This window comes from Ancylobacter vacuolatus (assembly GCF_030813595.1).
In the GTDB taxonomy this organism is placed as follows: Bacteria; Pseudomonadota; Alphaproteobacteria; order Rhizobiales; family Xanthobacteraceae; genus Ancylobacter; species Ancylobacter vacuolatus.
Window position 1 is genome coordinate 335,008 of record NZ_JAUSUH010000004.1, and the last position, 56,117, is coordinate 391,124.

Genomic DNA, 56,117 nt, shown 5'->3' on the forward strand with positions numbered 1-56,117 from the left:
CCTCACCCTGAGCATCGACCCCTCCCACATCTACCTCTTCGATGCCGCCGGCCTCGCGCTCTGAGCGGCCCGGCGACGGCACACTCCAGCAGGACACGCCCCATGGTGCAGGCACTGGTTCTCGAAAAGAAGGGCGAGCTTTCCCTTCGCGACATCGACCTCCCGCTCGAGGTCGGCCCGGACGACGTGAAGATTTCCATCCACACGGTCGGCGTCTGCGGCAGCGACGTGCATTACTACACGCATGGCGCCATCGGCTCCTTCGTGGTGCGCGAGCCCATGGTGCTCGGCCATGAGGCGGCGGGCGTCGTCACGGCGGTCGGCGCGAATGTGAAGAACCTCAAGGTCGGCGACCGGGTCTGCATGGAGCCGGGCGTGCCGAACATGAATTCGCGCGCCACCAAGCTCGGCATCTACAATGTCGATCCGGATGTGCGCTTCTGGGCGACGCCGCCGATCCATGGCGTGCTCACCCCCGAGGTCGTCCACCCCGCCGCCTTCACCTACAAGCTGCCCGGCAACGTCTCCTTCGCCGAGGGCGCGATGGTGGAACCCTTCGCGGTCGGCCTGCAGGCGGCGACCCGCGCCCGCATCACCCCCGGCGATGTCGGCGTGGTGATCGGCTGCGGCCCGATCGGCATCATGACGGCGCTGGCGGCGCTGGCGGGCGGCTGCTCGCGCGTCTACATCTCCGATCTCTCGGCGCCTAAGCTCGCCATTGCCGGCCAGTATCCAGGCATCCACCCGGTTAACATCACCGAGCGCCCGCTGGCTGAGGTGGTCGCCGAGGAAACCGAGGGCTGGGGCGCCGATGTGGTGTTCGAGGCCAGCGGCAGCCCGCGCGCCTATGAGGGCATTTTCGACATTGTCCGCCCCGGCGGGACGCTGGTGCTGATCGGCATGCCGGTGGAGCCGACGAAGTTCGACGTGGCGGCGGCCATCATCAAGGAAGCGCGGATCGAGACCGTGTTCCGCTACGCCAATAATTTCGACCGCGCGGTCAACCTTATCGCCTCCGGCAAGGTCGATCTCAAGCCGCTGATCTCGGAGACCTTCGACTTCGCGCGCAGCATCGAGGCGTTCGACCGCGCCGCCAAGGGTCTGCCGACCGACGTGAAGCTGCAGATCGTGATGCCTTAAGCCGCATCTAGGCAATACCGTCATCCTGAGGCGCCCGCGCAGCGGGCCTCGAAGGATGGTTCTCGAAGCGCACCCAACAACATCCTTCGAGGGCCGGCCTATGGCCGGGCACCTCAGGAGGACCGTGCAGCGAGTGGCTAACGTCAACCCCATCGGAGTCTCACATGGCAAACCGGCTTGAAGGCAAGGTCGCCGCCATAACAGGCGCGGCGTCAGGCATCGGGCTCGAATGCGCCCGCGCCATGCTGGCCGAAGGCGCCACCGTCGCCCTGGTCGACCGCGCCGCCGACACGCTCGCCGCGCTCTGCACTGAGCTCGGCCCGAAGGCGGTGCCGGTCGTGGTCGACCTGCTCGACCCCAAGAGCGTCGCCACCATGCTGCCGCAGATCCTGGAAAAATGCGGTTCGCTCGACATCTTCCACGCCAATGCTGGCGCTTATATCGGCGGCGATGTTGTGGAGGGTGATCCCGATGTGTGGGACCGGGTGCTGAACCTCAACATCAACGCGGCCTTCCGCACCGTGCAGGCCGTGCTGCCGCACATGGTCGAGCGCAAGACCGGCGATATCCTGTTCACTTCCTCCATCGCCGGCGTGGTGCCTGTGGTGTGGGAGCCGATCTACACCGCCTCGAAATTCGCCGTGCAGGCCTTCGTCCACACCACGCGGCGGCAGGTGGCCAAGCATGGCATCCGCGTCGGCGCGGTTCTGCCCGGGCCTGTCGTCACCGCCCTCATCAAGGACTGGCCGCAGGCCAAGCTTGACGAGGCCCTTGCTTCCGGCGCCCTGATGGAAGCAAAGGAAGTGGCGGACTGCGTCATCTTCATGCTGACGCGGCCGCGTAACGTGACCATACGCGATCTGGTGATCGTGCCGAACGGAACGGACCTCTAGGCCATGGGCGGATGCTTCGCGGGAATCGATGTCGGCACGGGCAGCGTGCGCGCCGGCATTTTCGATGCGGACGGACGGCAGCTCGCCGTCGCCAAGCGCGACATCCGCATGTGGAAGGAAGCGGGCGATATCGTCGAGCAATCGAGCGATGATATCTGGGCCTGCGTCTGCGCCTGCGTGAAGGAGGCCTTGGCCGGCGCCGGGCTTGCGCCGACCGACATTGCTGGCATCGGCTTCGACGCCACCTGCTCGCTGGTCGTGCTTGGCGAGGGCGGGCATCCCCTCCCCGTCGGCCGGCAAGGCGACCCCGCCCGCAACGTCATCGTGTGGATGGACCACCGCGCCACCGGCCAGGCCGACCGCATCAACGCGCTCGGCAGCCCGGTGCTCGATTATGTTGGCGGCACCATCTCGCCGGAGATGGAAACGCCCAAGCTGCTCTGGCTGCACGAGGAACTTCCCGCCACCTTCGACGGCGCGTGGCAGTTCCTCGACCTCGCCGATTTCCTCACCTGGAAGGCCACCGGCAGCCTCGCCCGCTCGGTCTGCACGGTCACCTGCAAATGGACCTATCTCGCCCACGAGCAGCGCTGGGACGAGAGCTATTTCCGCAAGATCGGCCTTGGTGCGCTGGCCGATGAGGGCTTTTCCCGCATCGGCACTGAGATCGTCGCCGCCGGCACGCCGCTTGGCGCCGGGCTGACGGATGAGGCGGCGAACGAACTCGGCCTCGCCCCCGGCACGGCGGTGGCGGCCGGGCTGATCGACGCCCATGCCGGCGGCATCGGCACGGTGGGCGCGCGTGGCGGCAGTGGCGACGTGCTCAGCCGCATGGCCTATGTGTTCGGCACCTCGGCCTGCACCCTGCTCACCACCGCCGAGCCCGCCTTCGTGCCCGGCGTCTGGGGCCCCTATTTCTCGGCCATGGTGCCGGATGTCTGGCTGAACGAGGGCGGCCAGTCCGCCGCTGGCGCGGCCATCGACCGGCTGGTGCGGATGCATCCCGCCGCGCCCCAGGCCGCCGAGCTCGCACGGGGCGCGGGGCAGAGCCTCAATGTCTGGCTCGCCCGGCGCGCCGAGGCGGCAGGCGGTGCCGGCGCCATCGCCGAGATCGCCGGCACGCTGCATGTGGTGCCGGAGTTCCTCGGCAACCGCGCCCCCTTCGCCGACCATCTGGCGCGCGGCATCATTGCCGGGCTCGGCATGGATGAGGGCCTCGACAGCCTGGTCGGGCTCTACATGGCCGGGCTGGCGGGCATCGGCTATGGGCTGCGGCAGATTCTCGACGCGCAGGCCGCCAAGGGCGCGCGCACGGAGATGGTCGTCATCTCCGGCGGCGCCGGCCAAAGCGCGCTGGTACGCCAGGTGCTGGCGGATGCGGCGCAGGTGAACGTCGCCGCCACCGCCGCGCCCGAGCCGGTGCTGCTCGGCTCGGCGATTCTCGGCGCCGTCGCCGCCGGCCGCTATGCCAGCTTCACCGATGCCATGGCCTCCATGTCGCAGATCGAGGTGGTCTATCCGCCGGGGGCGCAGACGCGCGACTGGCACGCGCGCCGCTTCAAGGCGTTCGAGACCCTGCAGGCGGCCTATCGCAGCCTGCGGGACTGAGGCGCGCCGCTTCAACTCACCGCGACGAAGCGTCCGTACGTCGTCTTCCGTCTTCTGCTTTTCATCGGAGTGGGGCACGTTGGCCGGAGCGCAGCGGTGCCGAACGGTTCTCGCTGGAACATCTGTTGCAGGGGACCCGCCATGAACGAGCGAGAGATGCGTATCCGTGAATGGGCCTACCGGCTTTGGGAAGAAGAGGGATATCCCCATGGCCGCGACGCAGAGCACTGGTTCCGCGCCGTCGCGATCGTAACGGAGGAGGAGGGCCTGCCCGAGGCTGGGAGTGAGGCTGAGGCTGAGGCCGCTGCCGACACCACTCCCGCGACCGAATCGGAAGCCGCGACCGAATTGGAAGCCGCTCCCGAAACGGCGGTCGAGCCGGAGCCCGCACCGGCAGCCGCAAAGCCGAAGGCGGCCCGGCCCAAGAAGGCCAGCGCGGAATCGACCATCACCCAGGCGCCGGCGCCCGCACCGGTGTCGCCCAGCCGCCGCAAGCGGTCCTGACCCCGGCCCTGCCATCTTCCTGGCGGGCGATGGAACGCCCGCTGGTCCTCATTCGTTCTCGACACGATCAAGCGAGAGCGAATGGGGAGCATGGGAATGGCCAAGAGCGCAGCGCAGACCAAGAGCGCGGAGCACAAGACCAAAGAGACACCGCCCAATGTGGCGGTGCACGGCGCCGCCACATTGACCGGCGTGACGGTGGATGCGTTCAATGCCCAGCTGCGCGACGAGGATGGCTTTGTCGGCGACCGCGCGCGCCGCGCTGCCTTCTTCGAGATCTTCGACCGCTGGCGCGATCTCGGTGACCGCAAGCTGTCAGTTCTCGGCGATACGCCGACGGCCGAACTGTCGAAAACGGTGATCGACGATGCCCTGGCCAATGGCAAGCCGCATGAGCAGGCCATCATCCACAGCGCCATCGAGGAATACGCCAACGAGCTGTTCGCCGTGCTCCGCCGTCTGCTGCGCAGCAAGGAATGGCGCGATACCCAGCGCGTCGTCATCGGTGGCGGGCTGAAGGCCGGCCGCTTCGCCGAGATCGCGGTGGCGCGGACCGAACTGCTGGCGCGGGCCGAGGGCATCGATATCGAACTGCGCCCGATCCGTCACGAGCCCGACGAAGCCGGGCTGATCGGCGCGGCGCATCTCGCCCCGAGCTGGATGTTCGCCAGCTTCGACAATATTCTCGCCATCGACATTGGCGGCACCAACATTCGCTGCGGCATCGTCCGGCTCAATCTCGACAAGGCGGAAGACCTGTCCAAGGCGCGCGTGCGCAGCTTCGAGCTGTGGCGCCATGGCGATGAGGAGCCCAGCCGCGAAGAGGCCGTCGCAACGCTGGTCGGCATGCTGGAAAAGCTGATCGCGCAGGCGAAGAAGGACGATCTGCACCTCGCACCCTTCATCGGCGTCGGCTGCCCCGGTTCGATCGCCGGCGACGGCACCATCGAGAATGGTGCCCAGAACCTTCCCGGCAATTGGCAGAGCTCGCGCTTCAACCTGCCCTCGGCGCTGTGGGAGGCCATTCCCTCGATCGCCGGCAACGAGACCACGGTGGTGATGCACAATGACGCCGTGGTGCAGGGGTTGAGCGAGGTGCCCTTCATGCAGGATGTCGAGCATTGGGGCGTGCTGACCATCGGCACCGGCCTCGGCAATGCCCGCTATACCAATCGCAAGCGCTCCACCGGGAAGGACAGGAGCGGGGGCGGCAAGATGTCGGACGCGAAGGACTGAGGCCGGCCTCAGCCCGGGGTGGGCGCCGGCCGCGGGCCGCGCTCCGCCTCGGACGGGCCTGCGCGGCCGGAGGTGCGCCCGGCCGGCGCATCCGCTTCGTCCTCGCCGCCTTCGCGTTCCCGGCGGGCGAGTTCTTCATATTCGCCGCGAATCTTCTCCAGCGCCCCATCGTCCAGCTCCTCCAGATCGAGCAGCACCCGCCGGGTCCCTTCGGTCCGGGCGATCAGCTCGTCGATCTTGATGTGAAGCGCGGCGGTGTCGCGGTTCTGGCTGTTCTGGATCACGAACACCATCAGGAAGGTGATGATCGTGGTGGAGGTGTTGATGATGAGCTGCCAGGTATCGCCGAAGCCGACAAATGGCCCGGTGAGGGCCCACAGGACGATCAGACCCGCCGCGCCGGCGAAGGTCACGGGCTTACCGGCCTGGGTCGATATCCATTGGGCGAAGCGGGTGAAATAGGAACGTGTCGGCTTGCCGCCGCTGCTGAGTGCCATGTCGACCTCTGTGGGACTGTGCGGGAGCGCCCCGCGAAGACACACTCACACACGCGCGTGCGGCGGCGCACGCCGCGCCGCCAGTTCACCGGCACTCAGTCTTCGACGTGCTCGGGCTTGCCCTTGCGTTTCGTGCTGGCCAACTCTTCCAGCTCCTTCTCGGTCATGGATTTCTCCATCGACTTCGATGCGCCCTTGAGTTCGCTCTTCTCTGTATCGCCGCGTTTGGCGGAGAGCGCCGCGCCGGCGGCCTTCTGCTGGGCTTTCGATTTGGCAGGCATGCAGCCTCCTCCCTCGTCTCTCGCCGCACCGCGCCGTTGCCGGCCTCGCAGAGGGCGAGGCCTGCAACGTGCGTCTTATTCGGCGGCGTGCAGGTTGACGCGGGCTTCCGCCAGCCTGGTCAGCGTGGCGTCCGTGGCCTTTTCCTCTTCGAGGTTCTTCGCCAGCACGCTGGCGCAGTCCGGTCGTCCCAGCAGTCTTGCCCAGGCGATGAGCGTGCCGTAGCGCGTTATCTCATAATGCTCGACCGCCTGCGCCGCCGCGATCAGCGCGGCGTCCAGAACCTGCTTGTCGGCGACCTCGCCGGAGATTTCCTCGGCCTCGTCGATGATGCCGTCGATCGCCGGGCAGGTGACCGCCTTGGCTTCCACGCCATGCATCTTGAACACTTCCTCGACGCGAAGGATGTGACCCTCGGTCTCCGACAGATGCTTCTGGAAATCAGCCTTCAGCTGAGGATCGCTCGCCTTCTCGATCATGTCCGGCAGCGATCTGGCGATCTTCTTCTCTGCATAGTAGATGTCGCGAAGCGTGTGGACGAAGAGATCGTCCATCGTCTTGATGTCCTTGGAGAACAGACCCATGGTAAATTCCTCCGTGCGGAATGGATTTATGGGCAGTTTCTGTTGTTCGGCACCGTGCGCAGCTGATTCCGGCCGACGCTTTGTCAGGTGAACAACGGAACCGGGGATGTCGTTCCAGGATTTCTAACGCGTCCGGCGCGCTTACATCGGCGCTGGCACCGGTTCGCGCGGGGGAAGGTCGATCGGCGGCGCGGTCGGCTCGTCGAGCGGCTCCTCCACCTCGGGCGTGATGTCCGGGTCCTGGTCGGGCGGCATCGTTGGCTCATCAATTCCCGGCTGCGGCCGATCCGGCGGCGGCTCGCGCGGCGGCGCCGCCAGAGTTGGCGTGGCGCCCTCCCCCTGCTGGGGCGGGGGCGGCGCGGGCCAGGGATCGCTGACAGTGGGGGGAATGGGATCGCGAATTTCCGGCACGTCCGGATCGTGCACCGGCGGCTGCACCGGATCGTGAATCGGGGCTGGGTCAGGGGTGGGCGGCGTGTCCGGAGTTGGCTGGACATCCGGCATCGGCAGCACGCCGGGCGTCGTGGGGTCGGCCTGGCTGGGGGTCATGGCGAACTCTCCTCCCGTTTTGCCTGTCAGGCTCAACGCCGCCCGCAGGCGGGGGGTTCCGGAGAGACGACCCGGCTTCAGCCCGCCGCCACCTCGTTTCGCCAGGGCGGGTTGGCGCCGGCGCGCGTGACCGAGATCGCCGCCGCGCGGCTGGCGAAATCGAGGCTCGCGCCGAGCACGGCTTCCGACATTTCCGAGAGCGCCTGCGGCGTCGCCAGTTCGCGCTCGACCAGCGCGCAGAGGAAAGCCGCGTTGAAGGTATCGCCGGCCCCCACCGTGTCGGCGACCGTCACCGCCTGCCCCGGCACCGCCACGTCCAGCCCCTCGCCGAACGCGCGGGCACCCTTGGCTCCGAGCGTAATGAGAACAAGCCGCGGGCCCATGGCGCGGATACGCTCCGCCTGGGTGGCGATCTCGCCCGGCCCGGTCAGCCAGAACAAGTCCTCGTCGGACAGCTTCACCACATGGCTAAGGCCGATCAGCCGGAAGAGGCGGGCCCGATAGGTCGCCTCGTGACGGATAAAGCCGGGGCGGATATTGGGATCGAGCATGATGAGCCGCCCGTGCCCATCGACCGCCGTGCGCGCCGCCAGCGCCTCCATGGCCGAGCCGACCGGCTCGTTCACCAGGCTGAGGCCACCGAAAAAGAGCACCCCGACCTCGTCAGGGAGATTGGGTAGATCGGCCGGGGTGAGCATGCGGCCAGCGGTGTTCTCGTCGAGGAAGAGATAGCGCGCCTGCCCCTCCGCCAGCGTGACGAAGGCCAGGGTCGAGGGACGGTCGATCGGCGGGCACAGGCTGGCATCGGCGCCGGCGGCATCGAGCGCGGCGCGCAACTGCACGCCGAACATGTCGCTCGACAGGCCGTACCAGAAGCGTGTCGACACACCGAGCCGGGCGGCGGCGATGGCCGTGTTGAACACCGCCCCGCCCGGCAGCGGCAGGAAGGCCTGCCCTTCCGGCGTCGGACGCGGCACCATGTCGATCAGCGCCTCACCGGCACAGAGCAGGACCGGCGCGGCGGGTTTGGCGGGGGCGGACATGGCGGGAATCTCCGGGATGCTCGGTCTCAGCCCGCGAGATAGTCGGTGAGGACCGCGCGGGCGCCTTTCGCCCATAGCGCGCGCAGCGCCTGCGCGAAAGCCACCACGACCTCCGAATCGCTGCCGAGCTCGCCATAGACCTCGCTCATGGCGAGCCACACCGCCGGATCGTCCTTGGCTGCGCGGGCACGGACGGTGAGTTCGTCCCAATTGGGATCGTTCGGCTCGATCACCGCGCCGCTGTCGCTCACCCCGGCGCAGTAGCAGCACCACAGGGCGGATTCGAGTATCAGCCCCTTCGGCAGGCGGCCGGCGGCGCGGTTGTCGCGGATCGAGGGGACGATGAATTTCGGCTGGCGGTTGGAGCCGTCGAGGCAGAGCCGGCGCACCGTATCCGCCACATCAGGGTTGGCGAAGCGCTCGCGGATGACGGCGTAATAGGCCTCGAGGTCGGTGTCCGGCACCGGCGGCACGATCGGGATGATCTCCTCGCGCTCCACCTTGTCGAGAAAGACGGAGATCAGGGGATCCTCCATCGCCTCGTGCACCAGATCGACATCCATCAGCCCGCCGGGATAGGCGATGATGGCATGGCCGCCATTTAGGATGCGGATCTTCATCGCCTCATAGGCGTGCACCTGCTCGGTGAAGACGACGCCGACTTTTTCAAGCGCCGGCCGGCCGGCGGGGAAACGGTCCTCCAGCACCCATTGGCGGAAGGGCTCGCAGGTGACAGGCACCGGATCCATCAGCCCGAAGGCCGCCGCCATGGCGCGCTCGCGCTCTCCGGTCGCCGGAGTGATGCGGTCGACCATGCCGTTTGGGAAAGCGACATGTGCCTCGACCCAGGCGGCGAAGTCCGGGTCGGACAGCCGGGCGAGCCCCACCACCACCTGCTGCGTCACATGGCCATTGCCGGGAAGGTTGTCGCAGGACATCACGGTGAAGGGCGGCACGCCCGCCGCGCGACGCAGCCTCAGCGCGGCGAGAATGGCGCCGAACGCCGTCTTCGGCGCGTCGGGAGTGGCGGCATCGGCCTTGATGTCAGGGGCGCCGGTGTCGAGCCGCCCGGCCGAATCCATGAAATAGCCGCCCTCGGTCACGGTGAGGCTGACGATGCGGATTTCCGGCCGCGCCATGGTAGCGATCAGCGCGCCATTGCCCGGCTCGACCGGGAGAAAGTCGATCATTGCGCCGATGCGGCGGGCGCGCCGGCCGGTGGGATCGAGTTCGATCACGGTGGAGAGGCAGTCCTGCGCCTTCAGGGCGTCGCGCATCGCCGCGTCGGCCGGGCGCACGCCGGCGCCGATGATGGCCCAGTCATGCCCCTCGCCGAGGGCGAACAGGTCGTCGAGATAGACCGCTTGATGGGCCCGGTGGAAATTGCCGAGGCCGATATGGACGATGCCCGGCGTCAGGCGGGCGCGGTCATAGGCGGGAAGCGCGGGGGCGGGGGTCGTCATCTCTCAGGTCTTCCGGTTGTCGCACATGCAGGCACGGGCGACGTTGAAGGCGCGGCCCGGCGGGCACGCGCCCTATCTCAGGCGAGGCAGGCGGGAGCGCGGGTGTTACGCCATCGCCTTGCCGGCGGCATCGAAGCGATGGAGCTTGTCCGCCTGCGGGGCGAGGCTGACCTGCGATCCGTGGCGCAAGGGCACGTCGCCGCCGACGCGGACATTGATCTGGCCGACGCCCTCGACCTCGACCTTGAGGAACGTGTCGGAGCCGAGGTGCTCACACAGCCCGACCATGCCCTTCCACGGACCATCCTCGGCGATGTCGATATGCTCAGGGCGAACACCCAGCGTATGGGCGCCGTGCCTGGCCGCTTCCGCGCCCTCGACGAGGTTCATCTTCGGGCTGCCGATGAAGCCGGCGACGAACAGGTTGGCCGGGGAACGGTAGAGCTCCAGCGGGCTGCCCACCTGCTCGATGCGGCCGGCATTCAGCACCACGATGCGGTCGGCCATGGTCATGGCCTCCACCTGGTCGTGGGTGACGTAGACCATCGTGGTCTTGAGCGTGTGGTGCAGCTCTGAAATCTCCTGCCGCATCGAGACGCGCAGCGCGGCGTCGAGATTGGACAGCGGCTCGTCGAACAGGAACGCCGCCGGCTCGCGCACGATGGCCCGGCCGATGGCGACGCGCTGGCGCTGGCCGCCGGAAAGCTGGCTCGGCTTGCGGTCGAGATAGGGGGTGAGGTTCAGCACCTTCGCCGCCGCCTCCACCTTGCGCTGCTGCTCCTCGGCCGGCAGGCCGGCCATGCGCAGCGGGAAGGCGATGTTCTTGCGCACGCTCATATGCGGGTAGAGCGCGTAGCTCTGGAACACCATCGCGAGGCCACGTTTTGCTGGCGGCAGCCGTGTTGCGTCCTTGCCGTCGATGGAGATGGTGCCGGAGCTTGTGTCCTCCAGCCCGGCGATGAGGCGCAGCAAGGTGGACTTGCCGCAGCCCGAGGGGCCGACGAACACCACGAACTCGCCCTCAGGGATGACGAGGTCGATCCCTTGAATGATCGACACGCCGCCGAAGGACTTGCGGACCTCGGAAAGAACGATCTCGCCCATAAGTCTCTCCCTATTTCACGGCGCCGAAGGTCAGCCCGCGCACGAGCTGCTTCTGGCTGAACCAGCCCAGGATCATGATTGGCGCGATGGCCATGGTGCTCGCGGCTGAAAGCTTGGCGTAGAACAGCCCTTCCGGGCTGGAATAGCTGGCGATGAAGGCGGTGAGCGGCGCGGCGCTGGCCGCCGTCAGGTTCAGCGTCCAGAAACTCTCGTTCCAGGCCAGGATGACGTTGAGCAGCAGCGTCGAGGCGATGCCCGGCACGGCCATGGGCGTCAGCACATAGAGGATCTCCGACGACAGGGTGGCCCCGTCCATGCGCGCGGCTTCAAGGATCTCGCCGGGGATTTCCTTGAAGTAGGTGTAGAGCATCCACACGATGATCGGCAGGTTCACCATGGTGAGCACGATGACGAGACCGGTCTTGGTGTCGAGCAGGCCGGCGTCGCGGGCCAGCAGGTAGATCGGCACGAGCACGCCCACCGCCGGCAGCATCTTGGTGGAGAGCATCCACATCAGGATGTCCTTGGTGCGCTTGCCGGGCACGAAGGCCATCGACCACGCCGCCGGTACGGCGATGATGAGCCCGAGCACGGTCGAGCCGACCGAGATCACCACCGAATTCCAGAAATGCGCGAGATAGTCGGAGCGCTGGTTCACCGTCTCGTAGTTCTCCAGCGTCCAGTCGAAGAACAGGAAGGACGGGTGCGAGTTGATCGCCTCGCCCTCGGTCTTGAACGAGGTGAGGAACGTCCAAAGAATGGGGAAGAAGATCAGCAGCGCCACGCCCCAGGCGAGCACCGTGACGGCGGCCTTGTGGCCCTTGGAAGCCTCGCGTGCCATCTCATGCCTCCAGGTTCTTGCCGATCATCCGCATCAGGAAGATCGCGACGATGTTGGCGAGGATGACCGCGACGATCCCGCCCGCCGAACCCAGGCCGACGTCGAACTGCAGCATGGACTGCATGTAGACGAGGAAGGTCAGCGTGGTGGAAGCCGTGCCCGGACCGCCATTGGTGGTGACGAGGATTTCGGCGAAGACCGACAGCAGGAAGATGGTCTGGATCAGCACCACCACTGTCATCGCCCGCATCAGATGCGGAAGGGTGAGGTGCACGAAGCGCCAGATCGGGCCAGCGCCGTCCATCTCGGCCGCTTCCATCTGCTCACGGTCGAGGCTCTGCATCGCGGTGAACAGGATCAGCGTCGCGAAGGGCAGCCACTGCCAGGCAACGATGGCGGTGATGGAAGCAAGCGGCGCACTGGCGAAGAAGTCGATCGGTTGCAGCCCCAGCGCTCGCGCCAGCGCGGCGAACAGCCCGTTGACCGGGTTCATCAGCATGTTCTTCCACACCAGCGCGGACACGCTCGGCATGACGAAGAAGGGGGCGATGACGAGGATGCGCACGATCCCCTGCCCCCACATGGGCTGGTCGAGCAGCACCGCCAGCGCCACCCCGCCGACAACGGTGATGACAAGCACGCCGAGGACGAGGGTGAGCGTGTTTACCAGAGCCGGCCAGAAGGCCGGGTCGGTGAAGAAATAGCTGTAATTCTCGAAGCCGGTGAACTCTTCGGTGCCCGGCATCAACAGGTTGAAGCGCAGGAAGGAGAAGTAGATGGTCATGCCCAGCGGCACGATCATCCAGAGGAACAGCAGCACAACCGCCGGGGAGAGCATCAGCCGGCCGGCAATGCGTGAGGCTTGCGTCGCCATGGAGGGCCTCCCTGGCCAAGGCGCACCGCTGGCGACGCGCGCCGCGGGCTCGGAGAAACGGAACGGATCGGGTTCGACGGCGCCGCGGCACCGGGAGTCGCCGGCGTGAGCGCGAGGTTTCACCCCTCTCAGGGGGAGGTCCCGACACGGCGCGGGAGCGGGAGACACCCGCACCGTGTCGGGAAACAGCCCGGCGCGGGCGGGCGCCGGGCGGACCGATCGGCCTTCGCAGCGCGAAGGCCGGCAGAAGCGCCTACTTCTTGGGGTAGCCGGCGCGGGTCATCTCACGTGTGGTGAGCGCCTGCGCGGCGGCGAGCGCCTGGTCGGCAGTCGAGGTCCCGGCGAGCGCGGCCGAGAACTGCTGGCCCACCGCCGTGCCGATCGCCTGGAACTCCGGGATCGCGACGAACTGGCCACCCGTATAGGGCACCGGCTGGTCGGACGGCTTTTGGGTGTTGGCCGACTCGATCTCCTTCAGGGTCATTTCGGCGAAAGGCGCGACCTTCAGATAGTCCGGGTTCTTGTAGAGCGAGGTGCGCGTGCCGGGCGGCACATTGGCGATGCCCTCTTTCTCCGCCACCAGCTTCGTATAGGCCGGCGACGTCGCCCAGGCGACGAAGGTCTTGGCGGCTTCCGCCTTGGAGGTGGTCGCCGGGATGGCGAGGTTCCACGACCACAGCCAGTTGCCGTGGTTGGAGCCGCCCTTGCGCACCGGCGAGGGAGCGAAGCCCACCTTGTCGGCAACCTGCGATTCCTTCGGATCGGAAATGAAGGACGCGGCGACGGTGGCGTCGATCCACATGCCACACTTGCCGGTCTGGAACAGCGCCAGGTTCTCGTTGAAGCCGTTGGAGGAAGAGCCGGGCGGGCCGTACTCCTTCATCAGCTTCAGATAGGTGTCGAGCGTCTTCTTCCACTCGGCCCCGTTGAACTCAGGCTTCCACTCCATGTTGAACCAGGCGCCGCCCATGGAATTGTTCATCGAGGTGAGGAACGCCATGTTCTCGCCCCAGCCGGCCTTGCCGCGCAGGCAGATGCCATAGATGCCGGCACTCTTGTCTGTCATCTTCGCCGCGGCGTCGGCGATGAAGTCCCAATCGGGGTTCTCGGGCATCTTCAGCCCGGCCTTCGCCAGAAGGTCGGTGCGGTACATCAGCATCGAGCTTTCGGCGTAGAACGGCACGGCGTGGAGCTTGCCGTCGACGGTGAGGCCCTGCGCCACCTGCGGCAGCAGATCGGCCTGGTCGTAATCGGCGCCGAGGTTCTCCAGCGGCATCAGCCAGCCCTGCTTGGCCCAGATCGGCACTTCGTAATTGCCGATGGTCAGCACGTCATACTGGCCGCCCTTGGAGGCGATGTCGGTGGTCACACGCTGGCGCAGGACATTCTCTTCCAGCGTCACCCAGTTGACCTTGATGTCGGGATGCAGCGCATTGAACGCGGGCGTCAGCCGCTGCATGCGGATCATGTCGCCATTGTTCACGGTCGCCACGGTGATGGTCGTCTGCGCCGAGGCCGAGCCCATCAGGGCAACCAGCAGCGAGGCACCCGCGAGGGTGCGGAATGTCACGGTCATAGCTCTCCTCCCTTCGGCGTTTTTGAGCAAATAATCGCCGTATGGGCAAATACTCACGCGCACCCCTGCGGGCGTCAAGTGAATTCGATGCTGCAGGCGCGAGCATCCCGCCCGCCTTTTGTCGAAAGCGCGGCATTATGTGGTATTATATTCAGCATTCCGGCCACTTAGTGTGCACCCCACGCGTCGCGCCGGCACGCTGCCGATGCGTCACAGGCCTCACATGCACGTGTGGCGGGGTCCCTGGGCGGAGGCTTGGGCGGAGGCTCAGCCCGCCAGAATGCCGGCGGCGGTGGGCTCGTCGGTGACGAGGCCGTTAATAATGCCGGAGGTCAGCGCCGCCCGGAGTGCCACGATCTTGGCCTCCCCGGCGGCGATGCCGATGACCGGGCGCTCGCGCGTCGCAATCTCCACCCGCACGCCGGTAAGGCGGGCATTGAGCGCGAGGTCGAGATAGCGCCCCTGCCCGTCATAGATCCAGCCGGCCACCTCGCCAGCCGCGCCGACGCGCTGGATCTCGTGCAGTTCGTCCGCAGTGAGGAAGCCGTCGGTCATCAACGGCGCGTCCTCGCTCATCTGGCCGACGCCGACAAAGGTCACATCCGCCGCCTGCGCCAGCCCGCGCACCTTGCGCACCGCGCCCAGCGACTGGAGCGTGCGGTTCTCCTCGACCGTATCGACCAGCACCGGAACCGGCATCGGGTAATGCGGCGCCCGCACCTTCTCGGCCAGGCGCATGATGACCTCGAAATAGGAGGCGGAGCCGTCCAGCGCGATATTGCCGAGCAGCGAGACGAGGCGGTGCTGCGGCGCCTCCACCGGGCTCAGCGCATCCACCATGCCGCGCAGCGCCCGGCCGGTGCCGAGCGCGATGACGCGCGAGCCGCTCTCCGCCAGCACCCGCTCCATCTCCTCGGCGGCAGCGGGGGCGATGGAGCGCACCGGGTCGCGCGACGGGCCGAGGCCCGGCATCACCCGGCAGCGCACCAGCCCGAAGCGTTCGCGCAGCGCCGCTTCCAGTTCGACGCAACGGGCAAGGTGATGGTTCAGCCGCACATGGATGAGGCCCGCCGCCACCGCCCGGCTGACGAGGCGCTGCGCCCTCTGGCGCGACAGCCCCATCTCGCTGGCGATCTGGTCCTGCGTCAGGCCCCCGACATAATAGAGCCAAGCCGCGCGGGCAGCCTGGTCGTCGATCGAAGCGTCCATGTCGGGGGGCAGGCTCATGTCGGGTCTGCTATGTCGGGCGGGGCGTAAAAGAGTGAGGGCATCGCTGCCCGGATCTCCGAGAAACCGGCGAAGCGCCGGTGCGGACTTACGTCAGCGGGCAGCGGCATGTCCATGCCCGCGAAATGCGCGCCGCCGACGAAATGCCAGACCTCCATGCCGGCGGCCAGTCCGGCGGCGATCCCCGCCGCGCTGTCCTCCACCACCACGCATGCGGCCGGATCGACCCCCATCTGCGCGGCGGCGTACAGGAAAAGGTCCGGCGCCGGCTTGCCGCGCGCCACCTGCGAGGCAGTGAAGGCGCGGCCGGAGAACACCTCCGCCAACCCGACGATCCGCAGTGAGGCGGCCAGGCGCGGCGGGCTGGATGAAGTGGCGAGGCAGAACGGCACGGTGAGCGCCGCCAGTACCTCCACCGCCCCCTCCATGGGGGCAAGACCCGCCTCGAACCCGGCAAGCAACCGGCTGCGGTAGTCATCCTCGAACGAGGCCGGCAGATCCCTGCCGAAACGCGCCTTCACCTCGGTGCGGATGACGTTATGGGCGCGGCCGATGAAATGGCGTGCCACAAAACCCAAGTCGACGGCGACGCCGTGACAGGCAAGCTCGTCGATCAGCGCGCGGGCAGCGAGCATCTCGCTGTCGATCAGCACGCCGTCGCAATCGAAGATGATGAGCCCGGGCCGCATGCGAGCGGTCTAGCTCTCAAGGCGCCCGCCGTCCAGCCGCACCGGCAACGATGCCGCGCCCTCTCCTCACCCGCGCTTTTGCGGCGGCAGCAGCCGGCCGCTCGCCAGCTGCCAGAGGCTGTGGGCGGAAGCGAGGGCGACGACGCCGGTGGCAAGGGCGAGCAGGAACGGCGCCAGCATCGCCAGCACGCCCGTCTCGCCCCGCGCCACCAGAAGCAGGGTCGCGGTCGCCAGCGCGGTCAGGCCGAAGGTGAAGGCCCAATAGGCCGGCGAGAGCGGCTGGCGCAGGATCCAGGGCAGCAGCCGGGCGATCAGCAGCAGCTGGAGCAGCCCATAGCCCAGCAAGGCCCGGGCGAAGATATCAGGCCCGCCCGAGGTCAGGCTGAGATAGGTCACGGCCCCGACCACCGGCGGCGCGAGCTGGATGCCCAGCGTCGGGCGCTGCGCCGGTGGCAAGGCGGAGCCGTGCTGGAAGCGGTTCAGCAGCACCGATTCCATGGCGAGCCAGGAGAAGAGGCCGGCGCCGAACGCCAGTTGCCCCCAGTCCTGGAAGCCGAGCACGCCGCAGGCGGTGCCGGTGACGAAGCTCCCGGCCACCAGCGGCAGGTACATCACCGGCGTCGCCGCTTCCGGGTCGCGCTCGCCGCGCCACATGCCACCGGTGCGCCAGACACCGAAGCCGAGCGTGAACAGGGCGCCGGCCAGCAGAAGCCCCTCGGCGATGGCGCGGGAATAGGGCGCCGCGCCGATGCTGACCAGCAACGTCGCCACGCCAGCCAGCCCGACGAAACCTGATTGTACCGGGTGGTGAAGCTCCTCCAGCGCCGCCGGGCGGGCCAGCAGCCATTTGAGGACATAGAGCAGCAGGACCAACGCCCAGACGAGGGCGCCCGCCGCCATAATCGACTCGCCGAGGACCGCCGGCACGCCCCAGAGCGCATGGGCGGCGCGCCAGCTTCCGCCCAGCCCGCAAAGGCCCAGCACCATGCCGAAGAAGGAGACCGGCACGATCGGCAACCCGCTGTTTTCCCGCACGCGGCACTCCCTATTTACGGCTCGACACTGACAGCTGGACGTTCCGGCGCCTAGGCCCGGCGCTCCGCGAGGGCGCGCGCCGCCCACATGCCCGCCAGCATGGCAGGAATGAAGGCCAGCGTCCCCGGCGCGGCGAGGCCGAGCGCGGTGAAGGCGGGGCCGGGACAGAAGCCGCCCAGCCCCCAGCCTATGCCAAACAGCGCCGGCCCGACGATCAGCCTTGCGTCGATATCGCTGCGGGTCGGCAGCTGGAAGCGCGGCGCCATCAGCGGCGTGTCGCGCCTCAGCACCAGTCGGAAGCCGATGAAGGCGACCACCACCGCGCCGCCCATCACAAAGGCGAGCGAGGGATCGAACGTGCCGGCGAGGTCGAGGAAGTTCAGCACCTTGGCCGGGTTGCTCATGCCGGAGACGATGAGGCCGAGGCCGAACAGCACGCCCAGGCCGAGATTGACGAGGATCGACATCGCCTCAACCTCCGATCACATGACGCACGACATAGACGGTGGCGAAACCTGCCGCCATGAACACCCCGGTCGCCGCAAAAGAGCGCCGCGACAGCCGCGCCAGCCCGCACACGCCATGGCCCGAGGTGCAGCCCGAGCCCCAGACCGAGCCGAAGCCGACCAGCAGGCCGGCCACCACCATCAGCACGAGGTTCGACGACACCGTCTGCACCACCGATGCGCCGGTGACGGCGGCATAGAGCAGGGGCGCGCCGACCAGCCCGGCGATGAACGCCAGCCGGCCGGGAAAGAGCCTGTCTCCATAAGGAGGAAACAGCCGGCTGGCGATGCCGCTGATGCCGGCGATGCGGCCTTCCGCCAGCATCATCAGCACGGCGCTGAGCCCGATCAGGGCGCCGCCGATGAGGGAGGCAAAGGGGGTGAAGTCCGTCATGATCCTATCGCGTGGTTTCGGCCGCGTGCGGCGCGCAGAACAGGGCGTGCATGGTGGCGATGAAGGCTTCAACGCGCGGATCGGCCAGCCGGTAGAACACCTGCTTGCCCTCCTTGCGGCCGACGATCAGCCCCGCTTCGCGCAGCCCGGCGATCTGCTGCGACAGGCCGGGCTGGCGGATGCCGAGCAGATCCTCCAGCTCGCGCACGGAGCGTTCGCCCTGCACCAGCGCGCAGGCCACCATCAGCCGGTCGGGATTGGACAGGGTCTTCAGGAAGGCCGAGGCCTCCCCCACCCGGGACTTCATGTCGGCGATGTCACTGGTGGGCGTGTCGAGCATCGTGTCTTCCCCGGATGGCGTCAGTCCCAGACGGCGCTCTTGAGCAGGTCGAGCGGAATCTTGAGATAGCGCACCCCGTTCGATTCCGGCACTGGGAGCCGGCCTCCATTGGTGTTGATCTGCAAGGACTGCAGGATCAGCTTGGGCATGGCGAGGCTGCGATCGCGCGCCTCGCGGATGGCGACGAAGGCGTCCTCGTTCCGGCAGCGCGCCATGTGGATACTGCTCGCCTTCTGTTCAGCGACAGTGGATTCCCACATCGGCGCGCGTCCGCCCGGCTGGTAGTCATGGCCGGTGAAGAGGCGGGTCTCGTCGGGAAGCGCCAGAATGGCCTGGATCGAATTCCACAGCACCCTGGCGCTGCCGCCGGGGAAATCGGCTCGCGCAGTGCCACTGTCAGGCATGAACAGCGTGTCGTGGACGAAAGCGGCATCGCCGATGACATAGGTGATCGAGGCCAGCGTGTGCCCGGGCGAGAACATTACCCGGGCCTCGATGTCGCCGATCTTGAAGCTGTCGCCGTCTGCGAACAGCCGGTCCCATTGCGAGCCGTCGGCGGGGAAGTCCGGCCAGTTGTAGAAGCCCTTCCAGAGCCTCTGCACGTCCTTCACCCGTTCGCCGATCGCTGTTGGCGCGCCGGTCTTCTCCTTGAGATAGGACGCGGCGGAGAAGTGGTCGGCGTGGGGGTGGGTGTCGAGAATCCACTCGACCGTGTAGCCCCGCTCGCGCACGAAGGCGAGAATGCGGTCGGCATTGAGCGAGGCGGTCTGACCCGACTTCTCGTCGAAATCATAGACCGGGTCGATGATCGCGCACCCCTTCGTCGCCGGGTCGGCGACGACATACTGGATCGACCAGGTGCGCGGATCGAAGAACCCAGTCACTTCGGGCGGGTGCGTCATGGCTTGCTCCTTGACGTCAGCCGGCATCGGCCATCCTCACTTGCGCGCGGCCACCGGGCAGGTGGAAAGGCCGAAGACGGAATAAAGCGGGCAATTGCCCATCAGCGCGGTGAGCAGCGGCACGACGCCGACGAGGCCGATCCAGCGCAGATCGCCTTCCAGCACAAAAATCAGCGAGAGCAGGACGAGGCCGAGGACGATGCGAACGGCCTTGTCGATGGGTCCGACGTTGCGGGTCATGGCGGGTTTCCTGAGCGCGGCAGGTCCGTTCCTGCCACTCTCCATTTACAACGATTGCATTAAATTGCAATCGTTGTATCGCAAGTATAAATGCGTAAGTCACCCCCCGCGCTGCGGCCTCTCTCTTGTCAGCGGGCGGCGGGGGGCTCCAGCAGCGGCTCCAGCCGCTGGTCGGTCAGCGTCTTCAGGAACGCGACCAGCGCGTCGATGCGGCGGTCGTCGAGGGCGGGGCCGCTCTCAAGCTTCTTGAGCGACAACGTGCCGGCAACCTCTGGCGGGGTCCATGGCGCGCCGGTCTCAGGGTTGATCTGCCGCCCCGACGCAGCCGAATTGTACTTGTTGTAGAACAGGATCACCGTCCTCAGATCCTTGAAGACGCCATTGTGCATATAGGGGCCCGTCACCGCGACATTGCGCAGGCTCGGGACCTTGAACTGGCCGTCATGGGCGCGAGCCGACGCCAGCTTGCCCTTGCTGCGCCGCTTCATGTCGGCCCGCGCAGCCAGGCCCCGATCGGCCGGCACGGCGAGCTCCGGGTTGGCCGGCGTGCCGATATTGTGGAAGCGGTAATTTGAGAAGGTCTCGCCCTCCCCGCCATTCGGGGTGAGCTTGTGGCACTGGCCGCAATTGGTGAACTGGTTGGAGAGGAACAGCACCCGGCCCAGCTCCTCCTGCGGGGTGAGAGTGAGGGTGCCGCGCAGAAAGCGGTCGTAGCGGGAATCGAAGGGCGAAACGGCGGGGCTCCGCTCATAGGCCGCCAGTGCTTGCTCCAGCGCGGCGAAGGCGCGGGCGTCATCGTCGAAGACGTCCGGGCCGAAGGCGGCGCGGAAGGCATCGACATAGGCGGGCTTCTCCTTCACCCGGGCGACGACGCTTGCCTTGTCGGGCATCGCCATCTCAACCGGGTTGAGCAGCGGCTGCCCCGCCTGTTCGGCCAGCGTCGCGGCGCGCCCGTCCCAGAACTGGCCGCCGACCGGGTTGCCCTTGGCATCGGTGCCGAAGGCGGGCGCGTAGCCGGCATAGCTGACGCTCGGCGCGTTGCGGACCCCACGCGAGACCCCGTCATCGCCCAGCGACACCGGCCCGCCGCGCGGATCAGCGAAGCCATGGGCGGGATCGTGGCAGGTGGCGCAGGATTGGGTGCGGTGGCGCGAGAGATCGACATCGAAGAACAGTGCCTCCCCCAGCCGCACCCGGGCGGCGGGATCCGGCCCGCGCTCCGGCGCGGCGCGGCCCGTCGCGGCGAGCGGCAGCAGCACAAAAAGGGCTGCCAGCACAGGTTTCATGATCGGCCACCATGCCGGAGGGAATGTCACGCCCGCCGCTTGTCCTGCCAGACGAGGCCCCGCACGATTGGACATTCTGACCTACCGGCCCGCCGGCCTCGCCGTCATCCGTAGGAGTGCTGGGGCGACATGGAAGGGCGCGCCGCTCGTTGGATAGGCGCCCGCGTGGTCGACAATCTGAACCTTGCCATCAGTTCGCCGGCGAATTGGCGCTGTCTGCGCAATGCCCTTGCCTTTCGCAGCCATATTGTTGACAGTTGGCACAATGCGGACAGTGAAGTCCGACCCATGCGAGGAGGCGCCCGATGGACGTTGCAGAAGCCGTTCCCGAACTCGTTCAGACCACCCGGCTGATGGAGGGGTTCACCTTCCAGCGCATCAAGACGCGCGGGGCCGAGATCAATGTCGCCACCGCCGGCGAAGGCCCGCCGCTGCTGCTCATCCATGGCAACCCTCTGACGCTGGTCAGTTGGCACAAGGTCGCCCCCTCGCTCGCCCGCGACTTCACTGTCGTCGCTATCGACATGCGCGGCTATGGCGACAGCTCCAAGCCCGAGGGCGGCGAGGACCATTCCGGCTATTCCTTCCGGGCGCTGGGCGAGGATGCGTTCGAGGTGATGGACGCGCTCGGCCACGAGCACTTCGCCGTCGCCGGCCATGACCGCGGCGCCCGCGTCGGATTCCGCATGTGCCTCGACCGGCCCGAGCGCATCACCCGCTATGCCGCACTCGACATCGTGCCGACGCACCATGTGCTGAACAACATCACGCTCGGCTGGGCGCGCGAGAGCTATCACTGGTTCTTCATGGCGCAGAAGGCGCCGTTTCCGGAGAACCTGCTCGGCGCCGACCTCGACTATTACATGCGTTACAAGCTCAACAAGAAAGGCGTGGGTCTGGAGATCTTTACACCGGAGGCGATGGAAGAATATATACGCTGCGCCACCAAGGAACAGATCCACGCTGTCTGCGAGGATTACCGCGCCACCATCACCGTCGACCTCGACATGGACACGGCGGACTACGGCAAGCGCAAGATCGCCTGCCCGACCCTGGTGATCTGGGGCACCAACAGCCATTGCGGCCGCCACTTCAAGCCGGTGGAAGCCTGGTCGGAATGGGCGGACGATCTTGTCGGCCTGCCGGTGCCCACCGGGCATTACCCGGCCGAGCACCGTCCCGATCTCATCTACGCCGCCTTCCACCGCTTCTTCCGTGGTGAGCCCGTGACATGAGCGTCGCTTCGGTGACGGCGGCGGCAGCGAAGGCCCGCCTGCATGAAGGTGAGGAGATCGCCTTTCTCGATGTGCGCGAGGCGGCAGCGTTCGGCCAGGGGCATCCGCTCTTCGCCGTCCCCTGCCCGTTCAGCCGGCTGGAAGCGGCGGCCCTCGCGCTGGTGCCGCGCGCCGACTGCCCGGTGCTGCTCATCGACGATGGCGACGGCCTCGCCGAGAAGGCGGCGCGGCGGCTGGCGGCCTGCGGCTATACCGAGATCGTCCTCATCGCGGGCGGGCTTCCCGCCTGGGATGCGGCAGGCTTTGGCGTGTTCGCCGGGGTCAATGTGCCGAGCAAGACGCTGGGCGAACTTCTGGAGCACGACCATCACCCCGCGATGATCGACGCCGCCACGCTGGCACGCTGGCAGCGCGAAGGGCGCGCGCATGCCTTCTTCGATGCCCGTCCGCCGGCGGAATACGCCAAGATGCGGATCGAGGGCGCGCGCTGCGTACCCAATGGCGAGCTCGCCCATCGGGTCGGCGCCGCCGTGCCGGACACGGCAACGCCGATCGTCATCACTTGCGCCGGGCGCACGCGCGGCATTGTCGGGGCGCTGACGCTGCGGGCGATCGGCGTGCCCAACCCGGTCTATGCGCTGGAAAACGGTACGCAGGGCTGGGCGCTCGCCGGCCTGCAACTGGATCGTGGCGCGCAGGCCGATCCGCTCCCGGAGCTGGACCCAAGCCAAGCGCAGGCCAGCCGGGACGGCGCGGCGCGCCTCATCGCCGCCGCGCAGCTCTCCACGCTCACGCCTCGCGCGGCGCAAACGCTGCTGCAGGAGGCCGGCCGCACCACCTTTCTGTTCGATCTGCGCAACGAGGCGGAACGGGCGGCGCGGCCGGTGCCGGGCGCCATCCCAGCCCTCGCCGGTCAGCTGATCCAGGCGACGGACCAGTATGTCGGCGTCCGCCATGGCCGGCTGATCCTGATCGACGACACCGGGCTTCGAGCCGCGCTGGCGGCGCTGTTCCTGCGCGCGCTCGGCTTCGAGCCCCATGTGCTGGCGCTTGATAACGCCGAGGAAATCGACATCCCCGCCGTTCCCACGCCCGCGCTCAAGGCCCCCGCGCCGCCTCCCGCGATTGACGCCCGCGCGGCCTGGAGCCTCGCCCAGAGCGGCGTGCCGGTGTTGGATCTGCGCGCTTCCAGCGACTGGGAGTCCTGGCGGCTTGACGGGGCGCGCTGGGTGCTGCGCGGCGACCTGCCCGGCGCGCTCGCGAAGGGCACGCGGCGGGCGATCCTGCTTGGTGACGCAACTGCCGTCGCTGCTGCTACCTGCGAACTGCAGGCTGCCGGCATCGCAAGCTGCTGGCTGCAGCCTGACCTCGATTCCTGCGCGCAGGCGGGATGGCCGGTCGATCGCGTGCGCCGGCGCATGGGCCGCGAGGCGGCGCGCGACCGGGTCTGGTTCGTCCATGACCGCCATGACGGCAATGCGGAAGCTTCCCGGCAATATCTCGCCTGGGAGATGGGCCTGATCGACCAGCTGGACGAGTCCGAGCGCGCCGCCTTCGGCTGGGTCCCCATCGCCCCGGCCTGACGGCCGCACGGGCGCCTCGCTCCGCCCTCAGCCCCTTCCGCCAGCGGTGGAAGGGGTTTTTCTTTGGTCGACATCAGGCGGGGCATCGCGCAACAAAAAGGGCGGGTTCACACCCGCCCTTTTCCAAATCTGCCGATCGAGGAAAACGCTCAGCCCTTGCTCGGCGTCGTGTGCGCGGCGCGGGTCTCTTCCTGAATCTGCCGCAGCGCCAGCGCCTCGGCCGCCTCCGCCCGGTTCTGCTTGCGCTTGCCCCAGGCCGTCATTCCCAGCGAGATGAACATCACCGCGAAGATCGCCATGGCGCCGGGCCGCTCCAGCACATAGAGCGGGTTGCCGCCGGAGAGCTGGTAGGAGCGCAGGAACTCGGTCTCCAGCATGCGCCCGAGCAGGATGCCGACCACCACCGCCGAGACCGGGTACTGGTAGCGGTTGAGGGCATAGCCGAGCAGGGCGAACACGAACAGCGTGATCGGTCCGGCCGCCTCGCCCGTCACCGCGAAGGTGCCGAGCGTGGCGATGACGAGGATCGCCGGCAGCACGTAGCGGGTCCGCACCTTCATGATGTTGGAGGCGACATAGATGAAGCCGATGCCCACCGCCAGCAGCACGATGGCCTGGACGATGTTGTTGAGGATGATGGCGTAGACCATCGGCTTCTGCGTTTCGATGAAGCTCGGGCCGGGCACAATGTTGTGCATCATGAAGGCCGCGATCAGGATCGCGGTGGCGCCGCCGCCGGGAATGCCGAGCGCCAGCATGGTGGCCATGGAGCCGCCCTCGCCGCTCGCCACCGCCGATTCCGCCGCGATCACGCCCTTGGGGTTGCCCTTGCCGAAGGTGGCGCTGTCCTTGGCGGTGCGCTTGGTCTCGGCATAGGCGATAAGGTTGCCGATGGAGGAGCCGACGCCCGGCACCGCGCCGATGATGATGCCGATGATCGAGCCGCGCAGCAGAACGCCGGGGTATTTCAGCGTGCCCCAGCAGCCCTTGAGGATCTTGCGCAGGCTGACCTCGCGCGAGCCTTCGGCCTCGATGATGTAGTCGCGGCTGGCCAGGCTGAGCAGCTGGCTCGCCGCCAGCAGGCCGATCATCGCCGGGATCGGCGCGATGCCGTCGAGCAGCACCGGCAGGCCCAGCGTCCCACGGGTGAAGCCGGCGGTGTTCATGCCCACCGTGCCGAGCAGGATGCCCAGCGCAGCCGCCAGCAGGCCACGGCTGATATAGGTGGAGCCGAGCGAGCCCAGCAGCATCATGCCCCAGATCGCCACCGCGAACATTTCCACCGGCCCGATCCGCAGCACGATGTCGGCCAGCGGCTCGATGACCAGCAGCAGCAGCACATAGCCGGCGATGCCGCACAGGGTGGAAGCGAACAGCGCATAGCCGAGCGCCTCGTTATGCTCGCCCTTCTGCGACATGGCGTAGCCGTCGAAGGTGGTCGCGAAGGAGGAGGGCGAGCCCGGTATGTTCATCAGGATCGCCGGCACCGATCCGCCGAACCCCGCCCCGGTATAGACCGAGGTGAGGAACACGATGGCCGAGAAGAAATCCATGTAGAGCGACATCGGCAGCACGATCGCCATCGCCATGGTGATCGAAATGCCGGGAATGGCGCTGAAGACGAGGCCGACGATCAGGCCGGGGACAATCCATCCCCAAGACCCGACCGACGAGAACATGATGCCCAGTGCCTCATTGAAGGCGGAAACGTCGATCATCGGGCGCGCCTCACAGCAGGGTCGTGTGCATGGGATAGGAGATCAGGGCGCGGAAGCCGTAGATCGTGACCAGTGTCACGGCGAGCGAGAAGAACAGCAGATGCAGCGGTCGCCGCTCGCCGCAGATGGCCATGGCCGCGGCGGCGAACAGGAAGATGGCGATGTCGAAGCCGATGACGTCGAGCAGGAACACCATCAGCCCGAGCGACACCCCGAGCGCCGCCATGCGCATCACGTCCGCGCGGTCCGTGGACAGGCTCACGGCGAACGGGTCGTTTTCGGATGAGGGCTTGGCCGCCTCGCGCGCCTCCACCTTGTGGAAGCATTGCGGCACGATGAACAGGTACATCGCCAGCGCGAAGATCGCCACCGGCTGCACCAGAAGCAGATTGTTCACGCTCAGCGAAACACTGCGGGCATCGAGAAGATACCAGAAGACGAGCGCCGCGATGAACGTGATGAGCGCGAGATGGCCATAGTCGATGGCATAGCTGTGCCGACCGATGCGCATCTTCATCTCCATACGTCAGAGGAGGGAGAATGAAGGCGGGCGCGCCGCGCCGGCGGCCCGCCTTCCATTGATGCGGCCTACTTCAGCAGGTCGACGTATTTCGCCATCTTGGCGGCGTTGTCGAGATAGGCCTTGTTGGAGGCATCCGGCCCGTACCAGGTGGTGGCCAGTTCCTGCAGCTTCAGCGCCTCGATCGCCTTCGGGTTCTTGCTCGCCTTCTCGACCGCCGCGACGATGATCTTGAAGATCTCCGGCTGCTCGTTCTTCAGCTTGGTGGAAACCGCCCAGCCGCGCTGCGAGCCTTCGACGAAATCGGTCTTCAGGGTAGCGCCGATCAGCGGCGCGTCGGGATACCAGTCCACCTTCTCGGCGGCGAAGATGGCCAGCGGGCGGACCTTCGACTTCAGCGGCAGAAAGCCTTCGCCGCCGACGAAGCCGACATCGACCTGGGCGCCGGCGGTGGCGTTGCGGGCCGGGCCGCCGCCATCATAGGTGACGATGCGCAGCTTGCTGGCATCGATTCCGGCGGCCTGGAAGGCCAGCACCATGTTGGCATAGTCGGCCGAAGCCGGCTGCACGCCGATGCTGAGGCTGGTCGGGTCCTTCTTCAGCTTGTCGATCACCTCGGCGAAGGTCTTCACCGGCCCGCCGGACGAGGTCGCCGCCAGCGTGTAGTCACGCGACGGCAGGTTGATCATCGAGAAATCCTCGATCTTGTAGGGCGCGTTCTGCAGCAGCACGGTCAGCGGGATATAGGGCGCCGCCGAGGTGCACAGGATGGAATAGCCGTCGGCCGGCTGGTTCAGCGCGTAGGAATTGCCGAGCTGGGTGCCGGCGCCGGGCTTGTTGACGATGACAAGGGGCTGGCCGAGCTCCTGCTCCAGATAGGGTATGAAGGCACGGGAGAGACGATCATTGTAACCGCCGGTGGCGAAGGGCACGATCACGTTGATCGGACGCGAGGGATAGGTCGCGGCGCGCAGGATGGACGGCATGGCGACCATGCCGGAGGCGACGGCAACGCCGCCTGCCGAAATCTTGAAGACGTCTCTGCGTGTGAAATGGGTCATGTTTTCCTCCCGCCGTTCCATCTGGGTCCTTCGGCCGGCGGCCATGAAGCGGCCGGCCCGTGTGGATTAGGCACGGCAAGACTGTCCCGCTGTCCGTCAACTGTCAACACATTTGCAAACGGGTTTGCCACCCGGGATCACCCGTATTGACGGCAGGCAAGGACCACGCTGCGCTGCCATAAGGGCTTACTTGACTTGAGAGTCGTTTAAACACGGCGCGCCGCCCCCAACCACCCCTCTTTCGACCGCTTGTGGGAGGGCATGACGGGCTTCATCAATCTGTTGACAGTTTTCATTCCAGCTGTCTCTATCGCCCATGCCCTGCCGGCGGGAAACCTGCCCGCTGCGAGACAGGCGCCAACAAACCGCCGCGCCTTTGCGAAAAGTTGCGGCACATTGGGGAGGCCGTCATGTCCGAACGCCCGCGCCACCGCCGGATGCCGGCCTCCCGCCTTATCCCGAATGTCGTGGCGGAAAAGCAGGCGCGTGCCGGGCGGGCGAACGGGTGATGGCGGCGCGTCCCGCACCGCCGGATCCGGCGGGCGAAGGGGAGGAATCACCCGTCTCCTCGCCGAGCCCCGCGCCGAAACCATCCTGGCCCGCCGCCGGGCTGCGCCTCGTCGGCACCTATGCCGTTGCAACCGCCGCCGGCTACGTGGCCTCGTTGATCCATGTCCCCCTGCCCTGGATGCTCGGCCCGCTCTTCGTCTGCGGCCTGCTCAATGTCTCGGGCGTGCCGCTGCGGGCCGGGCCGCATCTGCGCGAGATCGGGCAGGTCATTGTCGGCCTCGCCATCGGCATGCGCTTCACCCCGCATCTGCTTCTGGTATCGCTGGAGCTTCTGCCGGCCATGCTGGTGGCGACGCTCTATATCATCATCGCCACCTTCATCGGCGCGCTGATCATGCGTCCGCTGGCGCGTATCGACCCCACCACCGCCTTCTTCGCCACCGCTGCCGGCGGCATGGCCGACATGGCGGTGGTGGCAGCGGCGCGCGGGGGCGACACCAATGCCGTCTCCATCGTCCACGCGCTGCGGGTAACGACGGTGGTGAGCCTCGTGCCGTTCATGGTGTTCGCCTTCGGCGAGGCCGGAAACGTCAACACGGTCGATCCCGCCGCCTCGCATGATCTGCTGCTGCTCGCGCTCGGCCTCGTCATCGCCTATCTCGGCGCGCAGGCGCTGCGCCCGACGGTCATCCCCAATCCCTGGCTGCTCGGCTCGCTGCTGCCGAGCGCGGCGCTCGGCGCCTCCGGCCTCATGAATGTCGCGGTGCCGGGCATCCTCATCATCGCCGCGCAGGTGATGATCGGCGTCTGGCTCAGCATGCGTTTCCGCCGCGACCTGTTCGTGCGCCTGCCGCGCGTCGCCGCGTCCGGCCTGCTGATCGGCGTGCTGCTGATCGCCGCCGCCGCTATCGGGGCGGAGGTGCTCTCGCTCGCCACTGGCCTGCCGCTCACCACCAGCTTCCTCGCCCTCGCCCCGGCGGCGATCACTGAAATGGTGCTCACCGCCAAGGCGATGCACGCCGATGCCGAGCTGGTCACCGCCTTCCACATCGTCCGCATCGCGGTGATCTCGTCGACCATCCTGATCGTCTTCCGCGTCTACCGCTTCGTGCTGAGGAGCCATTATGAATCTGGGGTTTGACGGCCGCCGCGCCGTCATCGTCGGCGGCAGCTACGGCATTGGCGAGGCCACCGCCGCCATTCTGCTGCGCGAGGGCGCGCAGGTGATCATCGCCTCGCGCAGCCGGGACAATCTGGAGGCCGCCCGCGCCCGTCTCGCGCAGTCCACAGGGCGCGCGCCTGACGTGTTCGTTGCCGACGTGGTGAAGGACGCTTCCTCGGCGTCCGCGCTGATGGACGAGGTGCACAGAAGCTGGGGCGCGCTCGACATTCTCGTCAGCGCCGTCGGCGGCAGCGTGCGGGCGGATTTCGACACGCTGAGCGATGCCGACTGGCTCGCCAGCTACGAGTTCAACGTGCTCTCTACCGTGCGTACCATCCGGGCCGGCCTGCCCCTGCTCACGGCAGGCGACGCCCCCGCCATCGTCACCCTGGGCGCGGCGGCGGCCAAGATGCCCTATGCCCACCAGATCATGACCAATGTCCACAAGGCCGGCCTGCTCGGCCTGGTGAAGACGCTGGCGCTGGAACTCGGCGAGAAGGGCATCCGCATCAACTCGGTCGGCCCCGGGCGCACCAAGACCGCGCTCTGGATCAACCGCGCCACCAAAATGGCGGCCGAACGCGGCGTGCCGGTGGACGACATTTACACGGAATTCTCGGAAGAAATCCCGCTGAAGCGCTTCGCCGAGCCGGCCGAGATCGCGGTCATGGTTGCCTGGCTCGCCAGCCCGCTCGCCAGCTACGTCACCGGCCAATCCATCAATGTCGACGGCGGCATCGCGCGCGGCCTCGTTTAAAGGAGAACAGAATGTCCCATCAAGACGTCACCCGCCAGCTCGCCGCCTGGATCGTCGGCTGCAGGCTCGCCGACATTCCCGCCTCAGTACAGACGGAGGGCGTGCGCACCTTCTTCAACTGGATGGGCTGCGCCGTCGGCGGCGCCCGCCACGAGACGGTGGACCGGGCGCTGGCCGGCATCTCGCCCTTTGCCGGCAAGCCGCAGGCGACCATCATCGGGCGCGGAGAGCGGCTGGACGTGCCGAACGCGGCGCTGATCAACGGCATCTCCTCGCATGTGCTCGACTATGACGACACTCATCTGAAGACCATCATCCACCCCGCCGGCCCGGTCGCTTCCGCTTTGCTGGCGGCGGCCGAGTATCAGCCGATGTCCGGCGCCGACTTCCTCAACGCGCTGATCGTGGGCGTCGAGGTGGAATGCCGGATCGGCAACAGCGTCTACCCCGCCCATTATGATCGCGGCTGGCACATCACCGGCACCACAGGGGTGTTCGGTGCTGCCGCCGCCGTCGGCCATATGCTGAAGCTGGACGAGACCCAGATGACCTGGGCGCTCGGCATCGCCGCGACGCAGGCCTCGGGGCTGCGCGAAATGTTCGGCACCATGTGCAAGAGCCTGCACCCCGGCGCCGCCGCCCGCAACGGCGGGCTGGCCGCCTTCCTCGCCAAGGCCGGCTTCGACAGCTCGCTGCAGGCGATCGAGGCGCCGCGCGGCTTCGCCAACGTGCTCTCCACCAAGCAGGATTATAACGAGATCCTCGGCGGGCTCGGCCAGACCTGGGAAGCCGGGCTCAATTCCTACAAGCCCTTCGCCTGCGGCATTGTCATCCACCCCACCATCGATGGCTGCCAGCAGCTGCGCGAGGAGCTGGGCGACGCGGTGAACAGCATCGCCGCCGTGCGCCTGCGCACCCATCCGCTGGTGCTGGAACTCACCGGCAAGCGCACGCCGAAGACCGGGCTGGAAACCAAGTTCAGCGTGTTCCACGCCGCCGCCTGTGCGCTGCTGCGCGGCGATGGCTCGCCCACAGCCTTCACCGACGAAGCCGCCAACGCGCCCGAGATCATCGCCCTGCGCGACAAGGTGGACGCCACCTCAGACACCTCGATCCATGAGGCATCCGTGGTGATCGAGGTGCGGTTCGACGACGGGCGGGTGATCGAGAAGACGATCGAGCGCGCCATTGGCAGCCATGACAAGCCGCTGAGCAACGCCCATCTCGAGCGCAAATTCGCCCATCAGTCGGGACTGGTTGTCGGCGAGGAGGTGACGCAGGCGCTGATGGCGCTGTGCTGGCGCCTGCCGGAGCTGGCTGACGCCGGCGAGATCGCCCGCGCCTCGGTGCCGGCCGGACTGCGCGACGCGGCGGAGTGAGGGAGACGACATGACCGCCCATCCCCCTCTGCGCATCGGCGTCCTCAATGGCGACGATATCGGCCATGAGATCGTGCCCGCCGCCCATGCCATCGCGGCTGCGGCGGCGCAGGCCTGCGGGCTCGCCATCGACTGGCGCCCGATGCCGCTCGGCCGCAAGGCGCTGGACGAGCTCGGCCACACCATGCCGCCGGGCACGCTGGAGACGCTCGGCACGCTCGACGGCTTCATCCTCGGCCCGATCGGCCATCAGGCCTATCCGAAGGTGCCGGAGGCGATCAATCCGCACCCGATCCTGCGCAAGAGCTTCGACCTGTTCGCCAATGTGCGCCCCACCCGCTCCTATCCCGGGCTGGGCTGCCTCTATGACGACATCGACCTCGTGATCGTGCGCGAGAACAATGAGGGCTTCCAGCCCGACCGCAACGTGGTGGCCGGCTGCGGCGAGTTCCGCCCGACCCATGACACCACCATCTCGGTGCGCGTCATCACCCGCGAGGGCAGCCGCAAGGTCGCCCGCGCCGCCTTCGAGATCGCCCGCGCCCGCAAGAAGCGGCTCACCGTCGTGCACAAGAACACGGTGTTCAAGCTCGGCTGCGGCATGTTCGTGGAGGAGTGCTACGAGGCCGGCAAGGAATTTCCCGATGTCGCCATCGAGGAAGTCATCGTCGACACCTTCGCGATGAAGCTGGTGCGCGAGCCGCAGCGCTTCGACACGGTCGTGACTACCAACATGTTCGGCGACATTCTCACCGACGAGGCGGCCGGGCTGGTCGGCGGGCTCGGCATGGCGCCGGGCCTGTGCATCGGGCGCGGCGACATCGCCATGGCGCAGGCCACCCACGGCTCGGCGCCCGACATTGCCGGCAAGGGGCTGGCCAATCCCTATGCGATGATCGAATCCACCCGGATGCTGATCGAGTGGCTCGGCCGCCGGCGCGGCATTCCGGCCGCCGCCGAGGCCAGCGCGCTGATGAAGGCGGGCATCGACGCCGCGTTGGCCAACCCCGCCACCCGCACCCCCGACATTCGCGGCACCGGCACCCAGGCCGACATGACCAACGCCATTCTTTCCTACATGGAGACCCACGCTCATGCGCCGGCATAAAATCGCGCTCATTCCCGGAGACGGCATCGGCTCCGACGTCATCAATGCCGGCCGCGAGGTGCTGGATGCGCTCGCCGCCAGCGATGGCAGCTTCGGCTTCGATTTCGAGAGCTTCGACTGGGGCTCCGACCGCTACCGCCGCGTCGGCACGATGATGCCGGAAGACGGCGTCGACACGCTGCGCGGCTTCGACGCCATCTATTTCGGTGCCGTCGGCGACCCCAAGATCCCGGATCACATCACCCTGTGGGAACTGCGCCTCGCCATCTGCCAGGGGCTCGACCAGTACGCCAATGTCCGGCCCTCGCGCCTGCTGCCGAACATCATCGGCCCGCTGCGGCCAGAACTGGGCCGCGAGATCGACTGGGTGATCGTGCGCGAGAACAGCGAGGGCGAATATGCCGGCGCGGGCGGTCGGGCGCATCGCGGCCTGCCGATCGAGGTCGGCATCGACGTTTCGGTGTTCACCCGCACCGGTATCGAGCGCGTCTGCCGCTTCGCCTGCGAGCTCGCCATGTCGCGCCCGCGCAAGAAACTCACCATCGTCACCAAGTCGAACGCCCAGCGCCACGGCATGGTGCTGTGGGACGAGGTGTGCAAGGGCGTGATCAAGGACTTCCCCGAGCTGGATGTCGACTGGATGCTGGTCGACGCCATGACCATGCGCCTCGTGCTGCGGCCGGGCACAGTCGACACGGTGCTCGCCACCAATCTGCATGCCGATGTGCTTTCCGACCTCGCCTCGGCGCTGAGCGGCAGCCTCGGCATCGGCGCCACCGCGAACCTCGCGCCGGACCGTTCTACCCCCTCGATGTTCGAGCCGATCCATGGCTCCGGCTTCGACCTGATCGGCAAGGGCATCGCCAACCCGATCGGCGCCTTCTGGAGCGCGGTGATGATGCTGGAACATCTGGGCGAGACCGCCGCCGCCACGCGGCTGATGGCGGCCATTGAGCAAGTGACGGCCGAGGGCACCGCCCTGACCCCGGATCTCGGCGGAACGGCCGGCACAAGCGACATAACGGCGGCTGTGATCGCCCTTCTTCAACGTCAAAGTGTCGCAGAAGCCGACACAACCCGCCGCATCGCGTAGAAACTGGAAGCCTTCCAACGCGAAACTGTTTACAATTGACGGATGAGCATCATCAGCGATTCCGCTCATTTGAGCGACCTGTCCGTTGTGAAGAGCGTCTCCCTCACGAGCGCGCTCGAAAAGGAACTCGAGCGCCTCATTCTCACCGGCGAGCTGGAGCCGGGGGTTCGGATCAACGAGATCCACCTCTCGAACCGCTTCGGCACCAGCCGCGGCCCGATCCGCGAGGCCACCCGCAGCCTTGAGGCGAAGGGGCTGGTCGAGGTGGTGCGCAACCGGGGCGTCTTCGTCCGGCGGCTGTCGGTCGAGGACGCGATCGAGATCTATGACGTGCGCGCGGCTTTGTTCGGCCAGGCCGGTCGCCTGCTGGCCGAGCGGATGACCGACGGGCTGCTGGCCGAGTTGACCCGCATGGTCGACGAGATGGACGCGGTGGCCGAGCGCGGCAGCTTCGACGACTATTACCCGCTCAATCTCGGCTTCCATAACCTCATCGTCAGCTCCTGCGGCAACCGCACGCTGCTGGCCGAGTACCACCGCTTCGTCAACAAGCTGCACCTGTTCCGTGCCCGTGCGCTGGTGCAGGGCGGCGGCCTCGCCGTGTCGAACCGCGAGCACCGGGCGATGCTGGAGGCGCTGGCCTCCGGCGATGGCGAGCGGGCGCAGGTGACACATTGGCGCCATGTGGCGCTGGCCAAGCGCCGGCTCATCGCCGCCGTCGACGGCCACGCCCGCAACGACTGAAGGCACCGGCCTCTCTCGAGGGCCGCGCTCCCTCTCCCCGACGGGGAGAGGGAAGTCGGAAGGCGCGTCCCTCACGCGGCGGCGGCGCGCGCCTCGATCTTGCGCGAGGCCACGCGGGCGGCGAGGCGGATGGCGGACTGGAAGGCGCCGATATCGGCCACGCCCTTGCCGACGATGTCGAAGGCCGTGCCATGCGCCGGGGTGGTGAACACCACCTCCAGCCCGGCGGTGATGGTCACGCCCTTGTTGAAGCCCTTGAGCTTGGTCGCGATCTGGCCCTGATCGTGATACATCGCCAGCACGCTGTCATAGGCACCGGCAAACGCCTTGAGATAGACGGTGTCGGACGGATAGGGCCCTTCGCAGGCGATGCCCTCCCGCGCCATCGCCTCCACCGCCGGGCGGATGATCTCAATCTCCTCCATGCCGAACAGCCCGCCCTCGCCGCCATGCGGGTTGAGCGCCGCCACCGCGATGCGGGGGCGGTCGATGCCGGCCTTGCGCATCGTCTCATCGGCAAGGCGCAACGCGCCGCACACGCTGTCGAACGTCACCTGGTCCAGCGCCGTGCGCAGCGAGACATGCGACGTGACGCGCGTCATCCACTGGCCTTCCAGCACGTTCATCTCGCTGAACGGGCCCTTATGGTCGAGCAGATGGGCGAACATCTTGTGCTCGTCCGGGAAGCGCCAGCCGCCTTTGAACATCGCCTGCTTGTTCAGCGGGGCGAAGCACACGCCGTCCACCTCCGCCGCCTTGGCGAAGTCGATGGCGCGGGCCAGCGTGTCGCCGGTCAGCCGGCCGGAATCGGGGTTGGCGACGCCGAGCGGGAAGGCGTCCGGGTCGGTATTGCCGAGGTCAACCAGCGGGATTTCAGGCGCGCTCCAGTCCACCACGCCGGGTGACTCATAGCGCTGAAAGGTCAGCGTCACCCCGGCATGGCGCGCGCCCATCTCAAGCACACGGGCATCGCCCACCACGACCAGCCGCGCCACCTCGTCGAGGCCGCCCTGGCTCAGCAGGCGCGCGGTCTGCTCGGGGCCGATGCCGGTGCAGTCGCCAGGGGTGAGGGCGAGAATGGGGAGCGGGTGCGCGGTCATGAAACTACCTGTCCTTGGAACGTGACTGTCGGGGATCGAGCGGGCCAGGGCGCGCCTCGGTGGCGCTGTCATCCTCCAGCGTGCGCAGGAAGCGCGCCTTGCCGGCGAGGATGTGCCGCTCCAGAAGGCGGGCCGCGCCGGTGCCGTCGCTTTGGCGCAGCGCGTCGAGGATCGCCTTGTGCTCGTCATTGGAGGTGCGCATCGAGCCGGGCAGCACCAGGCCGCGCCGGCGGAACAGATGCAGCTCCGCCTCCAGCAGCGGGTAGAGCTCGATCAGCTTGTCATTGTCGGAGGCGACGACGACCTGGCGGTGGAACTCGTTGTTCAGCGTGTAGAAGGTGGCGATGTCGGGCGCCTCGATCGCCGCGTCCATCGCCCCGATCAGCTCTTCCAGCCCGCGCAGCTGCACTGTGGTGATGATGGCGGCCGAAAGCCGCCCGGCGGTGCCGAACAGGCCGGCGCGGATGTCGTAGAGGTCGAGCGCCTCCTTGGTAGAGACCTCGCGCACGAAGAAGCCGCGATTGAGTTCGCTGCGCAGCAGGCCGATCTGCTCCAGCGCCCGGCAGGCCTCGCGCACCGGGCCGCGGCTGATGCCGAGCCGAAGCGCCAGCGTGCTCTCATTGATGCGGGTGCCGCCGGTGAGTTCGCCGGTGCCGATCATGCGCTCGATCTCGCGCTGGATCAGCGGCACGAAAGAGGCGGTGCGCGGGGTGCGGGCGGGGTTTGCAGCGGGGCGGAGCATGGCGCCATCTGGCCCGCATAATCGCCGATTGTCAACAATGCTGCGCCAAAACGACACTATTCGCCTAAACCGGCAGCGCCGGCGCCCTCACCCACCGTAACAACGCTCCGCGGTGACATACGCCGTAAATGCAAGCGCCTCCGCGTCTTCCGCCCGTCTAACCGACGACGGGCAGTCGAGCGAGCTGTCCGGAAGTGCGCTGTCACTGCCATTAAGTGTTGACAGTTGTCGGTTCGTTGAACACTGTCGCCTGCACCAGCGCTGCGGTGCCGCCGCCCCAATAGGCCGCACCCCGATTTCCAGGAGTTTCCATGACGACCTATTCGATAGCGGTCATTCCCGGCGACGGGATCGGCAATGAGGTGGTGCCGGAGGCGCAGCGCGTTCTGGAGGCGGCCAGCCGCATCGGCGGCTTCTCCTTCGATTGGACCCATTATGACTGGAGCTGCGAGCGCTTCGCCAAGACCGGGGCGATGATGCCGGCGGACGGCCTGCAGCAGATCCGCGACAAGGACGCCATCTTCCTCGGCGCCGTCGGCTTTCCCGGCGTGCCGGATCATGTCTCGCTGTGGGGCCTGCTGATCCCGATCCGCCGCAGCTTCCATCAATATGTGAATCTGCGCCCGGTGAAGCTGCTCGCCGGCGTCGAGAGCCCGCTCAAGGGCCGCGAGGCCGGCTCGATCGACTTCTATGTCGTGCGTGAAAACAATGAGGGCGAATATTCCTCCATTGGCGGCCGGCTCTATGAGGGGCTGGAGGACGAGCTAGTGATGCAGCAGTCCATCTTCACCCGCCGCGGCTGCGACCGGGTGATGCGCTACGCCTTCGAACTCGCCAAGGGCCGCAAGCAGCACGTCACCTCGGCCACCAAGTCGAACGGCATCAGCCACACCATGCCGTACTGGGACGAGCGCTTCGCCGCGATCTCCAAGGAATATCCCGGCTTCACCACCGACCAGTATCATATCGACATCCTGACCGCGCATTTCGTGCGCAACCCGGACTGGTTCGACGTGGTGGTCGCCTCCAATCTGTTCGGCGACATCCTGTCCGATCTCGGCCCGGCGGTGGTCGGCTCCATCGGCATCGCGCCGGGCGCCAACATCAATCCCGAGAAGGACTACCCCTCGATGTTCGAGCCGGTGCACGGCTCGGCGCCTGACATTGCCGGCAAGGGCGTCGCCAATCCGATCGGCCAGATCTGGTCGGGGGCGATGATGCTGCGCCATCTCGGCGAGGAAGCCACCGCGCGCGCCATCGAGCAGGCGATCGAGGACGTGCTCGCCCGTCGCGACAGCCTCACCCGCGACCTCGGCGGCACCGCCGGCACACGCGAACTGACCGACGCCATCATCGGCGCCCTGCCCTCCTCCGCCGCCCGCGCCCCGGCGGCCTGACGCCCGATAAAACGAGGAAACGTTCCATGACGCTGCACCAGACCAACCCCGCCCAGGCCCAGCCCATCGTCGAGGGCCTCACCCAGGAGGTGGCGGAATTCGTCGTCGGCACGAGCTATGCCGATTTGCCGGCCGAGGTGGTCGAGCTCGGCAAGAAGTCGATCCTCGACGGCATCGGCCTCGCCCTTTCCGGCTCGGTGGCCAAGAGCGGCGAGCATATCCAGGCCTATCTGACCGGGCTCGGCATCAAGGAAGGGCCGGCAACCGTGATCGGCACCGCGCTGAAGGTGCCGACCCGCTTTGCCGCCTTCGCCAACGGCGTCGGCATCCATGCCGACGATTATGACGACACCCAGCTCGCCGTCGGCAAGGACCGCGTCTACGGCCTGCTCACCCACCCGACCGCGCCAGCGCTGCCGGCCGCGCTCGCGGTTGCCGAGGCGGATGGCCGTTCGGGGCCGGACATGATGCTGGCCTATCATCTCGGCGTCGAGGTGGAGTGCAAGATCGCCGAGGCGATCAACCCGCGCCACTACCAGCACGGCTTCCACGCCACCGCCACCTGCGGCACCTATGCCGCCGCCGCCGCCGCCGGCAAGCTCAAGGGGCTGGATGTCGAGCAGATGGTGCGCGCATTCGGCTGCGCCGGCAGCCAGTCGGCCGGCCTGCGGGAGAATTTCGGCACCATGATGAAGCCCTTCCACGCCGGCCGCTCCTCCGAGAGCGGCGTGGTGGCGGCGGACTTCGCCGCGCTGGGCTGGACCACCACCGACAAGATCCTGGAAGCGCCGCGCGGCTTCTTCCAGGCGGCGGGCGGCGGTTTTGATCCCACCGCCATCGTCGGCAAGCTCGGCCAGCCCTGGACCTTCGCCTTCCCCGGCGTCTCCATCAAGCCGCATCCGTCGGGCTCGCTCACCCATCCCGGCATGACCAAGATGCTGGAGCTGATCCGCACCCACTCCATCAAGGCCGAGGATGTCGAGCGCGTGGATGTCGGCACCAACCAGAACATGCCGAACGCGCTGATCCATCACCGCCCGAAGAACGAACTTCAGGCCAAGTTCTCGATGGAATTCTGCATGGCGATCCTGCTGCTCGACGGGCGCGGCAGCCTCCCCGAGTTCACCGACGAGACGGTGGAGCGGGAGGACGTGAAGGCGATGATCGAGCGGGTGAACTTCCATGTCCATCCGGAGGCGGAAGCCGCGGGCTACGACAAGATGACCACGATCATCGACATCCACATGAAGGACGGGCGTACCCTGTCCGGTCGCTCCGACTTCGGCAAGGGCAGCCCGGCCAACCCGATGACCTATGACGAGGCCGCCGACAAGTTCCGCGGCTGCGCCGAATTCGCCCGCTGGGACAAGGCCAAGACCGAGTCCATCGTCGAGACGGTGCGCCGGCTGGAACAGCTGGGCGACATCCGGGAGCTCACGCGCCTCTGCGCCTGAGGCCATTCCCACAAAGCGAAGGGCGCCCCTGCCCCGGGGCGCCCTTTTTTATGTCCGCGCGTCAGCCGGTGGATTGCAGCGTGTCAGCCCTCCAGCTTGTCCTGGGTGCGCGTGTCGAAATCGCGCGCGTCATGTCGTTCGCGCAGCTGCTCATGCGGCTCGCCGGTCATGCGGTTGACCATGCGCCCGCGTTTCACCGCCGGCCGGGCGAACAGCTCGTCGGCCCAGCGCAGCACGTGGGTGTATTCATGCGCGGAAAGGAAGGTGCCGGCATCGCCATAGGTCCAGCCCTTCACCACCGCGCCATACCAGGGCAGCACCGCGATGTCGGCGATGGTGTAGTCGTCGCCGGCGAGATAGCGGCTCTCCGCCAGCCGCCGGTCCAGCACATCGAGCTGGCGCTTGGCCTCCATGGCGAAACGGTCGATGGCATATTCGATCTTGACAGGCGCATAGGCGTAGAAATGGCCGAAGCCGCCGCCGAGATAGGGCGCGCTGCCCATCTGCCAGAACAGCCAGGACAGGCATTCGGCGCGCTTGGCCGGATCGGCCGGCAGGAAGGCGCCGAACTTTTCCGCGAGATGGAGCAGGATGGCGCCGGATTCGAACACCCGGATCGGCGTGTCGCCCGAACGGTCCATCAGCGCCGGGATCTTCGAGTTCGGGTTGACCTCGACGAAGCCGGAGCCGAACTGCTCGCCCTCGCCGATCTTGATCAGCCAGGCGTCATATTCCGCGCCCGTGTGGCCGGCGGCGAGAAGCTCCTCCAGCAGGATCGTCACCTTCTGCCCGTTCGGCGTGGCCAGCGAATAGAGCTGGAGCGGGTGCGTGCCGACCGGCAGCTCCTTCTCATGCGTTGGCCCGGCAATCGGGCGGTTGATGTTGGCGAAGGTGCCGCCATTGGCCTTGTTCCAGGTCCACACCTTCGGCGGCGTGTAGTCGGTGGGTTCGGACATCGGGAGTTCTCCATGCGTGGGGCGGCCGGCCCGCAGGGGCGCCGCCGAATCCGTGTGCTGTCGCGCCGACTTTAGCGGCGCCATCGGCCCGGTCATCCCCGGTTGCATCACATCGCGGCGACGCGACGTTGGGTTAAGCCGCATCAGGACGGTTGCGCGCGGCCCTGTCCTTGCCTAGTGCAGGCAGGACAGGGCGAGAGCGAGCGCACGTGACCCCCGATTTCACCACCGGCGAGCGGCATCTGGCGCAAGGACTGCGCCGTCTGGTACGGACCAGCGAGCTCGGCATCGTCGCGCTGGCCGCGATTGTCGGCGTGGTCGCCGGCCTTGTGGTCATCGCCATGAACGCGGCGCTGCAGGCGCTGCACGAACTCCTGTTCCGCATTCCGACCGCCAGCCACCTCTCGATCACCGAGGGCATCGCCCCCTGGCTCGTGCTGCTGGTCCCCGCTCTCGGCGGCCTCGCCTTCGGGCTGTGCGTGCGGGCCTTCCTGCGCACACGCGCCAGCCCGCCGGTGGACCCGATCGAGGCCAATGCCCTCCACGGCGGGCGCATGTCGCTGGTCGACAGTCTCATCGTCGCCTTGCAGACGCTGTTCTCCAGCGGGGTCGGCGCCTCGGTGGGGCTGGAGGCGGGCTATACCCAGGCGGCGGCCGGCTTCGCCTCCTGGTTCGGCCGGGTGTTCCATGTCCGGCGGGCGGATCTGCGGCTGCTGGTCGGCTGCGGCGCCGGCGCGGCGATCGGTGCCGCCTTCGACGCACCGCTGATGGGCGCCTTCTACGGCTTCGAGCTGGTGCTCGGCACCTATGCCATTCCCGCCTTCGTGCCGATGATGACGGCGACCTTCACCGCCGCCCTCACCCAGCAATGGCTGGCGCCACCACATCACCCGCCGCTGCCTGATCTCACCGCCCCGCAACTGTCCGACCTGCCCTCGGTGCTGCTGCTCGGCTTTTTCTGCGCGCTGGTCGGCATCGCCGTCATGCGCGGGGCGACGCTAGTGGAAGCCGGCTTTCGCCGCTCGGCCCTGCCCGTCTGGCTGCGGCCGGCGGTGGGCGGGCTGATCGTCGGCGCCCTCGCTTTGTGGAATCCGGCGGTGCTCTCGGCCGGGCATGGCGCGGTCTATCACTTCCTCGCCGCCGACACCGGGCTGGCGATGGCGGCGCTGCTGCTGGTGGCGAAGGTCACGGCCTCCTCGGTCTCCATCGGCGCCGGCTTTCGCGGCGGCCTGTTCTTCGCCTCGCTGCTGATGGGGGTGATGGCCGGGCGCGTCTATGCCGCCGGCATGGGCCTCCTGATGCCCGATATCGTACCCGCCCACGCCTTCTACGCCCTCATCGGCATGAGCGCGCTGGCGGTGGCGGTCGTCGGCGGCCCGATGACCATGACGCTGCTGGCGCTTGAAATGACCGGCAATCTGCAGCTGACGCTGGCCGTGCTGGCGGCGGCGGGCACCGCCTCGCTGGTGACGCGGCGGCTGTTCGGCTTCTCCTTCGCCACCTGGCGCTTTCATCTGCGCGGCGAGAATATTCGCGGTGCCCACGATATCGGCTGGCTGCGCGAGCTGACCGTCGCCACGCTGATGCGCCGCGAGGTGCCGCTGCTCGATGTCGACACCCCGCTGATGGAGGCCCGCCATCGCTACCCGCCCGGCGCCACCGCCTATCTCGTCGCCACCGCGCAGGGCCGCTACGCCGGCATGATCCCGCCCGCCGCGCTGTTCGAGCCCGTGGAGGGCGAGGCGCCGGGCCTGCGCCCGCTGCTGCGCCTCGCCGACACCTCGCTGCTCCCGACCGCCACCCTGCGCGAGGCGCTGGACCTGTTCGAGCGCACCGAGGCCGACGCGCTCGCCGTCACCCTGCCCGATGGCACCGTGACCGGCGTGCTCAGCGAGGCGCACGCGGTCAAGCGCTACAGCGACGAGATGGGCCGGCGCCTCGCCGAGGTGACGGGCGAGACGTCCGACTGAATTTCACAGCCCCCGCCGCGCCGGGGCGTAGAAGCTCTCCGACATGTCGATCTCGTTCAGCGTGAAGCGGTGGTCGGTCGGCGGCTGGGCGCGCTGCTCGCAGTCGAGCCGCGGGCAGATGCGGCAGCCCACCCCGATCGGCACGGTCTGCGAGGGATCGGAGAGGTTCATGCCGTCGGAATAGACCATCTGGTGCGCATGGCTGATATGGCAGCCGAGCCCGATGGAGAGGTGCCGGCGCGGCGCATTGTGCCGGTGCCCGCCCTTGGTGATCGACTTGGCGATGCAGAAATAGCGCTGGCCCTCCGGCATCTGGCTGAGCTGCACATTGATCCGCTCGGGATGGAAGAACGCGGCATAGACGTTCCAGCGCGGGCAGGCGCCGGAATGGCGGGAAATATGGATGCCCGACAGCGAGAAGCGCTTGGAGATGTTGCCGGCAATGTCGGTCCGCACCAGATGCAGCGGAATGCCCGAGCGCCCCGGCCGCTGCAGCGTGGTCATGCGGTGGCACACCTGCTCGAAGCTGGTGCGAAAGCGCCGCTGGATGCGCTCAATGTCGTAGCGCGTTTCCTGGCAGGCGGCGAAGAACGGCTCATAGGGCATGACAAGCGCCGAGGCGAAATAGCTCGCCAGCGCGTTGCGGGTGACGATGGGCGCGTCCGCCGGCAGATTGCCGGCCTCGATCAGTTCGTCGATCTGGCGCGAGGCGGCGAGCATGCCGAGCTGGTGGGCGACCACGAACAGCGCCGATTCCGGCGGCAGCACCTCGGCGGTGATGAGCTCATGCGCGCCCGCATCATAGCGCCGGGCGATGCCGGCCGGTAGCGAGGCGGAGCGCCAGTTCAGCCCGAAGACGTTGGCGAGATAGGTCTTCAGCCCGTGCTCGAACGAATCCGAGGCGAAATCGATGTCGCGGCGGATGCGCTCGGCCTCGGCCTCCAGGCTGGGGAAGTGATTGGCGTTTTCCTGGATGAAATCGGAAACCGCATCCGTCGAGGGATGGTAGCCGGCCTCGCTGTCGGGGGCGCCGGCACCGGTGCGGTGCGCCTCGCGCAGAGTCTTGAACTGGTCGTAGAGCCGCACCACCGCCCGCCCGACCGCCGGGTTGGAGGCGGCGAGGTCGCGTATGTCCTGGTTGGTCAGCGCGTTCTCGGCGAACAGCTCGTCGCTGAACAGCTCCATCATGTCGCCGACGAGGCGGGATTCGTCGTTCTCCACCAGTTCGCCCGGCTCAATGCCGAAATAGCCCGCCAGCTTCATCAAGAGCGGCACGGTGATGCGCCGGCGATTATGCTCGATCAGGTTGAGATAGCTGGCGGAAATGCCGAGGGCGGTCGCGAGGTCCGCCTGCGAGATGCGCTTGGCGCGGCGCAGCCTCTGCACCCGGCTGCCGATGCGCGGTTCGGTGGTGGCGAGCATGGCCCGACCCTTTGCTGGCTTTACAAAATCGACCTGTAAACTTTACAAGCCTTATCAGCTTAACACGCTCAAATCATTATCTTTCTTGCCTTTCGGTGTCGAGTGTTAAATCTTTACATCACACATCGCAGGGAGGAATTGACATGAGCCCGACCACCCATAGCCAAACCACCTCAGGCGAAGACGAATTCGTCACCATCATCGGCGGCGACGCTGAGGAGATCGGCCAGGTCTTCCGCGACCAGGGGTTGGCCGCCAAGGACTTCACCATCGTCCACCGTATCGGCCGCCACCGCATCGCCATGGCGCCCGGGCAGGACGACATGAGCGCCCTTGTCGGCGCGCTGCTCGGTGGGCGGCTGGTGGCAGCCACCTATGCGCGGCGCCCCCGCTAGAGGCATGGCCGCAAGACCCCGCTTCAGGCTGCCCGACTTCAGACCGTCCCGCTTCGAGGACGCACGAAGCGGGTCGGCCGGCGCGGGTGCCGCGTCCTCCTCGGCCCCCGCGTCTCTCTCCCATCCCGATCTCGCTGCAGGAAACGACCATGCTCGACCAGCTTCGCCCCACGCCCGACAGCTTCCCCGCCCCGCACTGGGCGCCGGAGCGCTGGCGCAACATCCATCGCAGCTACGCCCCCGCTGAGGTCGCCCGCCTCGCCGGCTCGCTGCGTATCGAGCACACGCTCGCCACCCATGGCGCCCGCCGCCTGTGGGAGCTGCTGCAGACGCAGGATTTCGTGCCCACCATGGGCACCTATACCGGCATCCAGGCGGTGCAGCAGGTGAAGGCCGGGCTGGAGGCGATCTACCTCTCCGGCTGGCAGGTGGCCGCCGACGGCAATTCGGCCGGCGACATGTATCCCGACCAGAGCCTCTACCCCGTCGACAGCGTTCCCGCCGTGGTCCGGCGCATCAACAAGGCGCTGATGCGCGCCGACCAGATCCAGACCATGGAGCGCGCGGACGGCGCCAAGGGTCCCGAGCACGATTATTTCGTGCCGATCATCGCCGATGCCGAGGCCGGCTTCGGCGGCCAGCTCAACGCCTATGAGCTGACCAAGGCACTGATCGAGGCCGGCGCGGCGGCGGTGCATTTCGAGGACCAGCTGGCCTCGGAAAAGAAGTGCGGCCATCTCGGCGGCAAAGTGCTGGTGCCCACCCGCCAGTTCGTCCGCACGCTGAACGCCGCCCGCCTCGCCGCCGACGTGCTCGGCGTGCCCACGATCATCATGGCCCGCACCGATGCGGAATCGGCCCGGCTCATCACCTCGGATGTTGACGAGCTCGACCGGCCCTTCATCAGCGGCGAGCGCACGCAGGAAGGCTTCTACCGCTACAATGGCGGCTTCGAGGCCGGCATCGCCCGCGCCATCGCCTATGCGCCCTATGCCGACCTGCTGTGGTGCGAGACCTCGACCCCGAGCCTCGACGATGCCCGCCGCTTTGCGGAAGGCGTGCACCGGGTGCATCCGGGCAAGATGCTCGCTTACAACTGCTCGCCGTCCTTCAACTGGGCCAAGCACATGGACAAGGCGCAGATGAAGACCTTCCAGGCGGAGCTCGGCGCCATGGGCTACAAGTACCAGTTCATCACGCTCGCCGGCTTCCACAACCAGTGCTTCACCACCTTCGAGCTGGCGCGGCGCTACCGGGAGGACGGCATGGCCGCCTATTCCGAGCTGCAGCAGCGCGAATTCGCCGCCGAGGCGCAGGGCTTCACCGCCACGCGCCACCAGCGTGAAGTCGGCACCAGCTACTTCGACGCCATCGCCACCGTGCTCAGCGAAGGCATGAGCGCCACCACGGCAATGCAGGACTCGACGGAAACGGCGCAGTTCTGAGGGCCCGCTCGGCTTGTCACTCCGGGGCGGCGCACGGCGCGCCCGGCGGCGGTTCGGGGAGAGCCGCCGCCGGGTCCGGCGAAGGCCGGGCGCTCCGGAGTGACGTTTTTGTCATCCCCGAGGTGACGTTTTTCGTTTTCGCGCTGCAACGCAAACGCCTCACGAAGCGTTGACCCGCAAGGGTTCGCGCTTTGCCGCGCGCAGAAGTTCGACTATCTGCGATGTTGCACCGCACCCGCACTTTTGTCTATTGGAAAGCACAGCTGTGCCGGCCGCTCGCGGCGACCGGCTTTCCGCTCGCGTGAAGGGACCCGTCATGAACTACACCGACCTTGCCGGCCTGAAGGTGGATTCCGCCCTTGTCGACTTCATCAACAAGGAGGCCATTCCCGGCACCGGGGTCGAGGTAGACGCCTTCTGGCAGAGCTTCGCCGGCATCGTGCGCGACTTCGCCCCCCGCAATGCGGAACTGCTGGCCCGCCGCGACGAACTGCAGGCGCAGATCGACGCCTGGCACCGCGCCCACCGCAACAAGCCGATCGATCCCGTGGCTTATGAGGTGTTCCTGGCCGAGATCGGCTATCTCCTGCCCGAGCCGGAAGCGTTCGAGGTCGTTACCGACAAGGTGGACGAGGAACTGGCCCGCATTCCCGGCCCGCAGCTGGTGGTGCCCGTCACCAATGCCCGCTACGCGCTGAACGCCGCCAATGCCCGCTGGGGTAGCCTTTATGATGCGCTCTACGGCACCGACGCGCTGCCCGAGGACAAGGGCGCCAGCCGGTCCAACGGCTTCAATGCGGTGCGTGCCCAGCGCGTCATCGAGAGCGCCCGCGCCTTCCTCGACGACAGCGTGCCGCTGGCGGCCGGCAGCCATGCCGATGTCGTCGCCTATCGCGTGGCGGAGGGCGCGCTGGTGGCCGAGCTCGCCTCCGGCACGCGGACCTCGCTGAAGGACCCCGCCCAGTTCGCCGGCTTCAGCGGCGCGGCGGAGGCACCCTCCTCGGTGCTGCTGGTCAATCACGGCCTGCATATCGACATCGTCATCGACCGCAGCCACCGCATCGGCAAGACCGATCGGGCCGGCATCGCCGATATCGTCATCGAGGCTGCCGTGACCACCATCGTCGACTGCGAGGACAGCGTCGCGGCAGTGGACGCGCAGGACAAGGTGCTGGTCTATCGCAACTGGCTCGGCCTGATGTCCGGCACGCTCAGCGCCAGCTTCGCCAAGGGCCGCGAGACGGTGGAGCGCAGCCTCGCCGCCGATCGCCGCTACACCTCCGCCACCGGCGGCGAACTCACCCTGCACGGGCGCAGCCTGATGCTGGTGCGCAATGTCGGCCAGCACATGCTGACCGATGCGGTGCTCGACGCGCAGGGCCGGGAGATTCCCGAGGCCATTCTCGATGCCGCCGTCACCGCGCTGATCGCGCTGCACGACCTCAAGGGCACGGGCGCGCTGCGCAACAGCCGCGCCGGCTCGGTCTATATCGTCAAGCCGAAGATGCACGGCCCGGAAGAGGTCGCCTTCGCGGTGGACCTGTTCGCCCGCGTCGAGCAGGCGCTGGGGCTGGACCTCAACACGCTAAAGATCGGCATCATGGACGAGGAGCGCCGCACCAGCGCCAACCTCTCCGCCTCGATCCGCGCCGCCCGCGAGCGGGTGGTGTTCATCAACACCGGCTTCCTCGACCGCACCGGCGACGAGATCCACACCTCGATGGAGGCGGGGCCGATGGTGCGCAAGAACGAGATGAAGGCGCAGGCCTGGATCAAGGCCTATGAGGACAACAATGTCGATGCGGGCCTCGCCGCCCATCTCGACGGCCATGGCCAGATCGGCAAGGGCATGTGGGCGATGCCCGACCGCATGGCCGACATGATCGCCCAGAAGGTCGCCCACCCGCTCGCCGGCGCCAACACCGCCTGGGTGCCCTCGCCCACCGCCGCCACGCTGCACGCGCTGCACTACCACAAGGTCGACGTGTTCAAGCGGCAGGCGGAGCTGCGCCACCGCAAGCGCGCCGCGCGCCGCGACCTGCTCACCATTCCCGTGGTCGACCGCGGCAATTGGGACCCGGCCGACGTGCAGCAGGAGCTGGACAACAACATCCAGGGCATTCTCGGCTATGTCGTGCGCTGGGTCGATCAGGGGGTGGGCTGCTCCAAGGTGCCGGACATTCACGATGTCGGGCTGATGGAAGACCGCGCCACGCTGCGCATCTCCTCGCAGCACGTCGCCAACTGGCTGATGCATGGCGTGGTCACGGCCGAGCAGGTCGAGGAGACGCTGCGCCGCATGGCCAAAGTGGTCGACGGCCAGAATGATGGCGACCCTTCCTATGTGCCGATGGCGCCGGCCTATGACGGCTTCGCCTTCCGCGCCGCCCGCGACCTGATCTTCGAGGGCCGCGCCCAGCCGAACGGCTACACCGAATTCGTGCTCACCCGCCGCCGCCGCGAGGCCAAGCAGGCGCAGGCGCAGGCACAAGCCGCCGCCTGATCCACCCTTCGAGGAAACGCCAAAAACGCCAAGAAGAGAGGCCGTCCCGGTGCGCCGGGGCGGCCTTTTTCACGGCTCAGCCGGCGACCAGTGGGTGGTAAGCGCCGCCACATCCGGGCGCGGGCGGTCGGCGGGGGCGTCCTTGGCGGTGCCGATATGGACAATGCCGGCGACCCGCTCGCCCTCCCCCACGCCAAGGATCGCCAGCGCCGCCTTGTGCGTCGCCGCCCAGCCCGTCACCCAGATGCCGTCGAAGCCCATGGCCGCCGCGCCGGTCAGCAGGTTCATGCAGACGGCGCCGGCGGAAAGCTCCTGCTCGAAGGCGGGGATGGCGCTGCCCTCCACCGGGCGGCTGACCACCACCACCGCCAGCGGGGCGGGAAACAGCCTTCCCATGATGGCAGCGAATTTCTCAAGCTTCTCCTCCGGCATATGCGCGTTGTTCTCGCGATAGGCCTGTGACAGCAGCGCGCCAATCTCGCCGCGCGCCGCGCCTGAGATGACGATGAAGCGCCACGGCGCCAGCATGGCGTGATCGGGCACCCGGGCGGCGATCGCCAGCAGGCGGCGGGTCTGGTCGGCATCCGGCCCCGGCGCATGCAGGCCGGCGGCGGCGACCGAGCGGCGGGTCTCCAGCAGCGTCAGCGCTTCGGGAGTGGGCGAACGGCGAGTGTGCGGGGTCATGAGCGCTCTCTTCCCTGCTGTGTGAGCTGCGCTATATCGGACCCTGCCGATAAATTCACCCCGCGCGGCCAAACGGGGGCGACGCTGCGCCCGTTTTGGTCGACAATATCCCAAGGCGCCCGCCTTACGCCAAGCCGACCTCACGAACCTGAACCGGGCGCCCCCAAGGAGAAAATCATGAGCATGAACGGCGAAGTCCCGGTGCGGGACAACCGCGCCGCCGACCGCTTCGAGATCGAGCAGGACGGCCAGACCGCCATCGCGCAATACATTCTCGCGCATGACCACATCATCTTCACCCACACCGAAGTGCCGCCGGAACTCGGTGGGCGCGGCCTCGCTACCAAGCTGGTCGAGGCCGGTCTCGCCAGCGCCCGCCAGCGCGGGCTGGCCGTGGTGCCGCGCTGCTCGGTGTTCGGCCGCTACATGATGAAGCACCCCGAGACGCATGACCTGATGCCGGCGGAAATCCGCGCCACGCTCGGCCTTCCGGTCTGACGCACCCGCTTGGACCAGTGGAGAGACGCGCCGGTCTGCGCCTGTCGACGCGGGAAATCCCGCCGCTTCATACCGTTCGTTAACGCTGTGGGCCTAACCATATGGCACGGCCGCGACGGCGCCTTTCGCGCATCGTCCGGCAGGCTCAACGGCAGTAGCGGCAAAGGTTCCAGCGTCCCATGCGTAATCCGGCGCGTCCCTCCGATCCGAATGCGGACAAGGCTTCCGAGTCGAAGGCGACCGCCCAGACTCATGTGTTTTCCCGCGCCAACCCGCAGGTGACGCACGCGCCACCGGCGCCCAAGGTGCCGAAGACGGCGGCAGCCCCCGTGCCGCGCCCGCCCGCGGTGGCGCCGCAGCATGAAGTGGTGCCGAGCTGGCTGCAGCCCTTCACCATGCCGCCCAATACGCGCTTCACCCGCACGCCGGACTATCTGATGCGCCAGCCGCTGCCGGCGCCGGTGCCGGAAGCGCCGGCGACCGATACCGCCATCGTGGCGCCGCCGCGTCCCTCGCAGACGCCGGTGCTGCGCGTGCCGCCGCGCAAGCCGCCGCTCGGCGCGGTGCCGAAGGCGCTGATCGCCGCCCATGCCCGCCGTGCGCTGTCCGCCCAGCCCGAAATCTCACCCGCGACTGTGGCGCCCGCCGCTGTCGCTCCCCCGGCTGCCGCGCCGCTGGCACAGGCGGCGCTGACGCAGGCCGCGCCGGTGCCCGCCGCCACCACTCCCGCCCGCCCGGCCGCCCCGCCGGTCGCCTCGATGATCCAGTTCGGCTACGACACCCCGCCTGTCATCCCCGCCGCGCGTTCGGCCACCCGGGGCGCCAGCTGGGTGCCGGACGAGCAGTTCACCGCCGCCAATGACGTCGCAGCGCACGATGTGGCAGCGCACGATGTCGCCGACATCTACGACCTCATTCCGCTGGAAGAGGGCGCCTATGAGGACGAGTTCCCGGAGGAGGAGCGCCTTCTCGCCGCGCGCTATGGCGCCGTGCGCGACAGGTCGGCCCCGGCCGGGGAGAGCGCGCGGCCGGAAATGCGAGCCGAAGCGCAGGAAGCGGCCCAGCAAGCCGTCGCCCTCGATTCCGTCGCCCTCCCATCCGTCGCCCCTCAATCCGTCGTCGCGGCGGATGAGGAACTGGAATTGGCCGAGGACGCGTTCGCCGAACAGGATTTCGCCGAACAGGATTTCGCTGACGACGAGGACGACGATTTCGAGGAAGACGCCGTGGTCGAGGAGTTCTGGGCGGAAGACAGCGCCGCGCACCCTGTCGCGGCCGTAGATGCCGGTGACGACGCCTTGCATGACGACGCCTTGCATGACGACGATGCCCTCGCCGAAGCGCCGGCCGCCGTGCTGGGCGGCTTCTCTGGCTACAGCGTGACGCCAGCGGAATTGTCGTTCTCCTGGCCGATGTTCGGCATGGTCGCGGCCGCGCCGCCGGCTCCGGTGGCTCCGCCCGCGCCGGCGCCCGCCGCCGTCGCGCCGGTTGCCGCGCCTATCGCCGCGCCTGTGCCCGCCCCGGCTCCTCGCGCGCCCCGTGCCGCCCCGCGCCCGGCGACCGAGGCCCATGACGGCTACGAGCTGCCGCCGCTGGAACTGCTGACCGAGCCGCCGCAGAACGAGCCCGACTATGAGCTGTCGGAAGAGTTCCTCGACCGCAATTCGGTGAAGCTGCAGCAGGTGCTGCATGATTTCGGCGTGCGCGGCGAGATCATCGACGCCAATCCCGGCCCGGTGGTCACGCTGTATGAGCTGGAGCCGGCCCCCGGCATCAAGTCCAGCCGCGTCATCGGCCTGTCCGCCGACATCGCCCGCTCGATGAGCGCGATCTCCGCCCGCGTCGCCGTGGTGGAAGGGCGCAACGTCATCGGCATCGAGCTGCCCAACCAGCGCCGCGAGACGGTATGGCTGCGCGAGATGCTGGCGAGCCATGAATTCGAGGCCGCCCGCGCCAAGCTCGGCATCGGGCTCGGCAAGACCATTGGCGGCGAGCCTGTCATCGTCGATCTCGCCCGCATGCCCCATCTGCTGGTCGCCGGCACCACCGGCTCCGGCAAGTCGGTCGCCATCAACACCATGATCCTGAGCCTGCTCTACCGGCACCGCCCGGACCAGTGCCGGCTGATCATGATCGACCCGAAGATGCTGGAGCTCTCGGTCTATGAGGGCATCCCGCACCTGCTGACGCCTGTCGTCACCGACCCGAAGAAGGCCATCGTCGCCCTGAAATGGGCGGTGCGGGAGATGGAAGACCGCTACAAGAAGATGAGCCGCCTCGGCGTGCGCAATATTGACGGCTTCAACGCCCGCGTGGCGGAGGCCACCGCCAAGGGCGAGATCATCACCCGCACGGTGCAGAAGGGGTTCGACAAGGAGACCGGCGACCTGATCGAGGAAGAGGAGATCATGGATCTCGCTCCCCTGCCCTTCATCGTCATCGTCGTCGACGAGATGGCCGATTTGATGATGGTCGCCGGCAAGGAAATCGAAGGTGCCATCCAGCGCCTCGCCCAGATGGCCCGCGCCGCCGGCATCCACCTCATCATGGCCACCCAGCGCCCGAGCGTCGATGTCATCACCGGCACCATCAAGGCGAACTTCCCCACCCGCATCTCCTTCCAGGTGACGTCGAAGATCGACTCTCGCACCATTCTCGGCGAGATGGGCGCCGAGCAGCTGCTGGGTCAGGGCGACATGCTCTACATGGCCGGCGGTGGGCGGATTTCCCGCGTCCATGGCCCCTTCGTTTCCGACCAGGAGGTCGAGCGCGTGGTCGAGCATCTCAAAAGCCAGGCGCGGCCGGAATATCTGGAAGAGGTCACGGCCGAGGAGGACGAGGAGGCCGCCGCCGAGGACACCGCCGTGTTCGACAAATCCGCCAATGGCGCGCTCGCCGGCGAGGATTGCGGCGATCTCTACGACCAGGCGGTGGCGCTCGTGCTGCGCGACAAGAAGGCGTCCACCTCCTATATCCAGCGCCGGCTGCAGATCGGCTATAACCGCGCCGCCTCGCTGATGGAGCGGATGGAGAATGAGGGCATTGTCGGCCCGGCCAACCATGCCGGCAAGCGCGACATCCTCACCACCCGGCAGGGCTGAGCCACATATAGACCCTTGGCGCGCCGCGCCGAGGGATGCAGGAACGGGCGCATGCCGGATTCCCATGTGATGCGCCTGTCGGCCTTCGGCGCCGTCATGGAAATCGCCTGCCGCGACCCGGACGCCCGCGCCGCCTGCACCGCCGCGCTTCCCGCCTATTGGCAGCGCGCGGACGGGGCGGAGCCGGACATGCGCTTCGCCATCGAGTCCTCCGGCCCGGCGCACGGCGGCGCGGCGCGCTTTCGGTTTCTGGAAGAAAGCACCCTGCGGGGAAACGACCTCACCCGTGCGCAGGTCGCCCCGTTCCTCGCCTGGCGGATGGACTACCAGCTCGGCGCCTTCGCCCGCGACTGCGCCTTCATCCATGCCGGTGTCGTCCTGCATGAGGGCCGCGCGCTCCTCTTTCCCGGCACCAGCCATGCCGGCAAGAGCACGCTGACCGCCGCGCTGGTGCGGGCCGGTGCCACCTATATCTCGGACGATGTGGCGGTGATCGGGCTGGATGGCCGGCTGAGCCTGCTCTCGCGCGCCCTCACCCTGCGGGCCGACATGGCCGGGGATTTTCACCTGCCGGAGGCGGGCGGCGCGGCGCGGCTGCGGGAGGGATCGCCCCCCGTCGGCGCAGTGCTGGTCCTCACCTACAGGGCGGGGGCGCCGCCGCTCGACCTGAAGCCGCTGAGCGCCGGCGAGGCGATGCTGCGGCTGGTCGCCAACGCCATGAATGCCCGCCACCAGCCCGAAACGGTACTTGGCTGTTGCGCGGCCGCGCTCGCCTTGGCATGGAGCGGCGAAGGGGTCCGGGGTGCCGCGGATGCGGCCGCCGGGCAGATCCTGTCGCAAATGACACATGTGCGGCCCGCTCTTGTCCCCCCCTGCGCAAGACCGGCCTGTTCTCGACCCTCGTCGACGGACAGGCGGTGATCTATGATTCCGCCAGCACCCAGACCCATTGCCTCAACCCGCAGGCGCTGAAGGTGTGGAACCTGTGTGACGGGGGCCATGATCGCGCCGCGATGGTGCGGGCGCTGCGGGTGGCGGACACACATCTGCCGGAAGGCGAGGCCGGCGATCTCGTGGATGCCGCGCTCGACCGCTTCACTGAGCTGGAGCTGTTGCAGCCAAGCACCTCTCTCAACCGCCGCGCTCTGGGCGCCACCGCCGCCCGAAGCCTCGCCGCCGGCCTCGTGCTCAGCGTGACGATGCCGACCCGCCAGGCGGCGGCGTCCGGTGTCGACTGCCCCGCGCTTGATGAAGATGCGTGCCTAGCTAACCAGGCCTGCGCGTGGGTGGGCGTCTGCGTTGACGCTGAAAGCTGACCCGCCTCGATGGTGAGGCGGCCGACGCTGATCTTCGACGATGAATGCGTCACCTGCTCGGCGCTGGCGCAGCTCATCGGCGCGCGGGCGCCTGAAATGGCGCGGGTGAGCTTCTATTCGCCCAGGGCGCAACTCCTGCTGCGCCGGCACTTCCCTTCGGGCTGGGCGATCCGCCCCTATATGATCGTCGGCGTAGGCGAGAGCGAGCGGGTTCTCAGCGGCGCCGCGCTCCTGTTCCGCGTCGCCCGCCTGCTTGGCCCGGCCGGCATGGTCAAGGCGGGGCGGGCGCTGCTGCGCCGCGCGCGGCGGGAGAAGGCGCGCGGCGGCTGGGCGGCCACCCCCACGGCACAGATGCGCGCCTATATCCCCGCCAGCCCGGCCGAGGCGGCGGCCTTTGCCGGCGAGGCGCTGTGGCTGCCCGCCGCGCGGCCCGGCCTCGCCTTCGAGCGCATCCTGCAATGGTACAATCTGCATGGCGCCTTCCAGACCGCCAGCTAATGGACCCATGGCGAGGCCGGTACGCTGGTGCTGGAGCAAATCCACCGCGCCTCGCCGTCGCCCACCGTCGAGGGGATGGCGGGCGAGGAGGTGGCGCTCGCCGAGGGACGCCGCGCCCTTCTGCATGCGGCGCCCGCCGAGGACGGCGCGACGGCGCTCACCCTGATCATGGCGCTGCCGGCCGGCCGCTGGCTCTCCCTGCGCGCCAGCGGCATGGACCGCGACACGGTGCTGGACATTGCGCGGCACTGCGCACCCCACACGGCGTGAAGCGGTGACGCCCTCCCCCGGCCTCGACCTTCTGCGCGCCTGCCTGCGCTGGGACGCGGCCGGCGACCGGGCGCTCCGCGCGCTGGATGATAACGGCTGGGCTGAAGTGATGGAGCCTGCGCGCGCGCGGGACGGGCAGGCCCTGCTCGCCCGCCGCCTGTCCCGCGCGCCTGACATCGCCGTGCCGGAGGAGGTTGCGGAGGAACTCCACCGCTTCAAGCTGGATGTCGCCATCCGCGCGCTGGCCGGCCTGTCGCATCTGGCACCGGCGGTTCAGGCGGCGGGGGTGCCGGTCATCGCGCTGAAGGGGCTCGACCTCGCCAGCCGCGTCTATGGCGATTTCGGCAGCCGGCCGATGGGCGACATGGACATTCTGGTGCGCCCCACCGATGTCGCCGCGATGGCGGAGGCGCTGCGCGCGCAGGGGTTCCGCGCCAGCACCACCCTCCGCCAGACCTCCCATCATCTGGTGTTCCACTCCCCGCTGCGCGGCGGCCTGCCGGTGGAGCTGCACTGGGCGCTCGGCGAAAAGGTCGGCGAGGCGGACCGCGCGGACCTGCTGCAGGCGGTATGGGCGCAGGCGGAGGAAACCACGATCGCCGGCGCGCCGTTCCGGGTGCTCAGCCGCCGCTTCTGCTGGTCTATCTCTGCCATCATCTGGAGCGGCACCTGTTCGAGACACCGCTCACCCATATCTGGGACCTTGGCGAGGTGCTGCAACAGGCGGGCGAGACGTTCGACTGGCCGGCATTCTGGCGCCTGTGCGAGCGCTTCGGCCAGCGCAAGGCGGCACAGGCCGCGCTGCATCTGGCCACCGCCTGCCTCGGCATCCCCAACCCTGCCCCCCCTCTGCCGGCGCATGTGCAGGAACTGTTCCCCGACATCGTCGCCAATCTCGGCCGGCATCCGCAGACGCCAGCGAACGAGCCGAGCGTCGATCTGATGCTGCTGTCGGCGCCCGGCACGCCGTGGCGGGTGCGCTGGCATGTGCTGCGGCGCCAGCTGCTTCCCGCGCGCCGCGCGCTGGCGCAGGGGGGCGGCGGCAGCGCCGGGCCGGCCGCCTATGGCGCCCTGTGGTGGACGGTGCTGACGACCTTCCTGCGCAAGCGCGTGGTCCGGCGCCTGAGCGTTCCGTCCACCCGCGCCCGCCCCCTGCGCGCCGCCCGTCTGAGCGCGTGGCTGCGCTAGCCGTCCATGCCCTCCGGCGGGCGGAAAATGGGATCCAGTGCCGCTGCGGCAGCCTGACTTGCCCCTTTCCGTCCGGCGCCGGGGCGATTAGGTATGCCCGCACATCCTGTCGCGAAAGGTTCGGCCATGCCCCATTCCGTGTCCTACCCCGAGGTCCAGCTCTATATTGACGGCACCTGGCGCGGGGGCAGCGGCAGCCAGCCTGTGATCAACCCGGCGACGGAAGAGGCGATCGGCACGGTCGCCCATGCCAGCCGCGCCGATCTCGACGCCGCGCTCGCCGCCGCCGAGAAGGGTTTTGCCGTGTGGCGCCACACGCCGCCGCATGAGCGCTACAAGATCATGCGCAAGGCGGCCGAACTCCTGCGCGAGCGCCATGAGACGATCTCGACCCTGATGACGATGGAGCAGGGCAAGCCCCTGCCCGAGGCGCGGATGGAAACGCTCGCCTCCGCCGACATCATCGACTGGTTCGCCGAGGAAGGCCGCCGGCAATATGGCCGGCTCATTCCCGCCCGCGCCGCCGGCGTGCAGCAGGTAGTGCATCGCGAGCCGGTGGGCGTGGTCGCCGCCTTCACCCCGTGGAACTTCCCGATCAACCAGGCGGTGCGCAAGGTGTCCGCCGCGCTGGCCGCCGGCTGCGCGGTGATCCTCAAGGGGCCGGAAGAAACCCCGGCGAGCTGCGCCGAGCTGGTGCGCGCCTATGCCGATGCCGGCGTGCCGGCGGGCGTGGTCAACCTTGTCTTCGGCGTGCCGGCGGAGATTTCGCAATATCTCATCCCGCACCCGATCGTGAAGAAGATCTCCTTCACCGGCTCAACGATAGTCGGCAAGCAGCTGGCCGCGCTGGCCGGCGCGCACATGAAGCGCGTCACCATGGAGCTGGGCGGCCATGCCCCGGCCGTGGTGTTCGAGGATGCCGACGTCGAAGTCGCGATCAAGCTGCTGTCGGGCGCCAAGTTCCGCAATGCCGGGCAGGTCTGCGTCTCGCCCACCCGCTTCCTCGTGCATGAGGACCTCTATGCCCGCTTCGTCGACGGCTTCACCGAGGCGGTGAAGGGCATGAAGGTCGGCAACGGCCTTGAGGACGGCGTGCGCATGGGCCCGCTGGCCAATCCGCGCCGGGTCGAGGCGATGGAAGCGCTGACCGCCGATGCCCTCGCCAAGGGCGCCACCCTGCGCGCAGGCGGCGCGCGCATCGGCAATAAGGGCTATTTCTTCGAGCCAACCGTGCTCACCGACCTCTCGCCGGATGCCCGCATCCTGAACGAGGAGCCCTTCGGCCCGATCGTGCCGATCCAGTCCTTCACCTCCACCGAGGCGGCGATCACTGAGGCCAACCGGCTGCCCTATGGGCTAGCGGCCTATGCCTATACCACCTCCTCCGCCCGCGCCGACGAGTTCGCCCGCCGGGTGGAAAGCGGCATGATCTCGATCAACCATCACGGCCTCGCCCTTCCCGAAGTGCCGTTCGGCGGCATCAAGGATTCCGGCTATG

At 68.0% G+C, this 56,117-nt stretch carries 54 protein-coding genes and 1 pseudogene (2 of these 55 only partly in view); 28 read left to right on the forward strand and 27 right to left on the reverse strand.

Annotated features, from left to right (window positions below):
- The 6 genes from J2S76_RS12135 to J2S76_RS12160 form a co-directional block, all read left to right on the forward strand.
- A protein-coding gene (locus J2S76_RS12135) for an ABC transporter ATP-binding protein (RefSeq protein ID WP_307060703.1) crosses the window boundary here: on the forward strand, nt 1-64 show its 3' portion. 1,019 nt of this gene lie to the left of the window's left edge; the window shows 64 of its 1,083 coding nt (coding positions 1,020-1,083); the start codon falls outside the window, past its left edge; the stop codon is at nt 62-64.
- A 41-nt stretch (nt 65-105) separates the two neighbouring features.
- Complete coding sequence (locus J2S76_RS12140) at nt 106-1,140, forward strand: NAD(P)-dependent alcohol dehydrogenase (RefSeq protein ID WP_307060772.1); 1,035 nt, start codon at nt 106-108, stop codon at nt 1,138-1,140.
- A gap of 164 nt (nt 1,141-1,304) precedes the next feature.
- On the forward strand, nt 1,305-2,033 hold the full coding sequence (locus tag J2S76_RS12145; RefSeq protein ID WP_307060704.1) for an SDR family oxidoreductase: 729 nt from the start codon (nt 1,305-1,307) through the stop codon (nt 2,031-2,033).
- Nucleotides 2,034-2,036: 3 nt separating this feature from the next.
- Complete coding sequence (locus J2S76_RS12150) at nt 2,037-3,641, forward strand: FGGY-family carbohydrate kinase (protein ID WP_307060705.1); 1,605 nt, start codon at nt 2,037-2,039, stop codon at nt 3,639-3,641.
- A gap of 141 nt (nt 3,642-3,782) precedes the next feature.
- Nucleotides 3,783-4,145, forward strand: a complete 363-nt coding sequence (locus tag J2S76_RS12155) for a DUF2934 domain-containing protein (RefSeq protein ID WP_307060706.1) — start codon at nt 3,783-3,785, stop codon at nt 4,143-4,145.
- Between the two features lie 96 nt (nt 4,146-4,241).
- Entirely contained in the window at nt 4,242-5,381 is a 1,140-nt protein-coding gene (locus J2S76_RS12160) for an ROK family protein (RefSeq protein WP_307060707.1), read from the forward strand.
- An 8-nt stretch (nt 5,382-5,389) separates the two neighbouring features.
- Here J2S76_RS12160 and J2S76_RS12165 read toward each other — a convergent pair whose 3' ends face one another.
- The 19 genes from J2S76_RS12165 to J2S76_RS12255 all read right to left on the reverse strand — a co-directional run bounded on the left by J2S76_RS12165 (nt 5,390) and on the right by J2S76_RS12255 (nt 20,810).
- Entirely contained in the window at nt 5,390-5,878 is a 489-nt protein-coding gene (locus tag J2S76_RS12165) for a low affinity iron permease family protein (protein ID WP_307060708.1), read from the reverse strand.
- A 95-nt stretch (nt 5,879-5,973) separates the two neighbouring features.
- Nucleotides 5,974-6,159 carry a DUF3008 family protein gene (locus J2S76_RS12170; RefSeq protein WP_307060709.1) on the reverse strand — a complete coding sequence of 62 codons (186 nt, stop codon included), beginning with the start codon at nt 6,157-6,159 and terminating at the stop codon, nt 5,974-5,976.
- 75 nt (nt 6,160-6,234) lie between these two features.
- Entirely contained in the window at nt 6,235-6,741 is a 507-nt protein-coding gene (locus tag J2S76_RS12175) for a YciE/YciF ferroxidase family protein (protein WP_307060710.1), read from the reverse strand.
- Between the two features lie 141 nt (nt 6,742-6,882).
- The gene (locus tag J2S76_RS12180) at nt 6,883-7,290 is read right to left on the reverse strand and encodes a hypothetical protein (RefSeq protein WP_307060711.1); all 408 of its coding nucleotides are present in this window, start codon (nt 7,288-7,290) and stop codon (nt 6,883-6,885) included.
- 77 nt (nt 7,291-7,367) lie between these two features.
- Nucleotides 7,368-8,333 carry a carbohydrate kinase family protein gene (locus J2S76_RS12185; protein WP_307060712.1) on the reverse strand — a complete coding sequence of 322 codons (966 nt, stop codon included), beginning with the start codon at nt 8,331-8,333 and terminating at the stop codon, nt 7,368-7,370.
- A 26-nt stretch (nt 8,334-8,359) separates the two neighbouring features.
- The gene (locus J2S76_RS12190) at nt 8,360-9,796 is read right to left on the reverse strand and encodes a mannitol dehydrogenase family protein (RefSeq protein WP_307060713.1); all 1,437 of its coding nucleotides are present in this window, start codon (nt 9,794-9,796) and stop codon (nt 8,360-8,362) included.
- A gap of 105 nt (nt 9,797-9,901) precedes the next feature.
- Nucleotides 9,902-10,900 carry an ABC transporter ATP-binding protein gene (locus J2S76_RS12195; protein WP_307060714.1) on the reverse strand — a complete coding sequence of 333 codons (999 nt, stop codon included), beginning with the start codon at nt 10,898-10,900 and terminating at the stop codon, nt 9,902-9,904.
- Between the two features lie 10 nt (nt 10,901-10,910).
- Nucleotides 10,911-11,741, reverse strand: a complete 831-nt coding sequence (locus J2S76_RS12200) for a carbohydrate ABC transporter permease (protein WP_307060715.1) — start codon at nt 11,739-11,741, stop codon at nt 10,911-10,913.
- Between the two features lies 1 nt (nt 11,742).
- Complete coding sequence (locus J2S76_RS12205; RefSeq protein ID WP_307060716.1) at nt 11,743-12,615, reverse strand: carbohydrate ABC transporter permease; 873 nt, start codon at nt 12,613-12,615, stop codon at nt 11,743-11,745.
- 253 nt (nt 12,616-12,868) lie between these two features.
- Entirely contained in the window at nt 12,869-14,185 is a 1,317-nt protein-coding gene (locus J2S76_RS12210; protein ID WP_307060773.1) for an ABC transporter substrate-binding protein, read from the reverse strand.
- Nucleotides 14,186-14,458: 273 nt separating this feature from the next.
- The gene (locus J2S76_RS12215; protein ID WP_307060717.1) at nt 14,459-15,418 is read right to left on the reverse strand and encodes a sugar-binding transcriptional regulator; all 960 of its coding nucleotides are present in this window, start codon (nt 15,416-15,418) and stop codon (nt 14,459-14,461) included.
- Nucleotides 15,415-16,107: an HAD family hydrolase gene (locus tag J2S76_RS12220; RefSeq protein ID WP_307060718.1), complete on the reverse strand. Its 693-nt coding sequence runs from the start codon at nt 16,105-16,107 to the stop codon at nt 15,415-15,417. The genes J2S76_RS12215 and J2S76_RS12220 overlap by 4 nt, the downstream gene beginning before the upstream one ends.
- A gap of 66 nt (nt 16,108-16,173) precedes the next feature.
- The gene (tehA, locus tag J2S76_RS12225) at nt 16,174-17,124 is read right to left on the reverse strand and encodes a dicarboxylate transporter/tellurite-resistance protein TehA (RefSeq protein ID WP_307060774.1); all 951 of its coding nucleotides are present in this window, start codon (nt 17,122-17,124) and stop codon (nt 16,174-16,176) included.
- 68 nt (nt 17,125-17,192) lie between these two features.
- Entirely contained in the window at nt 17,193-17,609 is a 417-nt protein-coding gene (locus J2S76_RS12230) for a DUF6691 family protein (RefSeq protein WP_307060719.1), read from the reverse strand.
- A gap of 4 nt (nt 17,610-17,613) precedes the next feature.
- Nucleotides 17,614-18,042, reverse strand: a complete 429-nt coding sequence (locus tag J2S76_RS12235) for a YeeE/YedE family protein (RefSeq protein ID WP_307060720.1) — start codon at nt 18,040-18,042, stop codon at nt 17,614-17,616.
- Between the two features lie 4 nt (nt 18,043-18,046).
- Nucleotides 18,047-18,382 (reverse strand): ArsR/SmtB family transcription factor, encoded by a 336-nt coding sequence (locus J2S76_RS12240; protein ID WP_307060721.1) that lies wholly within the window; start codon nt 18,380-18,382, stop codon nt 18,047-18,049.
- Between the two features lie 20 nt (nt 18,383-18,402).
- On the reverse strand, nt 18,403-19,284 hold the full coding sequence (locus J2S76_RS12245; RefSeq protein WP_307060722.1) for an MBL fold metallo-hydrolase: 882 nt from the start codon (nt 19,282-19,284) through the stop codon (nt 18,403-18,405).
- Between the two features lie 36 nt (nt 19,285-19,320).
- A complete protein-coding gene (locus J2S76_RS12250; protein WP_307060723.1) occupies nt 19,321-19,524 on the reverse strand; it encodes a YgaP family membrane protein in 204 nt (67 codons plus the stop codon).
- A gap of 128 nt (nt 19,525-19,652) precedes the next feature.
- Nucleotides 19,653-20,810 carry a cytochrome-c peroxidase gene (locus J2S76_RS12255; protein ID WP_307060724.1) on the reverse strand — a complete coding sequence of 386 codons (1,158 nt, stop codon included), beginning with the start codon at nt 20,808-20,810 and terminating at the stop codon, nt 19,653-19,655.
- Between the two features lie 305 nt (nt 20,811-21,115).
- Between J2S76_RS12255 and J2S76_RS12260 the strand changes: the two genes are divergently transcribed.
- Together J2S76_RS12260 and J2S76_RS12265 are read left to right on the forward strand one after the other, a co-directional pair.
- Entirely contained in the window at nt 21,116-22,045 is a 930-nt protein-coding gene (locus J2S76_RS12260) for an alpha/beta fold hydrolase (protein ID WP_307060725.1), read from the forward strand.
- Nucleotides 22,042-23,628 carry a rhodanese-like domain-containing protein gene (locus J2S76_RS12265; protein ID WP_307060726.1) on the forward strand — a complete coding sequence of 529 codons (1,587 nt, stop codon included), beginning with the start codon at nt 22,042-22,044 and terminating at the stop codon, nt 23,626-23,628. Before J2S76_RS12260 ends, J2S76_RS12265 begins: the two co-directional genes overlap by 4 nt.
- Nucleotides 23,629-23,777: 149 nt before the next feature.
- On the opposite strand, the gene J2S76_RS12270 is transcribed toward J2S76_RS12265, so the two are convergent.
- The 3 genes from J2S76_RS12270 to J2S76_RS12280 form a co-directional block, all read right to left on the reverse strand.
- The gene (locus J2S76_RS12270) at nt 23,778-25,346 is read right to left on the reverse strand and encodes a tripartite tricarboxylate transporter permease (protein ID WP_307060727.1); all 1,569 of its coding nucleotides are present in this window, start codon (nt 25,344-25,346) and stop codon (nt 23,778-23,780) included.
- Between the two features lie 10 nt (nt 25,347-25,356).
- The gene (locus tag J2S76_RS12275) at nt 25,357-25,857 is read right to left on the reverse strand and encodes a tripartite tricarboxylate transporter TctB family protein (protein WP_307060728.1); all 501 of its coding nucleotides are present in this window, start codon (nt 25,855-25,857) and stop codon (nt 25,357-25,359) included.
- 77 nt (nt 25,858-25,934) lie between these two features.
- Complete coding sequence (locus J2S76_RS12280; RefSeq protein ID WP_307060729.1) at nt 25,935-26,927, reverse strand: tripartite tricarboxylate transporter substrate binding protein; 993 nt, start codon at nt 26,925-26,927, stop codon at nt 25,935-25,937.
- 508 nt (nt 26,928-27,435) lie between these two features.
- Between J2S76_RS12280 and J2S76_RS12285 the strand changes: the two genes are divergently transcribed.
- From J2S76_RS12285 to J2S76_RS12310, 6 genes are read left to right on the forward strand one after another with little or no spacing between them, the layout of a single operon-like run.
- Nucleotides 27,436-28,578, forward strand: a complete 1,143-nt coding sequence (locus J2S76_RS12285; protein WP_307060730.1) for an AbrB family transcriptional regulator — start codon at nt 27,436-27,438, stop codon at nt 28,576-28,578.
- Nucleotides 28,562-29,356 (forward strand): SDR family oxidoreductase, encoded by a 795-nt coding sequence (locus tag J2S76_RS12290; RefSeq protein WP_307060731.1) that lies wholly within the window; start codon nt 28,562-28,564, stop codon nt 29,354-29,356. Before J2S76_RS12285 ends, J2S76_RS12290 begins: the two co-directional genes overlap by 17 nt.
- An 11-nt stretch (nt 29,357-29,367) precedes the next feature.
- A complete protein-coding gene (locus J2S76_RS12295) occupies nt 29,368-30,735 on the forward strand; it encodes an MmgE/PrpD family protein (protein ID WP_307060732.1) in 1,368 nt (455 codons plus the stop codon).
- 10 nt (nt 30,736-30,745) lie between these two features.
- On the forward strand, nt 30,746-31,843 hold the full coding sequence (locus J2S76_RS12300) for an isocitrate/isopropylmalate dehydrogenase family protein (protein ID WP_307060733.1): 1,098 nt from the start codon (nt 30,746-30,748) through the stop codon (nt 31,841-31,843).
- Nucleotides 31,830-32,936, forward strand: a complete 1,107-nt coding sequence (locus J2S76_RS12305; protein WP_307060734.1) for a tartrate dehydrogenase — start codon at nt 31,830-31,832, stop codon at nt 32,934-32,936. Before J2S76_RS12300 ends, J2S76_RS12305 begins: the two co-directional genes overlap by 14 nt.
- A 42-nt stretch (nt 32,937-32,978) precedes the next feature.
- The gene (locus J2S76_RS12310) at nt 32,979-33,680 is read left to right on the forward strand and encodes an FCD domain-containing protein (protein WP_018389964.1); all 702 of its coding nucleotides are present in this window, start codon (nt 32,979-32,981) and stop codon (nt 33,678-33,680) included.
- 71 nt (nt 33,681-33,751) lie between these two features.
- On the opposite strand, the gene J2S76_RS12315 is transcribed toward J2S76_RS12310, so the two are convergent.
- Nucleotides 33,752-34,780 carry a PdxA family dehydrogenase gene (locus tag J2S76_RS12315; protein ID WP_307060735.1) on the reverse strand — a complete coding sequence of 343 codons (1,029 nt, stop codon included), beginning with the start codon at nt 34,778-34,780 and terminating at the stop codon, nt 33,752-33,754.
- Nucleotides 34,781-34,784: 4 nt separating this feature from the next.
- Entirely contained in the window at nt 34,785-35,522 is a 738-nt protein-coding gene (locus J2S76_RS12320) for an FCD domain-containing protein (RefSeq protein ID WP_018389962.1), read from the reverse strand.
- Between the two features lie 311 nt (nt 35,523-35,833).
- On the opposite strand from J2S76_RS12320, the gene J2S76_RS12325 reads away from it, so the two are divergent.
- Together J2S76_RS12325 and J2S76_RS12330 are read left to right on the forward strand one after the other, a co-directional pair.
- Nucleotides 35,834-36,919 (forward strand): tartrate dehydrogenase, encoded by a 1,086-nt coding sequence (locus J2S76_RS12325; protein WP_307060736.1) that lies wholly within the window; start codon nt 35,834-35,836, stop codon nt 36,917-36,919.
- Nucleotides 36,920-36,945: 26 nt separating this feature from the next.
- Nucleotides 36,946-38,373 (forward strand): MmgE/PrpD family protein, encoded by a 1,428-nt coding sequence (locus tag J2S76_RS12330; protein ID WP_307060737.1) that lies wholly within the window; start codon nt 36,946-36,948, stop codon nt 38,371-38,373.
- A gap of 83 nt (nt 38,374-38,456) precedes the next feature.
- Here J2S76_RS12330 and yghU read toward each other — a convergent pair whose 3' ends face one another.
- Nucleotides 38,457-39,329: a glutathione-dependent disulfide-bond oxidoreductase gene (gene yghU / locus J2S76_RS12335; RefSeq protein WP_307060738.1), complete on the reverse strand. Its 873-nt coding sequence runs from the start codon at nt 39,327-39,329 to the stop codon at nt 38,457-38,459.
- Nucleotides 39,330-39,538: 209 nt separating this feature from the next.
- Here yghU and J2S76_RS12340 point away from each other — a divergent pair, with 209 nt between their 5' ends.
- Entirely contained in the window at nt 39,539-41,299 is a 1,761-nt protein-coding gene (locus J2S76_RS12340) for a chloride channel protein (RefSeq protein WP_307060739.1), read from the forward strand.
- A 3-nt stretch (nt 41,300-41,302) separates the two neighbouring features.
- Here J2S76_RS12340 and J2S76_RS12345 read toward each other — a convergent pair whose 3' ends face one another.
- A complete protein-coding gene (locus J2S76_RS12345; RefSeq protein ID WP_307060740.1) occupies nt 41,303-42,721 on the reverse strand; it encodes a helix-turn-helix domain-containing protein in 1,419 nt (472 codons plus the stop codon).
- Between the two features lie 143 nt (nt 42,722-42,864).
- Here J2S76_RS12345 and J2S76_RS12350 point away from each other — a divergent pair, with 143 nt between their 5' ends.
- The 3 genes from J2S76_RS12350 to J2S76_RS12360 all read left to right on the forward strand — a co-directional run bounded on the left by J2S76_RS12350 (nt 42,865) and on the right by J2S76_RS12360 (nt 47,064).
- A complete protein-coding gene (locus tag J2S76_RS12350; protein ID WP_091441010.1) occupies nt 42,865-43,116 on the forward strand; it encodes a hypothetical protein in 252 nt (83 codons plus the stop codon).
- 149 nt (nt 43,117-43,265) lie between these two features.
- Complete coding sequence (gene aceA / locus J2S76_RS12355) at nt 43,266-44,561, forward strand: isocitrate lyase (protein ID WP_307060741.1); 1,296 nt, start codon at nt 43,266-43,268, stop codon at nt 44,559-44,561.
- A gap of 316 nt (nt 44,562-44,877) precedes the next feature.
- Nucleotides 44,878-47,064, forward strand: coding sequence for a malate synthase G (locus J2S76_RS12360; protein ID WP_307060742.1), 2,187 nt, complete (start codon nt 44,878-44,880; stop codon nt 47,062-47,064).
- Nucleotides 47,065-47,133: 69 nt separating this feature from the next.
- Here J2S76_RS12360 and J2S76_RS12365 read toward each other — a convergent pair whose 3' ends face one another.
- Entirely contained in the window at nt 47,134-47,748 is a 615-nt protein-coding gene (locus J2S76_RS12365; protein WP_307060743.1) for a nitroreductase family protein, read from the reverse strand.
- A gap of 177 nt (nt 47,749-47,925) precedes the next feature.
- Between J2S76_RS12365 and J2S76_RS12370 the strand changes: the two genes are divergently transcribed.
- The 8 genes and pseudogenes from J2S76_RS12370 to J2S76_RS12405 all read left to right on the forward strand — a co-directional run.
- The gene (locus J2S76_RS12370) at nt 47,926-48,246 is read left to right on the forward strand and encodes a GNAT family N-acetyltransferase (RefSeq protein WP_018389952.1); all 321 of its coding nucleotides are present in this window, start codon (nt 47,926-47,928) and stop codon (nt 48,244-48,246) included.
- A 179-nt stretch (nt 48,247-48,425) separates the two neighbouring features.
- Complete coding sequence (locus tag J2S76_RS12375) at nt 48,426-51,347, forward strand: DNA translocase FtsK (RefSeq protein WP_307060744.1); 2,922 nt, start codon at nt 48,426-48,428, stop codon at nt 51,345-51,347.
- A 51-nt stretch (nt 51,348-51,398) separates the two neighbouring features.
- Entirely contained in the window at nt 51,399-52,268 is an 870-nt protein-coding gene (locus J2S76_RS12380; protein WP_307060745.1) for a phosphoenolpyruvate carboxykinase (ATP), read from the forward strand.
- Complete coding sequence (locus J2S76_RS12385) at nt 52,265-52,663, forward strand: PqqD family peptide modification chaperone (protein ID WP_307060746.1); 399 nt, start codon at nt 52,265-52,267, stop codon at nt 52,661-52,663. The genes J2S76_RS12380 and J2S76_RS12385 overlap by 4 nt, the downstream gene beginning before the upstream one ends.
- Nucleotides 52,664-52,672: 9 nt before the next feature.
- The gene (locus J2S76_RS12390; RefSeq protein WP_307060747.1) at nt 52,673-53,161 is read left to right on the forward strand and encodes a hypothetical protein; all 489 of its coding nucleotides are present in this window, start codon (nt 52,673-52,675) and stop codon (nt 53,159-53,161) included.
- A gap of 27 nt (nt 53,162-53,188) precedes the next feature.
- The gene (locus tag J2S76_RS12395; protein WP_307060748.1) at nt 53,189-53,431 is read left to right on the forward strand and encodes a hypothetical protein; all 243 of its coding nucleotides are present in this window, start codon (nt 53,189-53,191) and stop codon (nt 53,429-53,431) included.
- 109 nt (nt 53,432-53,540) lie between these two features.
- Nucleotides 53,541-54,619, forward strand: a pseudogene (locus tag J2S76_RS23190) (nucleotidyltransferase domain-containing protein).
- Nucleotides 54,620-54,745: 126 nt separating this feature from the next.
- Nucleotides 54,746-56,117, forward strand: partial view of an NAD-dependent succinate-semialdehyde dehydrogenase gene (locus J2S76_RS12405; protein WP_307060750.1) — the 5' portion only. The gene runs 71 nt beyond the window's last position; 1,372 of the gene's 1,443 nt are visible here — the first part of the coding sequence; the start codon lies at nt 54,746-54,748; its stop codon lies beyond the right edge, outside the window.

Excerpts from the sequence above, each read along its gene's own strand:
- J2S76_RS12290 (WP_307060731.1), top strand. The coding sequence starts at position 28,562 with ATGAATCTGGGGTTTGACGGCCGCCGCGCCGTCATCGTCGGCGGCAGC.
- J2S76_RS12155 (WP_307060706.1), top strand. The coding sequence starts at position 3,783 with ATGAACGAGCGAGAGATGCGTATCCGTGAATGGGCCTACCGGCTTTGG.
- J2S76_RS12310 (WP_018389964.1), top strand. The coding sequence starts at position 32,979 with ATGAGCATCATCAGCGATTCCGCTCATTTGAGCGACCTGTCCGTTGTG.
- J2S76_RS12165 (WP_307060708.1), bottom strand. The coding sequence starts at position 5,878 with ATGGCACTCAGCAGCGGCGGCAAGCCGACACGTTCCTATTTCACCCGC.
- J2S76_RS12315 (WP_307060735.1), bottom strand. The coding sequence starts at position 34,780 with ATGACCGCGCACCCGCTCCCCATTCTCGCCCTCACCCCTGGCGACTGC.
- J2S76_RS12350 (WP_091441010.1), top strand. The coding sequence starts at position 42,865 with ATGAGCCCGACCACCCATAGCCAAACCACCTCAGGCGAAGACGAATTC.
- J2S76_RS12200 (WP_307060715.1), bottom strand. The coding sequence starts at position 11,741 with ATGGCACGCGAGGCTTCCAAGGGCCACAAGGCCGCCGTCACGGTGCTC.
- J2S76_RS12170 (WP_307060709.1), bottom strand. The coding sequence starts at position 6,159 with ATGCCTGCCAAATCGAAAGCCCAGCAGAAGGCCGCCGGCGCGGCGCTC.
- J2S76_RS12195 (WP_307060714.1), bottom strand. The coding sequence starts at position 10,900 with ATGGGCGAGATCGTTCTTTCCGAGGTCCGCAAGTCCTTCGGCGGCGTG.
- J2S76_RS12235 (WP_307060720.1), bottom strand. The coding sequence starts at position 18,042 with ATGACGGACTTCACCCCCTTTGCCTCCCTCATCGGCGGCGCCCTGATC.
- J2S76_RS12185 (WP_307060712.1), bottom strand. The coding sequence starts at position 8,333 with ATGTCCGCCCCCGCCAAACCCGCCGCGCCGGTCCTGCTCTGTGCCGGT.
- J2S76_RS12230 (WP_307060719.1), bottom strand. The coding sequence starts at position 17,609 with ATGTCGATCCTCGTCAATCTCGGCCTGGGCGTGCTGTTCGGCCTCGGC.
- J2S76_RS12150 (WP_307060705.1), top strand. The coding sequence starts at position 2,037 with ATGGGCGGATGCTTCGCGGGAATCGATGTCGGCACGGGCAGCGTGCGC.
- J2S76_RS12270 (WP_307060727.1), bottom strand. The coding sequence starts at position 25,346 with ATGATCGACGTTTCCGCCTTCAATGAGGCACTGGGCATCATGTTCTCG.
- J2S76_RS12345 (WP_307060740.1), bottom strand. The coding sequence starts at position 42,721 with ATGCTCGCCACCACCGAACCGCGCATCGGCAGCCGGGTGCAGAGGCTG.
- J2S76_RS12280 (WP_307060729.1), bottom strand. The coding sequence starts at position 26,927 with ATGACCCATTTCACACGCAGAGACGTCTTCAAGATTTCGGCAGGCGGC.
- J2S76_RS12250 (WP_307060723.1), bottom strand. The coding sequence starts at position 19,524 with ATGACCCGCAACGTCGGACCCATCGACAAGGCCGTTCGCATCGTCCTC.
- J2S76_RS12255 (WP_307060724.1), bottom strand. The coding sequence starts at position 20,810 with ATGAAACCTGTGCTGGCAGCCCTTTTTGTGCTGCTGCCGCTCGCCGCG.
- J2S76_RS12160 (WP_307060707.1), top strand. The coding sequence starts at position 4,242 with ATGGCCAAGAGCGCAGCGCAGACCAAGAGCGCGGAGCACAAGACCAAA.
- J2S76_RS12390 (WP_307060747.1), top strand. The coding sequence starts at position 52,673 with ATGGTGAGGCGGCCGACGCTGATCTTCGACGATGAATGCGTCACCTGC.
- aceA (WP_307060741.1), top strand. The coding sequence starts at position 43,266 with ATGCTCGACCAGCTTCGCCCCACGCCCGACAGCTTCCCCGCCCCGCAC.
- J2S76_RS12275 (WP_307060728.1), bottom strand. The coding sequence starts at position 25,857 with ATGCGCATCGGTCGGCACAGCTATGCCATCGACTATGGCCATCTCGCG.
- J2S76_RS12285 (WP_307060730.1), top strand. The coding sequence starts at position 27,436 with ATGGCGGCGCGTCCCGCACCGCCGGATCCGGCGGGCGAAGGGGAGGAA.
- J2S76_RS12325 (WP_307060736.1), top strand. The coding sequence starts at position 35,834 with ATGACGACCTATTCGATAGCGGTCATTCCCGGCGACGGGATCGGCAAT.
- J2S76_RS12190 (WP_307060713.1), bottom strand. The coding sequence starts at position 9,796 with ATGACGACCCCCGCCCCCGCGCTTCCCGCCTATGACCGCGCCCGCCTG.
- yghU (WP_307060738.1), bottom strand. The coding sequence starts at position 39,329 with ATGTCCGAACCCACCGACTACACGCCGCCGAAGGTGTGGACCTGGAAC.
- J2S76_RS12380 (WP_307060745.1), top strand. The coding sequence starts at position 51,399 with ATGCCGGATTCCCATGTGATGCGCCTGTCGGCCTTCGGCGCCGTCATG.
- J2S76_RS12220 (WP_307060718.1), bottom strand. The coding sequence starts at position 16,107 with ATGCGGCCCGGGCTCATCATCTTCGATTGCGACGGCGTGCTGATCGAC.
- J2S76_RS12205 (WP_307060716.1), bottom strand. The coding sequence starts at position 12,615 with ATGGCGACGCAAGCCTCACGCATTGCCGGCCGGCTGATGCTCTCCCCG.
- J2S76_RS12145 (WP_307060704.1), top strand. The coding sequence starts at position 1,305 with ATGGCAAACCGGCTTGAAGGCAAGGTCGCCGCCATAACAGGCGCGGCG.
- J2S76_RS12295 (WP_307060732.1), top strand. The coding sequence starts at position 29,368 with ATGTCCCATCAAGACGTCACCCGCCAGCTCGCCGCCTGGATCGTCGGC.
- J2S76_RS12175 (WP_307060710.1), bottom strand. The coding sequence starts at position 6,741 with ATGGGTCTGTTCTCCAAGGACATCAAGACGATGGACGATCTCTTCGTC.
- J2S76_RS12215 (WP_307060717.1), bottom strand. The coding sequence starts at position 15,418 with ATGAGCCTGCCCCCCGACATGGACGCTTCGATCGACGACCAGGCTGCC.
- J2S76_RS12245 (WP_307060722.1), bottom strand. The coding sequence starts at position 19,284 with ATGACGCACCCGCCCGAAGTGACTGGGTTCTTCGATCCGCGCACCTGG.
- J2S76_RS12240 (WP_307060721.1), bottom strand. The coding sequence starts at position 18,382 with ATGCTCGACACGCCCACCAGTGACATCGCCGACATGAAGTCCCGGGTG.
- J2S76_RS12260 (WP_307060725.1), top strand. The coding sequence starts at position 21,116 with ATGGACGTTGCAGAAGCCGTTCCCGAACTCGTTCAGACCACCCGGCTG.
- J2S76_RS12365 (WP_307060743.1), bottom strand. The coding sequence starts at position 47,748 with ATGACCCCGCACACTCGCCGTTCGCCCACTCCCGAAGCGCTGACGCTG.
- J2S76_RS12265 (WP_307060726.1), top strand. The coding sequence starts at position 22,042 with ATGAGCGTCGCTTCGGTGACGGCGGCGGCAGCGAAGGCCCGCCTGCAT.
- J2S76_RS12360 (WP_307060742.1), top strand. The coding sequence starts at position 44,878 with ATGAACTACACCGACCTTGCCGGCCTGAAGGTGGATTCCGCCCTTGTC.
- J2S76_RS12180 (WP_307060711.1), bottom strand. The coding sequence starts at position 7,290 with ATGACCCCCAGCCAGGCCGACCCCACGACGCCCGGCGTGCTGCCGATG.
- J2S76_RS12370 (WP_018389952.1), top strand. The coding sequence starts at position 47,926 with ATGAGCATGAACGGCGAAGTCCCGGTGCGGGACAACCGCGCCGCCGAC.
- J2S76_RS12300 (WP_307060733.1), top strand. The coding sequence starts at position 30,746 with ATGACCGCCCATCCCCCTCTGCGCATCGGCGTCCTCAATGGCGACGAT.
- J2S76_RS12375 (WP_307060744.1), top strand. The coding sequence starts at position 48,426 with ATGCGTAATCCGGCGCGTCCCTCCGATCCGAATGCGGACAAGGCTTCC.
- J2S76_RS12320 (WP_018389962.1), bottom strand. The coding sequence starts at position 35,522 with ATGCTCCGCCCCGCTGCAAACCCCGCCCGCACCCCGCGCACCGCCTCT.
- J2S76_RS12330 (WP_307060737.1), top strand. The coding sequence starts at position 36,946 with ATGACGCTGCACCAGACCAACCCCGCCCAGGCCCAGCCCATCGTCGAG.
- J2S76_RS12305 (WP_307060734.1), top strand. The coding sequence starts at position 31,830 with ATGCGCCGGCATAAAATCGCGCTCATTCCCGGAGACGGCATCGGCTCC.